General features: G+C 57.2%; 49 protein-coding genes, 1 tRNA gene and 1 other RNA gene (2 of these 51 only partly in view). 33 read left to right on the top strand and 18 right to left on the bottom strand.

Annotated elements, in window-relative coordinates:
* Both AC5S16_RS11445 and AC5S16_RS11440 read left to right on the top strand, forming a co-directional pair.
* Positions 1-1,262, top strand: partial view of a sigma-54-dependent transcriptional regulator gene (locus AC5S16_RS11445; RefSeq protein WP_493930192.1) — the 3' portion only. It extends 124 nt beyond the left edge of the window; the window shows 1,262 of its 1,386 coding nt (coding positions 125-1,386); its start codon lies beyond the left edge, outside the window; it ends in the stop codon at positions 1,260-1,262.
* 66 nt (positions 1,263-1,328) lie between these two features.
* The gene (locus tag AC5S16_RS11440; protein ID WP_493930191.1) at positions 1,329-1,820 is read left to right on the top strand and encodes a hypothetical protein; all 492 of its coding nucleotides are present in this window, start codon (positions 1,329-1,331) and stop codon (positions 1,818-1,820) included.
* A gap of 108 nt (positions 1,821-1,928) precedes the next feature.
* Here the strand turns inward: AC5S16_RS11440 and AC5S16_RS11435 are convergent, their stop codons facing one another.
* Positions 1,929-2,720, bottom strand: coding sequence for a hypothetical protein (locus AC5S16_RS11435; RefSeq protein ID WP_493930190.1), 792 nt, complete (start codon positions 2,718-2,720; stop codon positions 1,929-1,931).
* A 321-nt stretch (positions 2,721-3,041) separates the two neighbouring features.
* On the opposite strand from AC5S16_RS11435, the gene AC5S16_RS11430 reads away from it, so the two are divergent.
* On the top strand, positions 3,042-6,650 hold the full coding sequence (locus AC5S16_RS11430; protein ID WP_493930189.1) for an alpha-amylase family protein: 3,609 nt from the start codon (positions 3,042-3,044) through the stop codon (positions 6,648-6,650).
* A 20-nt stretch (positions 6,651-6,670) separates the two neighbouring features.
* Here AC5S16_RS11430 and AC5S16_RS11425 read toward each other — a convergent pair whose 3' ends face one another.
* The 4 genes from AC5S16_RS11425 to AC5S16_RS11410 all read right to left on the bottom strand — a co-directional run bounded on the left by AC5S16_RS11425 (position 6,671) and on the right by AC5S16_RS11410 (position 10,991).
* Positions 6,671-7,300: a DUF4386 domain-containing protein gene (locus tag AC5S16_RS11425; RefSeq protein ID WP_493930188.1), complete on the bottom strand. Its 630-nt coding sequence runs from the start codon at positions 7,298-7,300 to the stop codon at positions 6,671-6,673.
* A 51-nt stretch (positions 7,301-7,351) separates the two neighbouring features.
* Positions 7,352-7,906 (bottom strand): DUF4386 domain-containing protein, encoded by a 555-nt coding sequence (locus tag AC5S16_RS11420; RefSeq protein ID WP_493930187.1) that lies wholly within the window; start codon positions 7,904-7,906, stop codon positions 7,352-7,354.
* Between the two features lie 332 nt (positions 7,907-8,238).
* Positions 8,239-9,663: an FG-GAP repeat domain-containing protein gene (locus tag AC5S16_RS11415; RefSeq protein ID WP_493930186.1), complete on the bottom strand. Its 1,425-nt coding sequence runs from the start codon at positions 9,661-9,663 to the stop codon at positions 8,239-8,241.
* The gene (locus AC5S16_RS11410; protein ID WP_493930185.1) at positions 9,663-10,991 is read right to left on the bottom strand and encodes a Gfo/Idh/MocA family protein; all 1,329 of its coding nucleotides are present in this window, start codon (positions 10,989-10,991) and stop codon (positions 9,663-9,665) included. Before AC5S16_RS11410 ends, AC5S16_RS11415 begins: the two co-directional genes overlap by 1 nt.
* 325 nt (positions 10,992-11,316) lie before the next feature.
* Here AC5S16_RS11410 and AC5S16_RS11405 point away from each other — a divergent pair, with 325 nt between their 5' ends.
* On the top strand, positions 11,317-12,333 hold the full coding sequence (locus AC5S16_RS11405) for a YncE family protein (RefSeq protein WP_493930184.1): 1,017 nt from the start codon (positions 11,317-11,319) through the stop codon (positions 12,331-12,333).
* Between the two features lie 6 nt (positions 12,334-12,339).
* On the opposite strand, the gene AC5S16_RS11400 is transcribed toward AC5S16_RS11405, so the two are convergent.
* From AC5S16_RS11400 to dprA, 4 genes are all read right to left on the bottom strand, one after another.
* Positions 12,340-12,415: transfer RNA gene (locus tag AC5S16_RS11400), tRNA-Lys, on the bottom strand.
* Positions 12,416-12,580: 165 nt separating this feature from the next.
* Positions 12,581-12,865, bottom strand: a complete 285-nt coding sequence (locus tag AC5S16_RS11395) for a DUF427 domain-containing protein (protein WP_493930183.1) — start codon at positions 12,863-12,865, stop codon at positions 12,581-12,583.
* Between the two features lie 455 nt (positions 12,866-13,320).
* Positions 13,321-15,915, bottom strand: coding sequence for a type I DNA topoisomerase (topA, locus tag AC5S16_RS11390; RefSeq protein WP_493930182.1), 2,595 nt, complete (start codon positions 15,913-15,915; stop codon positions 13,321-13,323).
* Positions 15,916-16,250: 335 nt separating this feature from the next.
* On the bottom strand, positions 16,251-17,402 hold the full coding sequence (gene dprA / locus AC5S16_RS11385; RefSeq protein ID WP_493930181.1) for a DNA-processing protein DprA: 1,152 nt from the start codon (positions 17,400-17,402) through the stop codon (positions 16,251-16,253).
* 303 nt (positions 17,403-17,705) lie between these two features.
* Here dprA and AC5S16_RS11380 point away from each other — a divergent pair, with 303 nt between their 5' ends.
* Together AC5S16_RS11380 and AC5S16_RS11375 are read left to right on the top strand one after the other, a co-directional pair.
* A complete protein-coding gene (locus AC5S16_RS11380) occupies positions 17,706-18,563 on the top strand; it encodes a menaquinone biosynthetic enzyme MqnA/MqnD family protein (RefSeq protein ID WP_493930180.1) in 858 nt (285 codons plus the stop codon).
* Positions 18,564-18,801: 238 nt separating this feature from the next.
* On the top strand, positions 18,802-19,407 hold the full coding sequence (locus tag AC5S16_RS11375) for a DedA family protein (protein WP_493930179.1): 606 nt from the start codon (positions 18,802-18,804) through the stop codon (positions 19,405-19,407).
* Positions 19,408-19,488: 81 nt separating this feature from the next.
* Here the strand turns inward: AC5S16_RS11375 and AC5S16_RS11370 are convergent, their stop codons facing one another.
* A complete protein-coding gene (locus AC5S16_RS11370) occupies positions 19,489-20,505 on the bottom strand; it encodes a beta-ketoacyl-ACP synthase III (RefSeq protein WP_493930178.1) in 1,017 nt (338 codons plus the stop codon).
* A gap of 127 nt (positions 20,506-20,632) precedes the next feature.
* Positions 20,633-20,730, bottom strand: an RNA gene (gene ffs / locus AC5S16_RS11365) — signal recognition particle sRNA small type.
* 65 nt (positions 20,731-20,795) lie between these two features.
* Here ffs and AC5S16_RS11360 point away from each other — a divergent pair.
* From AC5S16_RS11360 to AC5S16_RS11310, 11 genes are all read left to right on the top strand, one after another.
* Positions 20,796-21,314, top strand: coding sequence for a Uma2 family endonuclease (locus AC5S16_RS11360; protein ID WP_493930177.1), 519 nt, complete (start codon positions 20,796-20,798; stop codon positions 21,312-21,314).
* Between the two features lie 129 nt (positions 21,315-21,443).
* Positions 21,444-22,922 carry a 30S ribosomal protein S12 methylthiotransferase RimO gene (gene rimO, locus AC5S16_RS11355; RefSeq protein WP_493930224.1) on the top strand — a complete coding sequence of 493 codons (1,479 nt, stop codon included), beginning with the start codon at positions 21,444-21,446 and terminating at the stop codon, positions 22,920-22,922.
* A gap of 175 nt (positions 22,923-23,097) precedes the next feature.
* Positions 23,098-23,328, top strand: coding sequence for a DNA gyrase inhibitor YacG (locus AC5S16_RS11350; RefSeq protein ID WP_493930176.1), 231 nt, complete (start codon positions 23,098-23,100; stop codon positions 23,326-23,328).
* Positions 23,312-23,794, top strand: a complete 483-nt coding sequence (locus AC5S16_RS11345; RefSeq protein ID WP_493930175.1) for a phosphatidylglycerophosphatase A family protein — start codon at positions 23,312-23,314, stop codon at positions 23,792-23,794. The genes AC5S16_RS11350 and AC5S16_RS11345 overlap by 17 nt, the downstream gene beginning before the upstream one ends.
* A 16-nt stretch (positions 23,795-23,810) precedes the next feature.
* On the top strand, positions 23,811-24,869 hold the full coding sequence (locus tag AC5S16_RS11340; RefSeq protein WP_493930174.1) for an SMP-30/gluconolactonase/LRE family protein: 1,059 nt from the start codon (positions 23,811-23,813) through the stop codon (positions 24,867-24,869).
* Positions 24,870-24,883: 14 nt separating this feature from the next.
* Entirely contained in the window at positions 24,884-26,134 is a 1,251-nt protein-coding gene (locus AC5S16_RS11335; RefSeq protein WP_493930173.1) for a competence/damage-inducible protein A, read from the top strand.
* Between the two features lie 28 nt (positions 26,135-26,162).
* A complete protein-coding gene (gene plsY / locus AC5S16_RS11330) occupies positions 26,163-26,792 on the top strand; it encodes a glycerol-3-phosphate 1-O-acyltransferase PlsY (RefSeq protein WP_493930172.1) in 630 nt (209 codons plus the stop codon).
* Positions 26,789-27,796, top strand: a complete 1,008-nt coding sequence (locus tag AC5S16_RS11325) for an NAD(P)H-dependent glycerol-3-phosphate dehydrogenase (protein WP_493930171.1) — start codon at positions 26,789-26,791, stop codon at positions 27,794-27,796. Before plsY ends, AC5S16_RS11325 begins: the two co-directional genes overlap by 4 nt.
* A gap of 30 nt (positions 27,797-27,826) precedes the next feature.
* Positions 27,827-28,792: a signal recognition particle-docking protein FtsY gene (ftsY, locus tag AC5S16_RS11320; protein WP_493930170.1), complete on the top strand. Its 966-nt coding sequence runs from the start codon at positions 27,827-27,829 to the stop codon at positions 28,790-28,792.
* A 3-nt stretch (positions 28,793-28,795) separates the two neighbouring features.
* Positions 28,796-29,902 (top strand): bifunctional diaminohydroxyphosphoribosylaminopyrimidine deaminase/5-amino-6-(5-phosphoribosylamino)uracil reductase RibD, encoded by a 1,107-nt coding sequence (gene ribD, locus AC5S16_RS11315; protein WP_493930169.1) that lies wholly within the window; start codon positions 28,796-28,798, stop codon positions 29,900-29,902.
* Between the two features lie 23 nt (positions 29,903-29,925).
* Positions 29,926-30,591 (top strand): riboflavin synthase, encoded by a 666-nt coding sequence (locus tag AC5S16_RS11310; RefSeq protein ID WP_493930168.1) that lies wholly within the window; start codon positions 29,926-29,928, stop codon positions 30,589-30,591.
* 129 nt (positions 30,592-30,720) lie between these two features.
* Here the strand turns inward: AC5S16_RS11310 and AC5S16_RS11305 are convergent, their stop codons facing one another.
* Together AC5S16_RS11305 and AC5S16_RS11300 are read right to left on the bottom strand one after the other, a co-directional pair.
* Entirely contained in the window at positions 30,721-31,662 is a 942-nt protein-coding gene (locus tag AC5S16_RS11305; protein ID WP_493930167.1) for a dihydroorotate dehydrogenase, read from the bottom strand.
* An 8-nt stretch (positions 31,663-31,670) separates the two neighbouring features.
* Positions 31,671-33,419: an alkaline phosphatase family protein gene (locus tag AC5S16_RS11300; protein ID WP_493930166.1), complete on the bottom strand. Its 1,749-nt coding sequence runs from the start codon at positions 33,417-33,419 to the stop codon at positions 31,671-31,673.
* A gap of 333 nt (positions 33,420-33,752) precedes the next feature.
* On the opposite strand from AC5S16_RS11300, the gene AC5S16_RS11295 reads away from it, so the two are divergent.
* Positions 33,753-34,175, top strand: a complete 423-nt coding sequence (locus tag AC5S16_RS11295; protein ID WP_493930165.1) for a PIN domain-containing protein — start codon at positions 33,753-33,755, stop codon at positions 34,173-34,175.
* A 9-nt stretch (positions 34,176-34,184) separates the two neighbouring features.
* Here AC5S16_RS11295 and AC5S16_RS11290 read toward each other — a convergent pair whose 3' ends face one another.
* A complete protein-coding gene (locus AC5S16_RS11290) occupies positions 34,185-35,699 on the bottom strand; it encodes a glycoside hydrolase family 1 protein (RefSeq protein ID WP_493930164.1) in 1,515 nt (504 codons plus the stop codon).
* A gap of 200 nt (positions 35,700-35,899) precedes the next feature.
* On the opposite strand from AC5S16_RS11290, the gene AC5S16_RS11285 reads away from it, so the two are divergent.
* From AC5S16_RS11285 to AC5S16_RS11260, 6 genes are all read left to right on the top strand, one after another.
* Positions 35,900-36,259 (top strand): hypothetical protein, encoded by a 360-nt coding sequence (locus tag AC5S16_RS11285; RefSeq protein WP_493930163.1) that lies wholly within the window; start codon positions 35,900-35,902, stop codon positions 36,257-36,259.
* Positions 36,260-36,274: 15 nt separating this feature from the next.
* On the top strand, positions 36,275-36,697 hold the full coding sequence (locus AC5S16_RS11280) for a hypothetical protein (protein WP_493930162.1): 423 nt from the start codon (positions 36,275-36,277) through the stop codon (positions 36,695-36,697).
* Positions 36,698-36,728: 31 nt separating this feature from the next.
* The gene (locus AC5S16_RS11275) at positions 36,729-38,114 is read left to right on the top strand and encodes a nicotinate phosphoribosyltransferase (protein WP_493930161.1); all 1,386 of its coding nucleotides are present in this window, start codon (positions 36,729-36,731) and stop codon (positions 38,112-38,114) included.
* Positions 38,115-38,247: 133 nt separating this feature from the next.
* Entirely contained in the window at positions 38,248-39,564 is a 1,317-nt protein-coding gene (serS, locus tag AC5S16_RS11270; RefSeq protein ID WP_493930160.1) for a serine--tRNA ligase, read from the top strand.
* An 87-nt stretch (positions 39,565-39,651) separates the two neighbouring features.
* The gene (locus tag AC5S16_RS11265; RefSeq protein ID WP_493930159.1) at positions 39,652-40,008 is read left to right on the top strand and encodes a hypothetical protein; all 357 of its coding nucleotides are present in this window, start codon (positions 39,652-39,654) and stop codon (positions 40,006-40,008) included.
* Between the two features lie 40 nt (positions 40,009-40,048).
* Positions 40,049-40,750, top strand: a complete 702-nt coding sequence (locus AC5S16_RS11260; RefSeq protein WP_493930158.1) for a LolA family protein — start codon at positions 40,049-40,051, stop codon at positions 40,748-40,750.
* 5 nt (positions 40,751-40,755) lie between these two features.
* Here the strand turns inward: AC5S16_RS11260 and AC5S16_RS11255 are convergent, their stop codons facing one another.
* Together AC5S16_RS11255 and AC5S16_RS11250 are read right to left on the bottom strand one after the other, a co-directional pair.
* On the bottom strand, positions 40,756-41,313 hold the full coding sequence (locus AC5S16_RS11255; protein ID WP_493930157.1) for a hypothetical protein: 558 nt from the start codon (positions 41,311-41,313) through the stop codon (positions 40,756-40,758).
* Between the two features lie 4 nt (positions 41,314-41,317).
* On the bottom strand, positions 41,318-44,812 hold the full coding sequence (locus AC5S16_RS11250; protein WP_493930156.1) for a trifunctional glycoside hydrolase family 18/polysaccharide deacetylase/glycosyltransferase family 2 protein: 3,495 nt from the start codon (positions 44,810-44,812) through the stop codon (positions 41,318-41,320).
* Positions 44,813-44,916: 104 nt separating this feature from the next.
* Between AC5S16_RS11250 and AC5S16_RS11245 the strand changes: the two genes are divergently transcribed.
* Genes AC5S16_RS11245 through pruA form a run of 3 tightly spaced genes read left to right on the top strand, consistent with a single transcriptional unit; the run spans position 44,917 to position 48,577 of the window.
* Positions 44,917-46,278 carry an ArnT family glycosyltransferase gene (locus AC5S16_RS11245; RefSeq protein ID WP_493930155.1) on the top strand — a complete coding sequence of 454 codons (1,362 nt, stop codon included), beginning with the start codon at positions 44,917-44,919 and terminating at the stop codon, positions 46,276-46,278.
* A 13-nt stretch (positions 46,279-46,291) separates the two neighbouring features.
* Positions 46,292-46,960, top strand: a complete 669-nt coding sequence (locus tag AC5S16_RS11240) for an O-methyltransferase (RefSeq protein ID WP_493930154.1) — start codon at positions 46,292-46,294, stop codon at positions 46,958-46,960.
* 21 nt (positions 46,961-46,981) lie between these two features.
* Positions 46,982-48,577 (top strand): L-glutamate gamma-semialdehyde dehydrogenase, encoded by a 1,596-nt coding sequence (pruA, locus tag AC5S16_RS11235; RefSeq protein WP_493930153.1) that lies wholly within the window; start codon positions 46,982-46,984, stop codon positions 48,575-48,577.
* Positions 48,578-48,634: 57 nt separating this feature from the next.
* Here the strand turns inward: pruA and AC5S16_RS11230 are convergent, their stop codons facing one another.
* Complete coding sequence (locus AC5S16_RS11230; protein WP_493930152.1) at positions 48,635-49,291, bottom strand: LuxR C-terminal-related transcriptional regulator; 657 nt, start codon at positions 49,289-49,291, stop codon at positions 48,635-48,637.
* 356 nt (positions 49,292-49,647) lie between these two features.
* Here AC5S16_RS11230 and AC5S16_RS11225 point away from each other — a divergent pair, with 356 nt between their 5' ends.
* Together AC5S16_RS11225 and AC5S16_RS11220 are read left to right on the top strand one after the other, a co-directional pair.
* A complete protein-coding gene (locus AC5S16_RS11225) occupies positions 49,648-51,300 on the top strand; it encodes an NAD(P)/FAD-dependent oxidoreductase (RefSeq protein ID WP_493930151.1) in 1,653 nt (550 codons plus the stop codon).
* Positions 51,301-51,318: 18 nt separating this feature from the next.
* On the top strand, positions 51,319-52,776 hold the full coding sequence (locus AC5S16_RS11220) for an ATP-binding protein (RefSeq protein WP_493930150.1): 1,458 nt from the start codon (positions 51,319-51,321) through the stop codon (positions 52,774-52,776).
* A 4-nt stretch (positions 52,777-52,780) separates the two neighbouring features.
* Here AC5S16_RS11220 and AC5S16_RS11215 read toward each other — a convergent pair whose 3' ends face one another.
* Positions 52,781-53,920 (bottom strand): MFS transporter, encoded by a 1,140-nt coding sequence (locus tag AC5S16_RS11215; RefSeq protein WP_493930149.1) that lies wholly within the window; start codon positions 53,918-53,920, stop codon positions 52,781-52,783.
* Positions 53,921-54,171: 251 nt separating this feature from the next.
* Between AC5S16_RS11215 and AC5S16_RS11210 the strand changes: the two genes are divergently transcribed.
* The 4 genes in view from AC5S16_RS11210 to AC5S16_RS11195 are tightly spaced (at most 41 nt apart) and all read left to right on the top strand, a layout consistent with a single transcriptional unit that may run on beyond the window.
* Positions 54,172-54,648 carry a RidA family protein gene (locus AC5S16_RS11210; RefSeq protein WP_493930148.1) on the top strand — a complete coding sequence of 159 codons (477 nt, stop codon included), beginning with the start codon at positions 54,172-54,174 and terminating at the stop codon, positions 54,646-54,648.
* 28 nt (positions 54,649-54,676) lie between these two features.
* Positions 54,677-56,260 (top strand): aminotransferase class V-fold PLP-dependent enzyme, encoded by a 1,584-nt coding sequence (locus AC5S16_RS11205; RefSeq protein ID WP_493930147.1) that lies wholly within the window; start codon positions 54,677-54,679, stop codon positions 56,258-56,260.
* A gap of 41 nt (positions 56,261-56,301) precedes the next feature.
* Positions 56,302-57,627: an amidohydrolase/deacetylase family metallohydrolase gene (locus AC5S16_RS11200; protein ID WP_493930146.1), complete on the top strand. Its 1,326-nt coding sequence runs from the start codon at positions 56,302-56,304 to the stop codon at positions 57,625-57,627.
* A 39-nt stretch (positions 57,628-57,666) separates the two neighbouring features.
* Positions 57,667-57,671, top strand: the beginning of a protein-coding gene (locus AC5S16_RS11195) for a lactonase family protein (protein WP_493930145.1). The gene runs 1,126 nt beyond the window's last position; only the first 5 of its 1,131 coding nucleotides appear in the window; its start codon is at positions 57,667-57,669; the stop codon falls past the right edge of the window.

Raw genomic sequence — 57,671 nt, 5'->3', positions numbered from 1 at the left:
GCAACAGCATCGACATTGTGCTGCTCGATCTGAAAGCCCCGGGCGCGGCCGGGCTGGAGCTGCTGGACGAGCTCAGGACGCTGCATCCGGACACAGCTGTGATTGTGATGACTGCTTTTGCTACGGTTACCTCGGCGGTGGAAGCGATGCGCACGGGCGCGGCCGATTATCTCACCAAGCCCTTTGCTCTCGATGAGCTTACGGCTGTGCTCGAACGCGCCTCGGAACGGAGGACGCTCGATCTCTCAAGCCGCCGCCTGCGTGAGAAGCTGCGCACCCAGCAGGGACTGGGCAACATCATCGGGCGCAGCGGAGAGATGGAAAAGATCTACCGCATTCTCTCGAAGGTTGCCTTCACCAATCATCCGGTTCTGATTCTGGGCGAGAGCGGGACGGGCAAGGAGATGATTGCGCGAGCGATCCACCTGAACGGACCGAACGCCGCCAAGCCCTTTGTTCCGGTCGACTGCAGCTCACTGGTGCCGACGCTGATTGAAAGCGAGCTCTTCGGCTATGTGAAGGGCGCATTCACCGGCGCCAACCGCTCGAAGGACGGCCTGCTGGTTTCAGCCGAAGGCGGCACGGTGTTTCTTGATGAGATCGGTGAAATGCCGCTTGACCTGCAGGCCAAGCTGTTGCGTGCTTTGCAGGAGAAGGAAGTCCGGCCGGTAGGAGCGACGCACCGCGTGCCTATCAATGTGCGCATTCTGGCTGCCACCAACCGCAACCTCGCGGAGATGGTCGAGCAGGGGCGTTTCCGCAAAGACCTTTATTACCGGCTGAATGTCGTCAACCTGCGACTGCCTTCGCTGCGGCAGCGCCGCGATGACATTCCGCTGCTCATCGCTCATTTTCTCGAGCGCAAGAACCGCGATTATGGCAAGACCTTCCGCGTGAGCGACGAGATGCTGCGCGTGCTGATGGATTACGACTGGCCGGGCAATGTGCGCGAGCTGGAGCATGTCATCGACCGCGCCTGCGCCTACTGTTCGGGCCATGTGCTGCAGCTGGGCGACGCTTCGTCGCCAATTGTTGCCTACTATTCGAGCACGCGCCCCAGGTTCACCCCTCCCCCATCTGCAAAGACGGATGCGGCTCTGACCGTGTTGGAGGTGACTCCGCTGGCCGAGCTGGAAAAGCGGGCCATTCTCGATGCGCTGGAAGCGCTGCGCGGCGACAAGCTGGCGGCGGCGCGGCTCCTCGGGATTGGGAAGACCACGCTCTATCGCAAGCTCAAGGAGTATGGGCTGGGCCAGGCCTGATTTTGCTTTGATTCGATTCAGCTGCTGTTTCTCACTTGAAAGGACACACCGATGCAGAGCATGTTGATGATTACTTCGATTCAGGGCGCGGAAAACTGCGCCTCTGTTCTCGCGAAACAGCTCGATCTCGCCGTTGAGGTTGTTTCAAGCCGCAAGGATGGGCTCGCGCGGCTGCGCCGGCAGGAATACGCCATTGTCGTGGTCGATGATGTGCTGGCCGAGGCCGATCCGGAGGCGACGGAGCTTCTGTGGAAGCATGCGGGGCTGGCGGTTCCGCTGCAGTTCAACTTCGCCATCTCAGGAACGGCGCGGCTGGTGCGCGAGGTCCGCTCGGTACTCTATCGCCGTGAACAGGAGCAGCTTCTTGCCATGCGCGCTGCAGCCGTGGCTGTGGAAAGCGAGCTGCGTGACACGGTTACCGGGTTGATTCTGCATTCCCAGCTTGCGCTCGAAGAGCCCTCGCTTACGCCGCAGCTTTCGGCGCGCCTGAAAACTGTGGCCCATCTTGCCGATGTGCTCAGGGTGAGGCTGGGGAGCGAGGCACAGGCCGCAGTCTGAGCTCTTACTCTTTTATTATCTAAGGGAATTTTCGTTATAGTTCTTTGCCAATTAGTGCATGAACGGTAAGTTTTTTAGACCTATGCGATATTCATGCTTCATACACATTTATTGATCTCCGACGTTTATGGTCAATGCAGGGGGTGGTCCCAGCGATACTGGGCCGCGATATGCGTTCGAAGAAATATTCTTAGAGTACGGAATGCGGGCTCTATCAAATGCATGCGCGGCTATTTGAACGGATCGCTCTTCAGGGTTAGGAATTTCAAACTCTAATCCCGAAGATATTTCAGCATTCGTCATTCCGATATTGCCTCCATCAATTTCCCATCCCTCAAATAGTTTCCGCAGCTCATTTGCGAAATCAATGGTATCGCCTGATTTACCGATAACATTTATTCGAACTCTTAACCCAACTCCAGCGGTGAGTTCACGTCGAAGCACGGTCATCTGAAGGTCGGTTAATATGCGAGGCGCGATGGGTGATGGGATTAGCGGCACAGATGGTTTGGTCCCAGAGTGATGTTTTGCATCGTTTAATTGCTTTTTTAGATCTACAATCTCGTCATCACAACTCTTTAGGCCAACCAGGTGGGATTCTTTTTTCCTGAGTTGTTGATTCTGAGTAACAAAGTCAACATGATCCTTGTAGATCGTTCTCACTACAAAAAAACCATATAGCACGCACCACAATATGACCGTTCCTATCACCGTAGGAATAAAAGAATCTCTAAGGTTTTGGCTGAAATGGGACTTAGTCACACTCCAACTCCAGCCGTCTTTTCTGAGCTTAAAAATAAGATTGAGGACGAGGACGAAGAAAAAACCAACAATCCCCACGATGATTGCCAGCGTGGTTGTCCCCAGCGCCGAAACCAGAGCCAGCCAAGATTGCCACAAAAGATTCTTACAATGAAACCACATGCCGGCAGGTTAGACCGCGCCTACATGTGCGCCAAGTATATTTATTACCTGCAATTGGCTGGTTTGCCTGCGTATACGCTGCTCTCTTTTCTTGACACACTGAATTTACGGAAATCTGGCATGCGCTCTCCTGTTCCAAAGTTTCCGGCATCTGTTAGAACAGAGGATGCTTGTTTCGTGGGGCTCTGCTGGTTCCATGTGGAGATTTGTGCGCCCTTTAAGCAGAACGCTTGATGCATATGGGAAGTAGAACGCGATAGAAAGCGTTCGGAAGTGTTTGGGGGAGTTTTTTCCGTGATGGAATTTCATATTTCCCGGGCGATCCGGGAAAAGCTGGATATCGACGAGCTGCTCTTCAGCTACACCGGCAACGTGGTATTCGGTGATGTAGCTGCCAGCCGCAGGCTTGCGCGCCAGCTCAATGCGGCGCATGGCGCGGATGCCGATCCTGCGAAGACCGTGAATGCCGGGGCCCTGTTTGCGATGGGGATGATTGATGAGCTCAATCATGCTCTGGTTTCGAGCTATCGCAAGGCCGTCGATCCTGCCGTATTTTCTGAGGCTATCCGGTGGTTTGCTGCGCGGATCGGGCCTGACGTGGAGCGGCTGCTCGTCGCTTTCGTCCAGCAGTTTCCCAATGTGGCGGTGTATCGCGGACAGGTCACGGCCGAGGAATGGCTGAAAGGCACGACGCAGGGGATTCCGAACCGCGAGGCCGCGCTCGAAGAGCTGATGCTGCTGTGGCTCGCGAACATGAATCCGGCATTTGCGCCTTTTCGCGAGCTGTTTGAAGATACGGCACTCGAGCAGCAGACGGTCTATCGCGGCGTAACTGCGTCGCTGCCGGACTATCTCACGACGCGCCCGCCGGTTGCGCCTGAAGTTGGGAGCCTGTTTGAGGCGCTGCGCGCGCCGATGCTGGCTTCGCCGGATTCGCTGACCGGGCAGCTGGACTTCATTCGCGATCGCTGGTCGAAGTACCTGGGGCAGGACCTGCGGCGCATATTGCTGGCGATTGATGTGCTGCGCGAAGAAGACCTGGCGATCTGGCTGCGTTTTCATCCGCCCGGGCCGGACTGGCACCGGCATGGTCCGCCGGGGCGGGGGACCGAAGGCTTCGTCGGCGATGAGTATGTCGGCTTCGACCAGCAATTCGGACAGAAAAGGTATGCCCATGACTATCAGGCGCCGCTGCACGAATACGAGGCCTTCAGCGCCGACCAGGCGTGGATGCCGAATGTGGTGCTCATTGCGAAGAGCACGTATGTGTGGCTGGAGCAGCTGTCGAAGAAATATGGACGGCATATTCATCGGCTGGACCATATTCCTGAAGAAGAGCTGAGGCTGCTTGCCGACCGGGGAATCACCGGGCTGTGGCTGATCGGGCTGTGGGAGAGAAGCATCGCATCGCGGACGATCAAGCGGCTGCGCGGGCATAGCGATGCGGTGGCGTCGGCTTATTCGCTCAAGGAGTATCAGATTGCCGAAGACCTTGGCGGAACGGGGGCGTACGAAGTTCTGCGCGGGCGGGCGTCGGCGCATGGCATCCGGCTGGCGAGCGATATGGTGCCGAACCACATGGGCATTGACTCGAACTGGGTCATCGAGCATCCCGACTGGTTTCTCTATCGCTGGGAGAGCCCGTTTCCTGCCTACAGCTTTGAAGGGCCTGATCTTTCGACGGACAGCCGCGTCGAGATCAAGATTGAAGACCACTACTACGATCAGACCGATGCCGCGGTTGCGTTTCGCCTGCGCCATCATCGCGAAGGAACGACGCGTTATGTCTACCACGGCAATGACGGAACGTCGTTCGCGTGGAATGATACGGCGCAGCTCGATTATTCGAAGCATGAAGTGCGCGAGCACGTGATCCAGACGATTCTGCATGTGGCGCGGCAGTTTCCCATCATCCGATTCGACGCGGCAATGGTGCTGGCCAAGCGGCATATTCAGAGGCTCTGGTTCCCGCTGCCGGGCGCGGGCGGATCGATTCCGTCGCGCGCAGAGAATGCGATGTCGCAGGAAGAGTTCGATGCGCTGATCCCGCATGAATTCTGGCGCGAGGTGGTGGATCGCGTGGCGGCGGAGGTTCCGGGAACGCTGCTGCTGGCCGAGGCGTTCTGGCTGCTGGAAGGATATTTTGTCCGCACGCTGGGCATGCACCGCGTCTACAACAGCGCCTTCATGAACATGCTGCGCGATGAGGAGAATGCGAAGTACCGGTCGTACCTGAAGAAGACGATCGAGTTCGATCCGGACATCATGAAGCGCTATGTGAACTTCATGAGCAATCCGGACGAGCGCACAGCGATCGACCAGTTCGGCACTGGCGACAAGTATTTTGGCGTGTGCACATTGCTGGCGACTTTGCCGGGGCTGCCCATGTTCGGACATGGGCAGATCGAAGGCTTTACGGAGCGCTACGGCATGGAGTTCAAGCGCGCGCGCATGGATGAGCATCCGGATGAAGGACTGGTGGCGCGTCATCAGCATGACATTGCTCCGCTGCTCAAAAAGCGCTGGCTCTTTGCCGAGAGCTATAACTTCGTGCTCTACGACTTCTGGACGGATTACGGGACGGTGGATGAAAATGTCTTCGCCTACTCGAACCGGCGCGATGGCGAGCGCGCACTGGTGCTCTATAACAATCGCTACGGAAGCACGCACGGCACGATTCACATGTCAGCTGCTTCGATGGACAAGGGCAGCGGCCAGCTGCGGCAAAGAAGTCTCGCTGATGGGCTTGCGCTGCCAATGGACGATTCAGTGATCCTTGCGTATCGCGACCACGCGCGCAATCTTGAGTATTTGCGGCGCGTCACGGACATTCGCCATCATGGGCTATGCCTTGATCTGCGCGGGTACCAGTATGTATCGCTGCTCCACTGGCGCGAGCTGCGGCCTTCGGCAGAACAGCCGTGGGATACGCTTTGCGATGCGCTGCACGGCGAGGGCGTTTACAGCGTCGATGAAGCGCTGACCAAGCTGCGCCTGCGTCCGCTGCATGATGCGATTCGGCAGGCGATCAGCCATCACCATGTCGAGCTGCTGGCTGAGATGGCCTTGAAGCCGGCGGAGAAGCCTTCTGTACGCGATGGTCATGAAGCTGAAAGACCGGCTGCGAAGAGTCCGCAGCCGGATTCTGAATTTGCGGGCGTTGATCCGCGGCTCCGCCCCCTGGTGAAGATCAGCCAGCTCGTTTTTGAGAAAGCGCTCGACTATCTTGGAGCGGAAGAACACGCCGTGATGGAGAAGGCTGATACGGACGGCAGGACGTGTGCTGCCATGCTGACGGCCGCTCTCGAAATTCCTCGCCTGGAGCAGGACTTCTCGACTGCATGGCCGGCAGCGGTGCGCCACATGCTTCCCAGTAATGCGCCCGCCTTCCCAGTGGCGCAGACGTGGGGACCTCTGCTCGCATGGATCATCCTGCGCAGTTTTTCGAGACCGCTTTTTGATCAGCTGCGGTTGCGGGATGCTCTGGCCGAAGCCTTTTCCTCGCTTGGCATCGAAGGCGAAAGGACATGGCGCGCGGCAGCGCAGGTGCGCATGCTGCTCGAGTATGGGAACGAGCCTGCAGAAGCTACGCTGCATTCGGAAGCATTCTGGGCTGATCCGGATGTCCGGTGGCTGACGGGAGTTAACCAGGCCGGGGAGAAAACCTACTTCAACAAGGAACAGTTCGAAGAGATGGTCAGCTGGTTACAACTGCCTGCGCTGATCGAGATTGCAGAGAAGAAGCTGAATGAGCCTGAGGCTGTAAGCAGGATTGAAAACGCTGTCTCAAGAGGTCTGCATGCGGCCGCGGAAGTCGGATATGATCTGCATCTGTTTCTTGAACCGCCTGCCGATGAGGAGAGCGAGCTTTCTACCCGGGGTCACCACGCCAAACAGCGAAAATAGTTCGCCAATTATTGTGCAGTTTATTCCACGCTTGCCCTGAAACGTTGGTGCAAGTGATCATGATGCTTCCATCGCTGGACGTTCACGCCGACAATTAGGAGCCACAGCGTCAGCAATCCTTCGCCAACTACGCCGGGAATCACAATCCAGGGGAAGAAGAGATGGCTTCCAAGCCGGGGCCAAAGGAAGGTCAGATAACCCAGGCCTGCCAGCGCCATCAGGACGCCGAGAATCCGAGGAAGGAAGATTGACCTGAAAATGAGATAGCCGATCAGGATGCAATGGAGTCCGAAAGGCACCATGGCGATGCAGTAACCGCTGTTGAAGGCGGCCGCAGAGTGAGGAGCGTTCTGGTACAGGACTACGACGCCGAAATAACTCAGCGAATTGGCTGCCATCACCGTGACAAAGATGAGCCTGAAGAGCACTGCAAGCAGAGAAAGACTCTTGTTTACCGGCTTGAGCAAATCATAAAGGATGACCGCTACGCCGGCATCGCACACAAGAGTGACGATCATCTTCGCCGGCGTGGCGGTCGCGGCGCCGCTCGGGGCTGCGATGAAGATGAGCAGATACAAGAGGCCGGCGATTCTGGCTTCAAGACGCGGGGATGCACCTGCAATCCGCTTCATTATTTCAGTCGTGTTCACACTTTTCTTTTCCTCGTGCCGGACCTTCGTTCAGTACCTATGGGCACGGAGTTACACGCGTTCTATCTCTGCGCCGGCCTGTATGTTCCATCGTCGACCGTTCAGCCCGATTACCAGGAGCCAAAGCATGAGCACTCCTTCTCCTGTGAAACCAGCGATCACATTGTAAGGGGCCAGGTGGTCAGTGAGCGGGATTGACAGATCGGTCAGCCAGGCGAGACCGCCCATGGCCATCAGCACGCCAAGGATTCGCGGCAGAAAGGCCGACCGGAAAACCAGAAAACCAATCAGCAGACAATAGAGTCCATGAAATATAAGGGCAATGTTCGCTCCCCGGAAATGGAATTGAAAAGCTTCCAAAGTAAGCGAAACAAGATTGAAGAACGCCGCGAGCCAAGCAATGCTTTTATTCACCGGCTTCAGAAATTGGCAAAGCAGCAGCGTGACAATCGCGAAGGATACGACTGGAATGAGTCCAGCTGCGTAGAGCCACCTACCGCGAACAAAAGCCTCGTCGAATACCGCCGATAGTACGGCGAGCAGATAAAAAACTCCGGCAACCCTGGCCTTGAGCCTGGGGGACGATTCTTGAATCTGTTGTGTCATTTCATCGCCTCCGGAAAGTCCACTTCACCAGTCGATCAACAGTTGCTGGAACTTTAGAGAAGAGCTCTCGCCTGGGGTTTCATACGCGGGCGAAAGCTTGCTGGTTCCATTTCTCGGACAGCTGGACCGAGGACTGACCTCGTGTCCAGCTGACGACTGCAGGCCAGCGCTCTCTTCTGCCGCCTTTTCATGGCAAAACATACGGCACTATTCTGGATCTGCGAATCGCCAGCTTACGATTTTGACGTTTGGCGTAGTAACTCCTGCCAGAAAAAACAAAGAGCAGACATTGCAATCAATGTCTGCTCTTTGGTCGAAGTATTGCCTGGCTGTTATTGCGGGGTTGGGCCGTCTTCCTGTTCGACTTCCTTGCCTTCGCCGGGGAAGGGCCATTTGCGGTTGAGCGGCTGCATTTCTTCGCGCACGTTTTTGGGCACGTTGCTGATCTTGAGATTTTCGAGGAAGTGCGCGCCGAGCTTGCCCGCGCTGGCGATATCGATGTCGCCATCGTGATCAAGATCGGCAGCGATGAACTGCGTGCCGGCACTCGCGGTGCCATTGGCTGACAGCTCATAGCGGAGGAAGAGCGGATCGTGCGCTGTGTCGGAAACGCGCATCGTGTCCACGGCTCCCCTGGTGTTCATCGCAGCTGCCGGTTTTCCTGTGTGCGCCTTTGCAGCTGCAATTTCGGCTTTGGTGGGCAGCTTGTAGGCGTAGACCACGACAGGATCGTAGGAGCCGGGGTCATTGCCGGAGTGTCCGCGATAGCGTTTGCCGGTGATGAGCTCTGGCGTGCCGTCGCCATCAACATCGACGAGCGCAAGCGCGTGCGACTGCGAGAAGGACTCATCGATGGTATGCCGTATCCATAGCGGATGGGCGGCGGTGCCGGCCTGCTCCAGCCAGTAGAGGCCATAACCGTGGCCCTGGCCAAAGATGAGGTCCATCCTGCCATCATGGTTCACGTCATAGCCGAGGATGGGAAACCCGGTGTCGCCGAGGTCCCAGACGCCGTGCCATTTCCAGAGATCGTTGTCGGCATTGATCTGCTCGAACCATCCATGGGGAGTGAGGATGTCGGGCTTGCCATCGCCGTTGATGTCGGCAACGCCGATGCCGTGGCCGTCCTGCTCGCGTCCGCCCGGGTGGTGCACGGCGGGCTTGTCCTTGGAGAAGTCGATCCAGAGCACGCCCGAGCGGTTGTAGTGGGCAAGAGCAAGATCGGGCTTGCCGTCGCCGTTGATGTCGAAGAAAGCTCCGCCTTCCGTGTCGAAGCTGTCGGTGATCTTTTCGGCCTTCCACATAGCTCCGGCAGCAGTTGCCTTGGGGCCGGGGTTGCGATACCACCAGACGCCATTCAGGATCCAGCCAGTGGTGACAAGGTCGGGCAGGCCATCGTGATCGACGTCGACGATCCACTCGCCGCAGTCGGAGACGAATTCATTGTGGATGCCGACAGTGCGGAACTGGTGCTGCTTCCACTCGCCGCCCTGCGCGCCGGGATTTTCATACCAGTAGGCGCCGCTGAGCAGGTCCTGAAAGCCATCGCCGTTCATGTCGAGCAGCGAGATGCCTTCGGCATGGTCGCTGCCAAGACGGTGGGCGAGAAAGGCAATGCGTGTTGCGCCACCGGGGCCGTTGCCGGGCTCCGGTTTGCGGAACTCTGTGGCTTTTCCCGGTTCCTGCGCGTGCGCGAAAACGGGGACGAAAAGAGGCAGAGCCAGAAGGGGGAGAAGGTACCGGGTGTAATTCTTCATCAGGCTTTGCGCTCCTCGAGCTTCATGGTTTCGGGGTTCCAGTGAACGATGGTGTTGTGCTCGAGGCTGATGTTGCTGAGCAGCGCAGCGCCGGCGGCGCGGAAGCCGAAAGTAGCGTCCTCAACAACCGGAGTTCTGGTGCGAACCGCATTGAAGAAGTTATGGAAGTGGTCGTAGCTGTCCAGATAGTCGGTAGGCGCAGCGAACTTCTGCACCTCGACCGGCGGCGTGCCGCTGAAATGCTTCTGAGGATACTTCTTGCGGTATTCCGCGATGTATTCCTTCTGCATGGCTTCGGCAAAGGTCGAGACGGTGTAGCCGGGTTCGCTCTCGGGAGGAGTGCGGCTGGCGGTGACCGTGTTGCCGGCGATGGTGATCTGGCCTTCGGAACCGGTGAAGAGGAAGCCTTCGCTCTCTTCGCCGCCGTCGACGAAGTTGACGCGCAGGCTCAGGTTGAAGCCCTCAGGGTAATCAAAGAGCGCGAGAAGAACGTCGTCGGCGTCGCGGCCGTCTTTCCAGTAGCGCAGGCCGCCGGTAGCCATGGCGCGCGTAGGCCCGTGAGCGCCTGTAATGAAGTGCGTGCCGCTGAAGAGATGCACGAAGAGATCGCCGGCAACACCGGAGCCGTAGTCCTTCCACTTGCGCCATTGGAAGAAGTGCTCTGGATTGAAGGGAATTTTCGGGGCTGTACCCAGGAAGCGCGGCCAGTCACAGGTCTGCTCAGAGGCATCGAGCGGGATGGAGTAATTCCAGGCGCCGATGGACGAGTTACGGTCCCAGTAGGCGCTGACCATGTTGAGTTTTCCGATCATGCCGGAGGCGAGCAGTTCTTTTGCTTTCGCGTAAACCACTGAGCTCACGCGCTGGCTGCCGATCTGGATGATGCGGTTGGTCTTGTGCGCGGTTTCAATGATCTCCGGGCCGTCCTTGTAAAGGTGGATCATCGGCTTCTCAAGGTAGACGTCCTTGCCGGCGTTCATTGCGTCGACAGCAGCCTGCTTGTGCCAGTGGTCGGGAGTGGCGATGAGAACAGCATCCACGTCCTGGCGCGCGAGAATTTCGCGGTAGTCGCGTGTAGTGAAGACGTCCTGCCCCCAGACTTCCTTTGCGTGGGTGAGCCGGCCATCGTAGCAGTCGGCAACGGCCACCAGCTTGACGCCGGGCACCTGTATTGCGGTGCGCGTGTCGCCCTGACCCTGAATGCCCGCGCCGATGAGGGCGAGGTGAATGTTGTCATTCGCAGAACGTGGTGCGGGGGACTGGACTTGAGCAAAGAGTGGTTGCAGGCGGGTAGTTTTTGCGGCAGTCATGACAGCAGCAGCCTTCATAAACGATCTGCGATCGAGCATGGTCGATAGAAATCTCACTTTCCCGTGAAATAGGCGTCGAGGAATTTTAGCCATATGCATTGTAAAGGAGTTCGGCTCCCTATGAAGATATTGAACCCTGCGGTACGAAACAGCTATATGACTATTGGCATCCCCCGGAAATGATATTGGCCTGGGCAATACGGCCTATGGAAGGAATGGCCGTCCTTCTCAGAGAGTTTTAAGGTACGCCTGTTAACTTTAACAGCTGGCAAATCAAGACGCAGCTTCAGCCTGCCATCCAAGATTGCCAAATATATTTCGGATTCCAGGAGCCCCTTTTTATATGCGCTTCCACGCGATTGTACTCGCAGCAGCTGCAGCAACCACGCTTTTTGCGCAATCCTCTTCTAATTATCAGGTGACTCATACTTATGCGCTGGGCGGAGATGGGAGCTGGGACTATATAGTGCCTGACCCATCCGGCCACCGGCTCTTTATTGCGCGCCAGACGCGCCTGATGGTTGTCGATCAAGACAGCGGAAAGCTTCTTGGAGAAGTGGCCGACGTTCACGGCGCACATGGAACGGCCATTGCGACGGGGACCGGCCATGGGTTCGCAACTTCGAGCGAAGACAAGTCGGTGGTCATGTTTGACCTGAAGACCTTCAAAGTGCTCAGCAGAATCAAAGCAGATGAAGATGCGGATGCCATTCTCTTTGACGCGCCATCCAGCCGCGTATTCAGTTTGAATGGCGATGCCAATACTTCCACGGTGATCGACTCACGGACTGGAACATTTATCAAAAACCTTCCTCTTGGCGGCAAACCCGAATACGGCGTCTCGGCCGGCGATGGCAAGGTATATGCGAATCTCACCGACACCAGCGAAATTGTTGAAATAGACGCGAAGGCAGCTGTAGTTATACGAAAGTGGTCCACTGCTCCGTGCAAACAGCCGGTTTCAATGGCGATCGACAAGGCCCACCACCGCCTGTTCAGCGGATGCCGCAGCGGTGTGATGGCGGTTTCCGACTATCAGGCGGGCAAGGTTGTGGCAACCGTTCCAATCGGCAAGGGAGTCGATGGGGCAGGGTACGATGCGGGAAGCGGGAATGCCTTTGCATCGAATGCCGATGGAACTCTTACGGTGATTCATCAGGACAGCTCTGATCAGTATCACGTCGTCGAAAATATTCCGACTCCGGCAGGCTCGCGAAACATGGGGTTTGACTCCCCAAGCCGGCGCCTTTTCGTGGTTTCTGCGAAGTTCGGACCTGTTCCTCCAGGCGGACGCAGGGGGCCGGTGCTGCCGGGAACGTTTACCTTGATGACGATTGAATCGAAGCCTGGAACGAATTGAGCCTAATGGTGGACGCGGTAGGAATCGAACCTACAACCTGTCGATTAAGAGTCGAATGCTCTGCCAGTTGAGCTACGCGTCCACTTGCGTGGAAAGAAAGGATTTTCTTTGCGGGAGGCGCTTGCTTCAAGCGAACGCCTTCTAAAATATAACACAGAAATTCAGCTTGTCCGGCGAGTCTGCGAATCTCCGGATCAGATCATGTTTCGCTGCTGCCAGGTGTGTCCTGAAAGCAACACTGCGCAGCTTATTTCTCGATTTCCACTCCGCGCCAGAAAGCGATGTGGTTCTTGATTTTGCGCGCGGCCGGCTTGGGGTCGGGATAGTACCAGGCGGCGTCCTGGTTCTCCTGTCCGTCGACCATAATGCTGTAGTAGCGCGCCAGGCCCTTCCAGGGGCAGGTCGAGGTGGTCGAGCTCGGGCGCAGGAATTCGCGCTTTACTGAACTCTCCGGAAAGTAGATATTTCCCTCGACTGTTTCGTAAGTATCACTTTCTGCTAGTACTTTGCCGTTCCAGACTGCCTTTGCCATCCGTTCTTCCGCTGCCCTTCTCCTGAATCCAACCCGTATACATTAGCAGATGCGAGTGCTGCAACAAAAGACGCAGCGGGGGTTGAGTACGCTCCTGGCAAGTTCAAATCTTATCATTAATTGTTTTAGAATGAATGGTTTACAGATGATAGATTCAGGCCCATCAAATCCGGCCAGAAATATCCGACAAAGGAACTTCTTTATAAGAGTATTGTTTTGTGTAAGTTATGGATGATTCGTGTTTTTTGTGGACTGACGAAGGAGCTGGCCTCTCGATATTCCGGTTCCCACCCTATCGCAAACTGCGCGACCCTTCGACTGCGCTTAGGACAGGCTCCGGGCACGGAAAACACAGGTTAACTACCCCAGGTTAGCTACGCGAACCTGGGGCACCCCTTGATGTGGCTACCGAAGTAAAAAGCAGATCCTTCGTTCCGCTCAGGATGACAAGTTTGTCAGACGGCTTGCTCTACCAGCGGCCCATGGGTTTCGGCGGTGGGGCGCTCGGGTTCGGGGGCATCGGCTATGCGCTTGGAGTATGTGCAGACCACGGCCGGTTCCTCTTCGCCCTTCTTGCGGCGCTTCTTTGCGCCTTCTTCTTCCTCGGCGGTGGGCTTCCGGTTATTCGGGCAGACCAGGTAGACGCCTGACTTGAGCGTCTTCTCCAGCAGGTAGGGCGAGCCGCACTCCGGGCACTTCTGGTCGACGGGCTTGTAGTTCGCCGTGAAGTCGCATTTGGGGTAGTTCTCGCAACCATAGAATATGTTGCCGCGGCGGGCCTTTTTCTCGACGATCTGGCCCTCGTGGCACTTGGGGCAGAGGACGCCGATGGTGTTCTGCTTGATGTATTTGCACTTGGGATAGCCGGAGCAGGAGATGAACTCGCCGTACTGACCCATGCGCTTGACGAGCTGCTTGCCGCACCGGGGGCAGGTCTCGTCGATGGGCTCAGGCGGCTTCTGCTGCTGCTTCTGGTTGAGCCGGCGCACGGTCTTGCACGGAGGATCTTCATTGTAGCCGGGGCAGGCCATGAACGGGCCCCAGGGGCCGTTGCGCAACACCATGACGCGGCCACAGTTTTCGCAGTACTCCTCTTCCGGCTCGTCCTGGTTATCGGCCTGGAGGTGCGGCTTGTCTTCAAAATTTTCGCGGGTATAGTCGCAGCTGTCTTTCTTCTTCTTGTCGTAGGAGCTGCAGGCGTAGAAGGAGCCGAACTTGCCCCACTTGAGCACGAGCGGCGAGCCGCACTGCGGACATATCTCGTCCGTCGGCTTCTCCATCCGCTTGATGTTCTCCATGTGCTTCGACGCGTCTTCGAGCTCTCCTTCGAAGTGGCCGTAGAAGCCCTTGAGCAGGTCGGTCCACTTTTCGCGGCCGTCTTCGATGTCGTCGAGCTCTTCTTCAAGGCGCGCGGTGTACTTGGTGTCGAAGATGTAGGGGAAGTTCTTGACCAGGAGATCATTTACGACTGTTCCGATCTCAGTGGGCACGAAGCGGCCTGAGCGTCCGCCGATCTTCTGCACGTACTCGCGGTCTTGAATGGTGTTGATGATGGACGCGTAGGTAGATGGACGGCCAATGCCGCGCTCTTCGAGCTCCTTGACGAGCGAGGCCTCGTTGTAGCGCGGAGGCGGCTCGGTGTAGTGCTGCTCGGGCTTGAGATTGCGCAGCATCAGAGACTGACCTTCGTTGAGCGCAGGCAGCTTGTTCGAGAGGGCTTCGTCGTCCTCGTCCTTCTTTTCCTTCGACTCTTCGTAGACCTTGAGAAAACCATCGAACTTGAGCACCGAGCCGGTCACGCGGAAGTCATAATTGCGATCAGCCTTCGCAACAATATCTACGGTCGTCTGGTCGAAGACGGCAGGCATCATCTGCGAAGCGACAAAGCGCTGCCAGATGAGCTTATAGAGCTTGTACTGCTCGTCGCTCAGGTAGCGGCGAATCTCATCGGGATGGAGGGTCACATCCGTCGGGCGAATGGCTTCGTGCGCGTCCTGTGCATCTTTCTTGGACTTGAAGGTGTTGGCGCCTGCGGGCAGATACGCGTCGCCGAGTTTTGACTTGATCCACTGGCGGACTGCGGTGATGGCGTCGGGCGCAACGCGCGTCGAGTCGGTACGCATGTAGGTGATGAGGCCTACGGTTTCATTGCCGATCTCAACGCCTTCATACAAACGCTGGGCCACGCCCATGGTGCGGCGCACGTTGAAGCCGAGCTGGCGCGACGCATCCTGCTGCAGCTTGCTGGTGGTGAAGGGCGCGGTTGGATTGCGCTTGCGCTCCTTGCGATCGACGCTGCGCACCGACCATGCAGCTTTTTTGAGCTGCGCGATAACTTCATCGGTGATCTTCTGGTCGGGCAGCGCTGGAGCGTCTACGGTTTCGACACGCGCGCGCTGGCCGTCGATTCCGGTGAAGCGCGCGGTGAACGGAGCGGTCTTCTGCGCTTCCAGCTCTGCGTCGATAGTCCAGTATTCGACTGGATTAAATGCCTTGATTTCGCGTTCGCGCTCGACGATGAGGCGGACAGCGACGGTCTGCACGCGTCCGGCAGAGAGGCCGCGACGAACTTTGTCCCATAGCAGAGGAGAAACCTGGTAGCCGACGATGCGGTCAAGGACGCGGCGCGTGGTCTGTGCATCGACGAGGTGCGAGTCAACCTTACGCGCGTGCTGGAAGGCGTCCTTTACGGCCTTCGGCGTGATCTCGTTGAAAGTGACGCGATGAATTGCATTCTTCCTGACGACCTTTCCCAACTGGTCGGCGAGGTGCGCGGCGATGGCCTCGCCTTCGCGGTCCGGGTCAGGCGCAAGATAGACAGCTTCGGACTTGGCAGCGAGTTTCTTGAGGCGGTCGACAACCTTTTCCTTGCCGGGGATGACGATCAGCTCCGGCTCGAAGGTTCCGTCTTCGAGGTCCACACCAATTTTGTTTTTGGGCAGGTCCATAATATGGCCGAGCGATGCTTCGACGGTGTAGTCCTTGCCCAGATATTTATTGATCGTCTTTGCCTTTGCGGGGGATTCGACGATCACGAGCGATTTACTCATTGTCTTCCTTCATTCGCAGGCTTTGTTGATTTGCCTGGCGAATCGATTTCCTTTTGAAAACCCTGGCTAAAGCCTTTCGAGTTTTCAGCTATATTTACGGGCTGAAAAGTCCCTCAGCGGCTAAAGCCGCGTTATTCCCGCATCGTTAACGGCACGGCTGAAGCCGTGCCCCTTCAAAACAAGTAACCTTATCAGCGCTCTCTTAACTCTGTATTCCTACTAAAAGCACCCCAATGCTCTTGGAAGCTACCACGGTTTGCCCCGTGGAATCCAGAGCCGACTCTCTTAGAGACGCAGCTTTCCATAGATCGGCATACAGCAACATCAAACGGAGATCAAAAACTTTTAACGTAATTTTTGCCCGGAAGTTGCTTGATGCGTCCTGCAAGCTCCAGTTCAAAGAGTGCGGTAAACACTTCGGATGAACTGAGCTCGGGCTCCAGCTTTTCCATGATCTCGTCAAGCTGCAATGCTTCGTCATGGCGAAGTACGCTCATGATGCGAGTCTCGGCGGGCGGCAGGGGCGCTTCCTCAAATAACGATGCAACAAGCGGCTGTTTCGATGCAAGCTCCCATGTGGATTCGATTTCAAGGCGCACCTGGGAGGGCAGGTCTTCCCACACGTCTTCCCATGTGGCGACGAGCTTTGCGCCTTGTTTTATCAATGTGTTAGGACCCCAGGCGTTTTTGGTGGTGACGTTGCCGGGGACGGCGAAGACGTCGCGGTTCTGCTCGAGGGCGCAGCGCGCGGTCACGCGCGTGCCGCTGTGCTCGCCTGCTTCGACGACGAGCACGCCGACGCTCATTCCGCTCAAGATGCGGTTGCGCTTGGGGAAGTTCTGCGGGGCGGGAAAGGTGCCCAGGGGGAGCTCGGAGAGGATGGCGCCGCCACTCTGAACGATCTGCTCGGCGAGCGATTTATTTTCCTTCGGGTAAATGACGTCGATGCCCGTTCCCCAGACGGCGATGGTTTTGCCTTTTGCGATGAGCGCGCCTTTATGCGCTGCCGTGTCGACGCCACGAGCCATTCCGCTGAGGATGTTCATGCCGCGCACAGCGAGATCGCGCGAGAGCATCTCGGCCATGCCGCTTCCATAAGGAGTGGGATGCCGCGTGCCTACGACGGCGATGGCAGGTTTGGCGAGGAGGGAGGCGTCGCCGCGAATCCAGAGCAATGCAGGCGGGTCGAAGATCTGTTTGAGGCGCTCGGGGTAGTCGGGATGGTTCCATGTGAGGAAGGATGCTCCGGATTTCTCGATGGCTTCGAGCTCTTTGTTGGCGGCTTGCAAGGCCTGGCCATCAGCGATGAACTGTGCTGTGTGCGCGGGGAAGTTGAGTGCTTCGAGCCCGGTGAGCGGGAGATTCAGTATCTCTTCTGCGGAGCTGGTCTGGCGCACGGCGCTGAGAATGCGGCGCGGTCCGAGGCCGGGGGTGAGGGCGAGCGCGAGCCATGCGAGATCTTCGATAGAGGCAGAAGTGGTGGTCAATGCCTGTGAGCCTTTGTGTGTTGTTTCTTTTGTGGAATTTGCTGGGAGAGTAACGAGGGTGGGAAGGGAAGTCAAGTTACCGTGGGGTGAAGTGAAACTAGTTGATTGTGACCTTTCCTGCAGTAGTCACTTAATTACTTGGATTGCGCTTTCGCGCAGACTGGGATCCACCCACGTTAGTTTCGCCTTCGGCTCCGCGAACATGGGGCACCCGTTTCGTGCATATCGATGCAAAAAGCAGATCCTTCCCCTTCACTACGTTCAGCGTCAGGATGACAACTTAATGCGTTGCTACACTGGGAAGTGAGCCTTCTTCGTATTGCTGCCATCAACTTCCTGAATCCTGCGCCGCTGATGTGGGACTTCGAGCATGAGCCGTTCAAGAGCGAGTTGGCGCAGCGCTATTCGATTCATGAAACCACACCTGCGCGTTGCGCCGACGAGTTGATGCAGAGCCGGTCGGACATTGGGCTGGTTCCGGTTGCAACTTATGCCGCGTCTCTGTCGTGGAGCGTGATCCCCGGATGTGCGATTGCTTCTCTTGGTGATATCCGATCGATTCTGCTGGTGGTGAAGCATCCGGAGGGAGTGCGCGGCGCGCGCCGAGTGGCCCTCGATACCTCGTCGCGCACATCGGCGACATACACGCGCATCCTTTTCCATAAATTCTGGAATCCGCAGACTGAGTTTGTGGAGCATGCGCCTGATCTCGAAGCCATGCTGCAGACTGCGGATGCTGCGCTGCTGATTGGCGATCCGGCACTGCTGGCGCTTGAAGAGCGAGAGGCGCGCGAGCAGAGAACAGGAGAGAAGCTTCTATATCTCGACCTGGGGCATGAGTGGCATCAATTCACCGGCACGGCGTGGGTGTCGGCCTTCTGGGCGGTGCGCCCGGAGGCACTGCGCGATGCGCATGTAAGCGCGGAGCAGGTGGCGCGCGACTTTCAGCAGTCGCGCGATCGTGGGCTGGCGCATGTCGAGGATCTGGTGGAGGAGTGGTCGGCGCGGCTGCCTGTTCCGGCGGAGACGATTCGCACGTACCTCACGCGCAACATTTATTACTACCTGGACGATGCCTGTCTGGAAGGGCTGCGGCTTTTTTATCGGTACGGGGCGGAGTGTGGGGCGTTGGCGGGTGTTCCTGAACTGCGGCTTCTGTAAACCGACATAAATTCTGATTGCGCTTCCTCACCCCAGCACACGAACACCACGCGTGCCGGGGACCCCGATCGCGCAGACAGGATAGACCCACGTTAGTTCTGCCTGTCGGCTTCACGAACATGGGGCACCCGTTTTCCTGGCTTGTGCGAGAGACACGCGAGCGCGAAAGCGCGTCCTACTCTGCGTGAGCTACTTCCAGCATGCGCACAGGCATCACTTACCGATACCGCATTGGCTCGTGACCTTCGGTGTGCCTGGTGTCTTCGCTGTGTCGGTCCTCGACGCCTCAGTGATTCCGCTGCCCTTGCCGGGGAGTACGGATCTGCTGGTGCTTCTGCTGGCGACGCAGCAACACATTGCTCCGTGGCTGCTGGTTCTTGCTGCCGCAAGCGGAAGCGTGCTTGGCGGGTATTCGGCGTGGAGTGCGGGCAGGAAGGGCGGCGAGGCGATGCTCGAACGCCATGTGCCCAAGCGCTTTCTGCGCGCGCTGACGGGATGGATGAAGCGACACGGCAATATCAGTGTGGCGACGGCTGCGATCCTGCCTCCGCCTATTCCGCTGCTGCCGTTTCTGCTGGCCGCAGGCGCGCTGGGAGTCACACGCAGGCAGTTCTTATGGGCCTTTGCGATTGCACGCTGTATTCGCTATGGACTGATTGCATGGCTGGGCACTGTCTATGGGCGGCATGTGCTGCGTTTGTGGTCGCACTATCTGGCTGACTGGGCGGGTGTGATTTTATGGGTGTTTCTTGGATTGCTGGCTGCTGCGATTTTGTTTGGGGTATGGAAGTACAGGAAGGATCGGCGTCGCGTCCCACTCTATCGCGCAAAAGCAACGCGATAGAATGGGGCACCCCATTGTTGCGGCTATCGGCACAGAAAGCAGATCCTTCGCTGCGCTCAGGATGACAACCTGAAGGGCGACCTAGATTTCCCAGCGAAGCAGCGAGGCTCCGGCGGTGAAGCCTGCGCCTACGCTTGCGATCAGCACCAGATCATTCTTTTTGAGGCGGCCTTCTTCGCGTGCGGTCTGCATGGCGAGCGGGATGGTGCCTGCCGTGGTGTTTCCGAAGCGGTCGATGTTGATGATGACGCGCTCGGGCGGCATGCCGAGGCGCTCGGCTGTTGAGGTGATGATGCGCTTGTTGGCCTGGTGAGGGATGAAGCAGCCGAGATCTGCGCCGGTGATGCCGTTGCGCTGGAGCACTTTTTCCGTGGTCTCCGCCATTTTGCGCACGGCGTATTTGTAAACAGCCTGGCCGTCCTGATGGACGTAGTGCATCTTCCTGGCAACGGTCTCGGCGGTAGATGGGTTCGCGCTTCCGCCTCCAGGCATGTAGAGCGAACATCCTCCGGAACCGTCAATCTCATGCGCAAAGTCGATCATGCCGATTTCGCCTTCTTCTGCGGGCTCGATGAGGACGGCGCCTGCTCCGTCGCCGAAGAGGATGCAGGTGGCGCGATCGGTGTAATCGATGATGGAGGACATAGTGTCTGCGCCGATGACCAGGACTTTCGAATGTGCTCCGGACTCGACAAACTTCATGCCGGTCTGGAGAGCATAAACGAAGCCGGAGCATGCGGCGGAGACGTCGAATCCCCATGCGCCTTTCGCGCCGAGCTTATCCTGCACGAGGCAGGCGGTTGCGGGGAAGAACATATCAGGCGTCACGGTGGCGACAATGATAACTTCGACATCTGTAGGTGCGATGCCGCGCTCGGCGAGGCACTTCCTGGCCGCTTCGACAGCCATGTCGCTGGTGGCCTGGCCCTTGGCTACGAGATGGCGTTCGCGGATGCCGGTGCGCTCGACGATCCACTGGTCGTTGGTGTCGACCATCTTTTCGAGATCCTGATTGGTGAGGATGCGGTCGGGGACGTAAGTTCCAAGGGCACTGATTTTGGCGCGCCGGGCACTCTTAGGACGCACGGTAAGGCTCAAGGCTGCTCTCCATGTTGATTCCAGAGTAAAAACTTATTCTCTATGAGTAGGTTGACAGGTGTCTATGAACGGGATGGTTCCAGCCGGTTGGCGAGTGTAAAAGTTCTGTATCGGATGGGAGATTTTAGTGCACCGGGCAACCTGCTGCGCACACACTGGCCCGTTACCGTTGCTCCCTTCCGGGCCTGGCGGGGTTGGCGGGATTGCGTCGCGCAGGACCCGGCACACATGTGATGATACCACCTTGGGGCGAGCGCTGCGGTGTAGACTAGCGCTTAAAGGCAGGCAGCATGATGGCGACACTTGCACATTCCTATGTCCCGGTGGAAGTCTACCTCAAGTCTTCGTATGAACCCGACGCCGAGTATGTCGATGGCACGATAGAGGAGCGTCCAGTAGGAGAGTATGATCACGCGTCCTGGCAAGGCGCAATTATGAAGTGGTTTTGGCTTCATGAGAGAGAATGGAATATTCGCGTGATACCGGAATTACGCGTGCAAGTTGCTAAAACTCGTTTCCGTGTTCCTGACGTCACGGTTCTTGACCGTAGTCAGCCTATCGAGCAGATCATCACACATGCTCCTGTAGCAGTATTCGAGGTTCTTTCACCTGAAGACACCTTGACGCGGATGATGCGCAAGCTTGGCGATTATGCTGCCATGGGAATTCCGCAGATCTGGGTGATTGATCCGGAGACGAAGTCATACTTCCGCTTTGAAAATGGAGAGCTTCATCGTTCAGCGACATTCTCCATGGAAGAGCGCGGGATTCGGTTCGATATTTCGGAGATCGAGAAACTGCTGGATTGACTGAACTGCAGGTTCCTCCGCTATGCATCCTGCGGATGCTCCGGTCGGAATGACAAGCCGGAATTCCGGTAGAATAGTAGTGTGACGGAATCTCTTCTCGAGGGCGCTGAAACCAGTGTTCTTGAACCCCTGAAAAACGAAATTTCGACGGAGCGACTGAAGGTTGGCTTTGTGAGCCTGGGCTGTCCTAAGAACCTGGTGGACAGCGAGGTGATGATGGGCCTGCTTGACCAGGCGGGCGCGCAGATGACCACGTCGCCGGAATCAGCAGATGTGCTGGTGGTGAACACGTGCTCGTTTATTGATAAGGCCAAGCAGGAGTCGGTGGACACGATTCTGGAGATGGCGCAGTTCAAGACGGCCGGCAAGGCGCAGAAACTGATCGTCGCCGGGTGCCTGGTCGAGCGCTATCGCGACGAGATCCAGAAGAACATTCCGGAAGTGGATGCGGTTGTCGGCACGGGGGAACTGGAGAAGATTCTTGCAGCGGCAGGACTGGATGCGCCTGTGGTTTCTGCTCCGCAGCCTGCGTCTCCGTTCAATATTCTGACCGGCGTTACGGCGCGCGCGGAAGGCGAGCGTCGCGAAGAGCAGGGGCGTTTTGCTCGCACGGAGTGGGATGGCGCTACGGCGGCGCTTCCGCAGTATCTGTATGACCACACGACTCCAAGATTATTGGCGACGCGCGGGCCGTCGGCTTATATCAAGATCGCCGAGGGCTGCGACCATCCATGCAGCTTCTGCGTGATTCCGAACCTGCGCGGGAAATTCCGCTCGCGTCACTTTGAGTCGGTTGTGGCCGAGGCGGAGAGGCTGGTTTCGCAGGGCGTGAAGGAAATTACGCTGATCGGGCAGGACACGACCTGCTACGGCGAAGATCTTGGGTTGAAGGATGGCCTGGCGCTGCTGCTGGATGAGCTTGCGGGGATTGAAGGACTGCGCTGGCTGCGCTTTCTTTATGCGTATCCCAACAAGATCACAGGCCGTCTGCTCGAAACGATCGCGAAGCACGACAACATCTGTAAATACCTTGATGTTCCGCTGCAGCATGCCTCCGGAGCTGTGCTCAAGAGCATGAAGCGTGGCGCGAATGCCGAGATTTTTTTGAAGACAATTGAGAAGGTCCGCGCGGCGGTTCCGGGTATTGCGTTGCGCACTTCGTTTATCGTCGGTTTCCCGGGCGAGACAGATGCCGATTTTGAGACGCTTTCAAACTTTGTTCGCGAGGCGAAGTTTGACTGGCTTGGTGTCTTCAGCTACTCGGATGAGGAAGGCTCGCGCGCATTTTCTCTTGGCGAAAAAGTTTCTTCCAAAGTCATTGAGCAGCGCAGGCGCGCGCTGATGCGGATGCAGAAGGGCCTGAGCAAGAAGGCGAAGCAGCAGTGGGTGGGCCGCACGATGACGGTTCTGGCGGAAGGCGAGTCGGAAGAGACTCCACTGCTGTGGCAAGGGCGCTCGGAGCTGCATGCGCCGGAGATTGACGGCACGGTTTATATCAATGACTTCGGTCTGTATGAATCGATTGAGGCAGGGCGCTTTTACGAGTGTGAGATCACGGAAGCGCATGATTATGATGTGGTGGCCCGGGTGATTGAGAGAGTGGATTAGAGATTCTGCGAACCCACATTTTTACGAGATGTGGAGCGACCGCACGTGGGGGTTGGGCCTATGGATACATACCTCCCAGGTTAGCTTCGCGAACCTGGGGCACCCTTTTCGTGGCTACCGAAGCAAAAGCAGATCCTTCGCTACGCTCAGGATGACAACTTAATCTAATGAGAATATGAGTAAGCAAGGTTCAACGAAAAACAAAATTCTTCGCTGTCCGACTTGCGGGACGATTGTGTCTCCGAATGACGAGAATTTTCCGTTCTGCAGCGACAAGTGCCGGGTGATCGATCTGGGAAAGTGGGCAAGCGGCGACTACCGCATTTCCTCGCCGATCCTCGACCCCGAAGTTCTGGAAGGACTCGAATCGGGGCCGAGGCCTGCAAAGAATGACGACGAAGAGTAGGACGCTCTGGGCCTGGACGACTGCGACATTCTTCGGCGCAGGATTCGGAAAGCCCGGGCCGGGCACGTGGGGATCAGTGGCAGCTGTGCTGCTCTGGTTTCTGGCGGTGAGGCTCGCGCATCTTTCGTCCGGACAGATCGCGATTCTTTCCATTGCCGGCGCGTTGCTGGCTTTGGCGGTCGGTATTCCGGCATCAACGATTGTTGAGCGCGAGAGCGGGCGCGAAGATCCCGGCCATGTGGTAGTGGATGAAGTATGCGGACAATGGATTGCGCTTGCTGCCTCGCCGGCGGACTGGCCTCATGCACTGCTGGCTTTGGTGCTTTTTCGCGTTTTCGACATCATAAAACCATGGCCCGCGCGGCAGCTTGAGCGGCTGCACGGCGGTGCGGGTATTATGCTCGATGATGCAGCCGCCGGAATTTATGCGCTGGTGTTGTTTATTTTGATACACCGCTGGTGGTAGTGGTAGGAATAGGGCGATGCGCCGCTGGTTTCAGGACATGGCAAAGACAAAAGCAAATCTGCAGGAAGCGCCAAAGATTGAGGCGGTGACTCCGCCGGCGTCGCTCCCGGGCGGCGAGGTGGAATTGGTGGGAGCGAACCTTGGCCCTTCACCACAACGGCAGCCAGTGGTGATGCTGGGGCAGCTGGCTGCTCCGGTTCTGTTGAGCCGCGGAGAGCGGCTTAAGCTGCGCGTTCCTGAAGAAGCGGAAACCGGGCAGCTGCGTGTTTTGCAGAACGGCGCGCAGAGCAACGATATTCGCGTGCTGGTGGCGGGGATGGTGGCGACCGATGTCCACATTGTTGCGAACCCGGTGGTGGATCGCGAAGGCAACATTTATGCGACGCTCTCCGGGTCACGCGGACAGAGCACGCCTGTTTCGGTGTATCGCATCGGCTCGGATGGAGAGATGCGGCCATTCGTTACCGGAATCACGAATGCCACGGGGCTGGCGCTCGATCCGGAAGGATTTTTGTACGTCTCATCGCGCAATGACGGCACGGTCTTTCGCGTTTCGCCGAACGGCATCTACACGCAATTTGCGGAAGGCATGGGGATTGCCACGGGGCTTGCATTTGATGGCGACCAGAACCTCTACGTGGGCGACCGCAGCGGCACGATCTTCAAGATTGCGCCGGACCGCCAGATATTTGTGTTCACAACATTGGAGCCCAGCGTCTCCGCCTACCATTTTGCTTTTGGCGAAGATGGGACGCTTTATGTAGCCGGGCCGACGACCTCCAGTTTTGACAATGTCTATGCCATTGACCGCGACGGGAATACTCGAGTGTTCTTCCGTGGACTGGGACGTCCGCAGGGCATGGCGCTGGATGTGAGCGGCAACCTGTATGTCGCGGCATCATGGCAGGGGAAGCGCGGCGTGGTGCGGATCACTCCAGCAGGCGAGGCTTCGCTCGCGGTATCGGGATCGGGCATTGTGGGCCTGGCTTTTGCTCCGGGCGGCGATCTGATTCTGGCAACAAACACGGCCATGTATCATTTAGCTTTGGGAGTGGAAGGACTGCTTCCTGCCTGATTGCCTGCCGCCACATGAAATGCGAAATCATTGCTATCGGCTCTGAACTGCTGACTCCGTACCGGCAGGACACGAACTCTCTCTATCTCACCGAGCGGCTCAACCAGCTTGGTGTCATCATTGCATTCAAGACGATTGTGGGCGACCGCAGAAAAGACCTTGCGAACGCCATCCGCACGGCGCTCGGGCGCGTGGACATTGTGATCACGATGGGCGGCATCGGGCCGACGGAAGACGACCTGACGCGCGAGGCCTGGGCCGATGCTCTCAAGATCAAGCTGAAGCGCGACGCCGATATTGTTGGACAGCTTTATGTGCGCGCGGCGCAGCGGCGCTGGACGCTGACGGAAAACAATCTGAAACAGGCCGATGTGCTGGATGGTGCAGTAATGCTTGAGAATCCACGCGGCACTGCGCCGGGGCAGTGGCTTGACGTTGTCTTTGCCGGGCATCGCAAGCTGGGCATACTGCTGCCGGGACCTCCGAGTGAGATGAAAGGGATGTTTGACGAGCAGTGCCTGCCGCGTTTGCGGGAAATAGTTCCTGTGCGGCACATTGCCACGCGCACGCTGAAGGCTGCCATGATCGGCGAATCTCATGCGGATGCGCGCATTGCGCCGATCTATACGCGGTATGCGGATGTGGAGACGACCATCCTGGCGCACATGGGCGATATTCAGCTTACGCTCATCAGCCACCAGGCTACGCTCGAAGCCGCGGAGGCGCGCGTCAACGAACTGGCCAGCCTGATTGAAGAAGAGCTGGATGATGTGATCTACTCGTCATCCACGCAGAGCGAGTCGCTGGAACAGATCGTTCTCTACTATCTGGAAATGCGTGGCGCAACTCTCTCTGTTGCGGAAAGCTGCACGGGAGGGTTGATCGCAGAGCGGCTGACCAGAATCAGCGGCAGCTCTCGGTCGTTTCTTGGCGGCGCGGTGGTGTACAGCAACGAACTGAAAACCGAGTTTGCTGGAGTTCCTGAAGAGCTGATTGAAGAGAAGGGCGCGGTAAGCAAGGAAGTTGCTGTTGCCCTGGCGGAAGGCATTCGCAGACGCACTCGCAGCACGTATGGAATTGGGGTCACCGGCATTGCCGGGCCGACCGGCGGCACGGAAGAGAAACCGGTGGGGCTGGTATACATCGCGCTCAGCGATGGTGCGCAGACGGAAGTCATCGAGAAGAATTTTTCCGGCGACCGCGAACGTATTCGTTTCTATGCGAGTCAGCAGGCGCTCGATATGGTGCGCCGCAAGCTGATGTAATCGTCAGCCTGCTACACTCAGAATCGCAATGTCTGTTGTTTCTTATCTTGCGGTCGCAGTGATCGCATATCTCCTTGGCTCGATTCCTTTCGGGTATGTGCTGGTGCGTGTCTTCCGCAAAGAAGATATCCGCGAACAAGGCAGCGGCAATATTGGCGCGACGAATGTGATTCGCTCCGGCGCAAAAGGCCTGGGCGCGCTTACGTTTCTGCTGGATGGTTTGAAGGGAGCGTTCGCCGTTCTTGCGGCGGGATGGTTCTTTTCATCGCTTCCGGCGCAGAATGCAGCGGCGGTGGCCGCGCTGTTCGCGATCATCGGACATATATTTCCTGTGTGGTTGCACTTCAAGGGCGGTAAGGGAGTGGCGACAGCTCTTGGCCTGTTTCTTGCGCTGGCATGGCTTCCGGCGCTGGCTTCGCTCGGGGTTTTTGTCGTGGTGTTTGCGCTTTCGCGTTTTGTGTCGCTGGCTTCGATTCTGGGAGCAGCGGCGTTTCCGGCTTTTGCGTTTTTATTTCCGCATAATTCTTACAGCTTGTGGATGACGGCGGTGATTTTCATTGTGCCCGCCATCATCATTGTGAAGCACCATCAAAATATCAACCGCCTGCTGCACGGGACGGAATACCGCTTCGGAAAATCGAAGGAAACCTCGGAATGAGCCGCATTGCTGTGATGGGCAGCGGCGCATGGGGCACGGCGATTGCGCTGAGTCTTGCCAACCGCGGAGGGCATGAGATTATGCTGTGGTCGCATGCTCCTGAAGTTAGCGAGGGTATTCAGGAGCGTGGCGAGAATGCTGTTTTTCTACCGGGTTTTCGTATCCCGAAAACAATTCGTGCGACATCGAGCATTTCTGAAGCATTAGAGGAAGCGGAGATTGTCGTCAGCGTGATGCCTTCGCATCATGTGCGCGCGAGCTATGAGCAGTTCGCGGCTTATTTGAAGCCCGGCCAGGTGCTGGTGAGCGCAACCAAAGGCATTGAAGACGGGACTCTGCTGCGCATGAGCGAAGTGATTGCTGATGTGCTCGGTAGTTTCGGGTTAAATCTGCCGCTCGGCGTTTTAAGCGGGCCATCGTTCGCGCAGGAAGTGGCTGCGGGGTTTCCAACTGCGATTACGATTGCATCGCAGGATGCTGCGCTGGCGGCACAGATGCAGCAGGAGTTCTCGAGCCAGTCGCTGCGTCTCTATACGAATGAGGATGTGGTTGGCGTTGAGCTTGGCGGTGCACTTAAGAATGTCATCGCGATTGCCGCGGGCATTGTCGCGGGTCTCGGGCTGGGGCACAACAGCGCTGCTGCTCTGATTACACGCGGCATTGCGGAGACGACGCGGCTTGCTGTTGCCTGTGGTGGCCGGCGGGAGACGCTTGCGGGCCTCTCGGGTATTGGCGATCTGGTGCTTACCTGCACGGGAGCGCTTTCGCGCAACCGCACGGTCGGCATCGAGCTGGGGAAGGGGCGCAGGCTTCCGGAGATTCTTGCCGGGCTACATGGCAAGGTTGCCGAGGGCGTGCGGACAACATCAGCAGCGCTTGGTCTTGCGCGCCGCCATCAGGTGGAAATGCCGATCGCTGAGCAGGTGTATGCCATTCTCAATGAAGAGAGATCGCCGCTCGATGCGATGCGTGAGCTGATGTCGCGCCCCGGACGCGACGAATAGGTTGTTACACTTGAGGCAGCGGTATTTCCCATGATTCAAACGCTGTTTGGCAGCCTCAAAGAGGCGGAAGAGCCGGAAAAGAAAAGCATCTTCGACCGCATGAAGCAGGCCGTTTCGCGCACGCGAGAGAGCCTGGGCGAGCGGATCGAGAGCGTGATTGCGCTGACGCGCGAAGTGGATGAATCCGCGCTTGAAGAGCTGGAGATGAGCCTGCTTGCCTCCGATCTGGGCGTGACCACGACGACGGAAATTATTGACCACCTGCGCGAGCGCGCCAAGCGCCAGCAGATTCGCGACGGCGCGGAGTTGAAAGACCTGCTCAAGGAACAGATCAAGGGCATTCTCGATGAGCAGCAGCGTCCTGCTCCGTTTATTGCCGCTCCGCCCGCGGTCATCATGATGGTGGGCGTGAACGGTACCGGCAAGACGACGACCAGCGGCAAGCTCGCCGCGTATTTTCGCGCGCAGGGAAAGACTGTGCTGTTGTGCGCGGCGGATACCTTTCGCGCGGCTGCGATCGAGCAGCTGGAAGTCTGGAGCCAGCGCAGCGGTGTTGAGATGATCAAGGGCAAACAGGGCGGCGATCCTTCGGCGGTGCTTTTTGACGCGCTGCAAGCGGCAAAGGCGCGCGCTAAAGATGTGCTGATTGTGGATACGGCGGGTCGTCTGCATACGAAGAACAGCCTGATGGCCGAGCTTGACAAGATGCGCCGGACAACGCAACGTTTCATCCCTGATGCTCCGCATGAAGTGCTGCTGGTGATGGACGCGACCACAGGGCAGAACGGTCTGCAGCAGGCGCGCCTGTTTACCGAATCGGCGGGCGTGACCGGCATTGTGCTTACGAAGCTCGACGGAACCGCGAAGGGCGGCATTGCGGTTGCCATTGCGCGCGAGCTGAAACTGCCGGTGCGCTATGTGGGCGTGGGTGAGAAACTCGAAGACATTCTTCCTTTCGATAGCGATGCCTTTGTCGATTCGCTGCTTGGAGCTTAGGTTTTGACGGAAGACGATTTCCGGTGGATGAAGCGCGCGCTTGAGTTGGCCGCGCAGTCCGTTGGTCTTTCTTCGCCCAATCCCGCGGTTGGATGTGTTCTCGTGCAGAGCGATGGCACGGTCGCGGGCGAGGGCTTTCACAAATATGACGAGCTCGATCATGCAGAGATCGTCGCGCTGAAGCAGGCGGGAGCGAAGGCTCGCGGATCGACAGCTTATGTCACGCTGGAGCCGTGCTCGCATCAGGGGCGTACAGGGCCGTGTGCGGATGCTCTGATTGCCGCTGGCGTGAGTCGCGTGGTTGTTGCGACGGGCGATCCGAATCCTCAGGTGAATGGGCAGGGGATCGGGAAGCTGCGCGCCGCCGGCATTGAAGTTGAGGCTGGTGCTCTCCGAGATGAAGCGCGTGCATTGAATGATGGTTTCGCGAAATATATCCGCACGCAGCTGCCGTTTGTTACTTTGAAGGCCGGCGTTTCGCTCGATGGGCGCATCGCTCCTGCTCCGGGGACTGCCGAACCGGGAAGGCCGCACTATATTACGAGCGAAGCATCGCGGGCGGTCGTGCAGCGGATGCGCCATGCGTCTGATGCTGTGATCACCGGTATCGGGACGTTGATTGCGGACGATCCGCAGCTTACCGACCGCAGCGGTTTGCCGCGACGAAGGCCGCTGCTGCGCGTAGTGCTCGATTCGTCGCTGCGCCTGCCGCTCAATTCGAAGCTGGTGGAGACGGCGAAGGATGATGTGCTGGTGTTCTGCGCCAACTCTTCGGAACGCCAGCGTGAGCTTGAGGCGCGAGGCGTGCGCGTGGAGCACGTGCAGGCAGATTCAGAGCGAGTGCCGCTGGCGCGGGTTCTTGAGCGGCTGGGAGAGATGCGGATTCTGAGCGCCATGCTCGAAGGCGGGTCGCACCTGAACAGCGCCGCTCTCAGCGAGCAGGCCGTCGATAAGCTCTGCCTCTTCTATGCTCCTCAGGTGCTCGGCAGCGATGGCGTTCCTCTGTTTGCAGGTGGCGGAAGAATCCAACTGCAGATGGAAAGCATCTCCTGGAAGACGACAGGCGAAGATGCTTGCTTTGAGGCGTATCTTCGCGATCCGTGGAAGTAGAGCGGAAATAGAAAGGCAAATCGATGTTTACCGGATTGATTGAAGCGACGGGAAAAATTTTGAGCGTGGAAGAGCGCCTGGGTGCGCAGCGCATTGCTATCTCCGCGTCTGGAATTGCGGAGAAGCTGCGTACGGGCGACTCGGTGGCAGTGAGCGGAACGTGCCTGACGGCGCTTGATATCTCAGCCAATCCTCCGGTTTTTCATGCCGACTTGGCTGCGGAAACTATCGCGCGCACTTCGCTTGCGAGCCTGAAGCCGGGAACTGAGGTGAATCTCGAATTGCCTACGCCTGCGGGTACGCCGCTCGGCGGGCATGTTGTCCAGGGACATGTGGATGCGACAGGGACTCTCCTTTCTATCGAGCCGGTTTCACCGGATGCTGATCCGGCAACAACGGACTGGTGGCTGCGCATTTCAGTGCCGGAAAGCGTGGCGCGCTACGTGGTCGAGAAGGGCTCGATTGCGATTGAAGGCATCAGCCTGACGGTTGCGAAGTTTGACGGTAAGACGGTGACTGTCGCGATTATTCCGCATACCTATGCGCACACGAACCTCCATGCACTGAAGCCAGGAGATCCTGTGAATCTTGAAGCGGACGTGATGATGAAGTTCTTTGAGCAGAGGCAGCAGAAGGCGGAGCCGGAGTTCGAGCTTACGCTGGATTATCTGATTGCGAATGGGTATTGAACGGTCGCGCATCTTGCTTTCCCACTCTATCGCGCAAAACCGGCGCGATAGAATGGGGCACCCATTGTTTATGTCTATCGGAGCAAACTGCAGATCCTTCGACTCCGCTCAGGATGACAATTCAACACACTAGTTGCGCTTTTCCGTTGCGTCCGGTTCCGGGGGAACCAGTTCTACTGTGCCTGTGAGGCTGGATACGCGCTCGATGTGGTGGCGCACGCACCAGTGTTCCAGTCCGCGGGCGATGCGTTCGACGGCGCGCGGGTCAGCGTAGCTGGCTGTTCCTACCTGGACGGCTGTGGCTCCGGCCATCAGAAATTCGGCTGCATCTTCGGGAGTGGTGATTCCTCCCATGCCGATGACGGGGATGTGGACAGCCTTGGCTGCTTCCCACACCATGCGCACCGCGATGGGCTTGATCGCAGGGCCGGAGAGTCCTCCGGTGACGTTGAAGATGCGTGGGCGGCGCGTGTTTACATCGATCGAAAGCGAGACGAAGGTGTTGACGAGCGAGATGGCGTCGGCGCCTGCGTCTTCCGCGCAGCGCGCCATGGCGGAGATGGAGGTCACGTTAGGTGACAGCTTCACGATCAGCGGCCGCTTTGCGACTTCCCTGGTGCGAACCACCAGCTCGCCGAGCAGCTTCCAGTCGGTGCCGAAGACCTGTCCGCCATGCTTTGTGTTAGGACAGGAGGCATTGAGCTCGTAGGCTGCAATGCCGCTTTGTTCGTTTAATGCTTCGATGACCGCGATGTAATCTTCTACTTCGTAGCCGAAGATATTGGCGAAGACATTGCAGCCGGTATATTTCTGGAGCGCGGGCAGCTTGGTTTCAATAAATGCCTTGACGCCGATGTTCTGCAGGCCGATGGCATTGATCATGCCTGCAGGCGTTTCGATGATGCGCGGCGCTTTGTTGCCGGCCATGGGCTCGCGCGAAAGGCCCTTGGTGACGAAGCCGCCGATGCGATCGAGGGAAACAATCTCTTCAAATTCGATGCCGTAGGCGAAGGTGCCGCTGGCGGCGATGACCGGGTTGCGCAACTCGATTCCGGCGAACCGGACTTTCATATCGGGCTTCACTGCTGCGGCTGCTCCTTTGGCGCAGGCCTCTTCGCTCCAGCGCGCGTGGCGCGGCGTGTGCGCACTGGCGCAGGTTTGGGCTTGGGATAGCTCACTTCGGCAGAGGGCTTGAGCGCCTGCGTGAGGATATGCCCGACAGAGGCGGAAGGCTGATTGACTCCAAGCAGCGCTGCGAAGGTTGCAGCCAGGTCTACCGGCTCAACGCGCCCATGATAGATGGCGGTGTTGAAAGGCACGCCATAGAAGCCCAGAGGAACGTGGCGGTCATAGGAGTACGGCGTGAAGTGCGTGGTTCCTGTTCCTTGTTCGATGCCCATCTGGAAGGCCGCGGGAACGACGCGAACATACCATCCGCCGTTGGTGGTGTAGCTGTGCGCCAGCAAGTCGCCGAACTGGGTATGGGGCAGGTCGCCTCCGGCCAGTTGCAGGCGTGTATAGCTGCGATAGAGGACAGGGCGGGGCGGCAGCTTGGACTGCGCGGGCTGCGGTGTGTCCGGTGCTTTGGTCAGCGACTGGAAGGCGGGTTCGAGTGCGTTCTGGACGGCCTGTTCAGCTTCGAGCTCGTTGATTCCGGCACGCTCGAAGGAGGGACGGTTGAGCGAGATGTAGGGCAGCTCCTGATGCGGCAGAATGTACTCGACTTTTTCTCCGGGTGAGAATTTTGTGTTGATCGCATCGTTGAGCGTGGCGATGAGCTTGCTCGTGTCGATCTGTGCTGCGTTCAGGCCCATCTGCGCAGCAATTGCGGGCGAGGGGGCGACACCGTGGTCGGCGGTGATGGCGATCCAGACATTGCCTAGACCGCCTTCGACGTTCTTGTCGATCCAGGAGAAGAAGCTGTCGAGATCGGTGTCGAGCGCGTCGACGATGGCGCGCTGCTCGTCGGCATCGGGGCCAATGCGATGGCCGAGGATGTCTGTGCCGGAGATGCTGAGCGTGAGCATGTCGGTCACATCGTGTTTGCCGAGCTGCTCGCCGGTGATAAGGGCTTTGGCGAAGTCGAGCTCATAGCTGATGCTTGCAGAAGTGCCGCCGACTTCGTTCTCGAAATTGGTTACGTTGGGAAGATTTGCTTCCTGCTTGGCCTGATCGAGACGTCCGCTTGCATTGAATTCTGTAGCCCAATCGGGCAGCTGCTGCATGTAGTAAGTCGAAGTCTCGAAGCGCCCGGTTGCTTCATCGACCCAGAAGGCGCCGTTGGCCGCTGCTCCTGAGGGCATGATGGCGGCACGGTCTTTGAGCGAGACGCCGAAGACTTTGGCCTCGCCCTTGGTGTCGAGGCGCAGCTCATCGCCTATGGTGGAGGCGAGCAGATTGCGCGGCGAACGTCCGGGGCCGGTCTTGCTGCCCTGCGGCATGCCTACGATAGCGTAGCGCTCGTCTTCAACTGAAGTGACAGGATGATCCTTGCTGCGGTCGATGTCCCACCATTGATTTGCGCCGATGCCGTGGCCGTCCGTGTATGCTCCGGTGCCAATGGTCGCGTGTCCGGGAGCGGTGAGCAGGTTGGAGTAGCCGTAATAGCAATCAGGGAAGTAGGCGCCATGCTCGAGAAAGAGGCGTAGACCGCGCGGCTTGAAGTCGGAGCGATAGCGCTCGAGATAATCTTCCCGGAACTGATCGATGACCAGGATGACGACGAGCTTGGGATGCGCATCGTATGCGCTCGCACTCGCGCCAGGAGCGAATCCAAGGGTGAGCGAGAGAATCAGGACGAGCGAAAAGAAGCGCTTCAGCATTGGCATAGGAATTTGCATGAGGAAGTCAAGGCTCATCCTTATGGTAGCAAGGGAGTTTAGATGTGGAACGGCACGGGGCATGCTCAGATGATCAAACTTTCTGTAACACGATTTTCGTGTACACTATTCTCATGAAGAATGTGACATTAAGCGCTGATGAGAACTTGATCGAGCAGGCGCGTCTCATTGCCCGTGCTCAACACAAAACTCTGAATGCCGTGTTTCGAGAATGGCTAGTCTCATTTACCTCTCAGTCCGGAAGCGCTCAGGAGTTTGATGCTGTGATGCGCCGTTTGCGGCACGTTTCGGCAGGCAGGCACTTTACACGGGACGAAATGAATGAGCGGTAAATTCTTTCTGGATACAAATATCTTTGTTTACTCATTTGATAAAAGCTCACCTGCAAAGGCCCGTACATCTGCGCAACTCATACGGCAAGCAGTAGCAACACATAAAGGTGTTGTGAGCTACCAGGTAATACAAGAGTTTCTCAATATTGCGCTGCGACGTTTCTCGCAACCAATGACGACGGCTGACGCGGAGCAATATTTGAGCTCCATATTTCGTCCCTTATTGGCGATTCATTCTTCGCAGGCTTTATTTGTCGAGGCATTGCGCTTGCAGGATAAGCATCGGTTGTCCTGGTATGACTCCTTGATCGTAGCTGCGGCAATGGAGGCTGAGTGTGAGGTGCTCTACAGCGAAGATATGCAGCACGGCAGGAAGTTCAGTGACTTGCATATCATGAATCCATATTTGTAACGGATTCGGTTACACATCCATCCGGTTCGCTGCGGCGACGCGGCCATACCAGAGTCCCGAATCCTTTACGGTGCGCTTCTGGTCGCGGAAGTCCACGTTAACGAGGCCGTAGCGTTCCGTGTATCCATTGGCCCACTCAAAATTGTCGAGCAGCGTCCAGGCGTGAAAACTGCGCACTTTGGCGCCGTCGTGAATAGCGCGCGCCAGCTCTGCAAGCTCGTCCCGGAAGAACTGGATGCGGCGCGTATCGGGGATGCGGCCGCCTTCTTTTTCGTAAGGGCCATCGAGATAACTGCATCCGCTTTCTGTGATTTCAATGATGGGGTGGTTGTATTCGCGGCTGACGCGCATGACGAGATCGTAGATGCCGCGCGGGTAGATTTCGAGTCCAGCCTCGGTCAGCGGGTGTTCGGTGGGCATTACGGCCTGGAAGCGCGTGTACGGATCGCGGCCAGTTGCGGGGTCGGCTTCGATCTCGGTTCCGCTGAAGCCGCCTCCTCCTGCACCGTGAGCGCTGGAAACATCAGAGACAATACGGCGGTTGTAGTAGTGGAAACCAACCCAGTCGAGCGGCACCTGCATGATCTTCTCGTCGCCGGAGCGGATACCCATCTGCTCATATGGCGGCTCGTCTACGAATGCTTTGGGGTAGCGCCCGTGCATTGCTGCCTCGAGGAAGAAGACATTGTTCATGGCGTGATAGCGGTCGGCGGCGGCGCGGTCAGCTTCGGAGTCAGTCTTTGGATATGCAGGAGACATGCCGTAGGCGCTGCCCACGGTTGCTTTGGAGGAATTTGCCTTGAGTGCGCGGAAGCACTCGCCTTGCGCGAGGCTGACGGTGTGCGCAGCTTTCAGGAAGTCACTGAACTTCGCCCGTCCGGGCGGAAAGGCTCCGACGCCGTATCCCATATAGGTGAACGACCACGGCATGTTGAATGGCGCCCAGATGGTGATGCGGTCGCCGAGATGCTTGGCGAGGATTCCGGCGTAGTCGGCGAAATATCCGGCGAGGTCGCGGTTGGGCCAGCCGCCTCGGTCTTCAAGCGCCTGTGGCAGGTCCCAGTGATACATGGTGCAGAAGGGACGGATGCCGGCTTCGAGCAGAGCATCGGCGAAGCGGCTGTAGTGGTCGATGCCTTTTTGATTTGGCGCGCCTGTGCCTGTGGGCTGAATGCGCGGCCATGAGATGGAGAAGCGGTAGCTCTTCTGGTTGAGTCGCTTCATGATGGCGATGTCCTGCGGATAAAGGTGGTAGTGATCGCAGGCGACGTCGCCGGTAGTTCCGCCCTTTACTTTGCCGGTGGTGTGGGTGAAGCGGTCCCAGATGGACTCGCCTTTTCCGTCAGCGTTCCATGCGCCTTCTACCTGATAGGAAGCGGTAGCCATGCCCCAGAGAAAGTTATCAGGAAAGCGAGCGTCGTGGATGGAACTGGAGACCTGTTGCTGCGCTGCAAACCCATGCCGGGAAAGCGCCGCGCTGCCGGCTGCAACGAGTGAGTGATGCAGGAACTGACGTCGGTTCATCGATGGCTGCTCCAGTGAATTTATTGAAGCAACACATTAGCATTGTGTATGCGCCTGGGTACAGATTTCGCGATAAAGGTTGCATCGAACGCAATGCCGGGTTTACTAATCGACGAGGCAGGGCAGTCGGAAAGAAGTTTCGCGCATCTACTTATCTGGCACGATCCATCAGGGCAAGCGGATGGTGGAAAGGAAAATCAATGTTGTTTGTGAGAAAGGGAAGTGCGTGGCTTCTGGGGCTGGTTATGCTGTTGAGCTGCGTAATGCCGGCAGTGGCACAGCGCCGGAATGATCGTTACTACAATGGAATGCGGCAGGGTTATGGCCGTGGAAATAACAATCGCTATTATGATCGCCGCCATCACGATAGCGGTGGCATTGGACCCGGAAAGGGAGCATTGATCGGCGGCGCAGGCGGTGCTGCGCTGGGCGCGATTTTTGGCGGCGGCCTGAAAGGGGCACTGATTGGCGGCGCAGCGGGCGCAGGCGTTGGCGCAATTGCTGGAAAAGTACACCAGGACAACAAGAGAGACGACTGGCGGGAATATCACCGCCGTTGAAGAGGAGAGCTCGAGATGCAAGTGAAATGGGTGCAAGTGATCGCAATGAGCGCGATGCTGACAGTGGGTCTGTCAACTGCCGTGGCGCAACAGAACCAGACTCCAGCGACAAATCCGTCGGCCGTGACGCTCAAGGGCGGCCCGGACAATCAGCCGCACAGCTGGACCAAAGAGCAATTGCTGACCAGCACCGTGCACGAAGCATGGGTGATGAGCGGGCGCAATGAAGATCAATTCTTCGAGATGGTGAAAGAGCTGGCTGAGATCAGCGCTGAGAAGCGCGGTCTGGCTCTGCCGGAGACGGAGGAGGCCGGAAAGTCAGCGGGTCTGCTGATCAAGAAGACGGCGCGGAAAGATCCCGACCAGTTACTGTATGCGGTTGTAGATGCCGCGGTGAAGAAGACAGGGACGAAAGCCGGAGCGACTTCAGCTCAATAAGACGCCGTGATTGCAGTAAAGTAGAGCCATTGTGATCATTAATCTGGCTCGGCGTGCGCATAATCATAATTGGGAACTTGACCCGATCACGCGGTCCCTGCTCGACACGGATTTCTACAAGCTGCTCATGCTCCAGTTCATCTGGAAGCATTTTCCGAAAACTAAAGCTTCATTCTCGCTCATCAACCGCTCGGTAGATGTGCGTCTTGCTGACATTATCGAAATCGACGAGCTGCGCGAACAGCTGGAGCAGGCGCGGAAACTGCGCTTTCACAAATCTGAGCTGATATGGCTCGCGGGCAATACGTTCTATGGGCGGCGCGGCATCTTTGAGCCGGGATTTCTGGAGTGGCTGGAGAGCGATTTCCGGCTTTCTGATTATGAGCTGTCCAGAAAAGACGGGCAGCTTGTGCTCAACTTTCACGGGCTCTGGACGGAGACAACACTGTGGGAGATTTATGCGCTCACCACGGTCAGTGAGCTGAAGACGCGCGCCAGTCTGAAAAAATTGACCGAGTTCGAGCTGGACATTCTCTATGCGCGCGCCAAGACGCGGCTCTGGGAGAAGATGGCGCGTCTGCGCGGCGTTCCCGGCCTGCGCGTAAGCGACTTTGGAACAAGGCGGCGACACAGCTTTCTATGGCAGGAATATGTAGTGAAGGCGATGAGCGATGTTCTGGAGAAGAACTTTACCGGAACGTCGAATACCTTTCTTGCCTACAAGCATGACCTTGAAGCTATTGGCACCAATGCGCACGAGCTGCCGATGGCGCTGGCGGCGATGGCGCATACGGATGAAGAGTTGAAGGCGTCGCAATACCGGCTGCTCGATCTGTGGCAGCAGACATACCAGGGCGAGCTGTTGATTCTTTTGCCGGACACGTTCGGCACGACGCAGTTTCTAAGCGATGCCCCTGAGTGGGTGGCCGACTGGACCGGTCAGCGCGCGGACAGCAAGGATCCATTTGTTGCCGGTGATGAATACATCGCGTGGCTCGAACAGCGCGGGCGCGATCCGCGAAAGAAGCTGTTCATCGCATCGGATGCGCTGGATGTGGACACAATTCTTGGTTTGCATGCCTACTTTGCGGGAACCATCCGCAAAGGCGCCTCGCCCTCGGATTTTCAGAGCGCCAGTGATTTTCTGGATGAGAAGAAGTGGTCGCCGGATCGCCGCATCCGGTTCAGCGCCGGATGGGGCACTCTGCTGACAAATGATTTCCGCAACTGCAATCCGCTGGGCCATGACGGGTTCGATCCGCTGAGCCTGGTCTGCAAGATGAACGACGCAGATGGACAGCCTGCAGTGAAGCTTTCGGACAACTTTCAGAAATCGCTCGGGCCGGCGGAAGAAGTGGAACGCTACCGGCGCGTATTTGGAACTGTGGGTGTGGCAAATGCTCCGGTGCTGGTTTAGAAACGGTCGGCAAGGTATCTTCCAAGCCAATGGGCACGCTAAAAGAACAAACTGCAGGTTCCTCCGCTTCGTGCTTACGCACTCCGGTCGGAATGACAACCTGAGTGACATGGTTTTAGTAAGCTAGAGGTCTATGCTCGATCTTGCATTTGTCAGAGCCAACCTGCCGTTGGTTGAAGAAAAACTGCGCGCGCGCGGGCAGGACCCTGCTGCCTTGCTGGGGGATTTTCATTCCATCGATGCGAAGCGCCGCGAGCGCATCACTGAAGTGGAACAGCTGAAGGCGAAGCGCAACAAGTTGAGCGAGGAAGTGGCGCGGCTCAAGAAGTCCGGGCAGGATGCGACGGCGGTGATGGATGAGACGCGGTCGCTGAAGCAGAACATCGATTCGCTCGAAGCCGCCGCGAATGAAGCGGAAGAGCAGTTGCGCACCATTCTGCAGCGCATTCCCAATCTGCCGCATGAGTCGGTGCCTGCCGGCAAATCAGAGCAGGACAATGTTGAGATCAAGCGCTGGGGCAAGCAGCCGGAGTTCGATTTTCAGCCCAAGCCTCACTGGGAACTGGGCGAAGCGCTTGGCATTCTCGACTTCGAGCGCGCGGCGAAGATTTCCGGGGCGCGGTTTGCCGTTTACTGGGCTGAAGGCGCTCGTCTCGAGCGCGCACTAATCAATTTCATGCTCGATGTGCATACACGTGAGCATGGGTATACGGAAGTGCTTCCCCCGTTCATGGTCAACAGCAAGTCGCTGTTCGGAACAGGGCAGCTGCCCAAGTTTGCTGAAGACCTCTTTCGTTGCGAAGACGAGCAGGGTTTCAAGGAAGGCGAGTACCGCGAGAACGATCACTGGCTGATTCCTACGGCTGAAGTTCCGGTTACGAACCTTTATCGCGATGAGTCGCTCGATGAGGCAAAGCTCACGGTTTCGCTTACGGCCTATACGCCGTGCTTCCGCTCCGAGGCTGGTTCCTATGGAAAAGATGTGCGCGGCATCATTCGCCAGCACCAGTTCCAGAAAGTCGAGCTGGTGAAGTTTGCCAGGCCGGAAGAGAGCTACGACGAGCTCGAGAAGCTGACGGCAAATGCTGAGGCGATCCTGGAGAAGCTGGGACTACCGTATCGCCGCATGTTGCTCTGTACGGCCGATATGGGCTTCAGCTCGGCGAAGACCTATGACCTTGAAGTGTGGCTGCCGGGGCAGGGGCTGTATCGCGAGATTTCTTCCTGCTCGAATTTCGAGGCCTTCCAGGCGAGGCGCGCGAATATTCGCTACCGCCCGCAGGGGAAAGGCAAGACTGAATTTTTGCATACCCTGAATGGCAGTGGACTGGCGACAGGCCGCACGTGGCTGGCGATTCTTGAGAATTACCAGCAGGCTGATGGCTCTGTGCGTGTGCCCGACGTGCTGGTTCCATACATGGGTGGGCAGACGGTGATTGCACCCAGGTAAAATAAATGCAGGTTCTTCGACTGCGCGTGCTGCGCACGCTCCGCTCAGAATGACAAACTGATTTTTTGTCGCTCGGGATGACAATTTATGGGCCGTATTCTCAAAAGCTATTTGTTCTGGACCTACGAGCGTGGCAGCTTTCACTACGATGTGATGGTGACGCTGATCCTTGCATTCATCTTCATCACGCCTCGCGTCTGGAACTATGGCGACCATCCTGCCGCGGGGAATTTTGCTCCGAGCGAGGTGGTGGTGCGGGCTGACGGCGCCAACGGGTTTACCTATCAGATTCCGGCTGAGCAGCTGCACGGCAATACCTCCCTTAAGAACAGCATGGAGCAGGCTATTGAGCACATTTCCGGGCCGATGGTAGTGGACCACTACGATACACTCAGGGATGCAAGCGGCAAGGTGACCGCCTATAAAGTCTGGGCGCATCGCTAGCCGAGTACCTGCATCTAACTCCGTGTTTGACTCATTGACTATGAACCGATTCAAGGCTGTTTCCCTCGCTGCCGTTGCCGCTGTTTTTGCGCTTCTTGCCGTTCCTATCCGCGCGCAGAATGACGATCTTCAGAAAGTCCTGAGCCAGATGGATGCTGCTTCGCAGAAGTTCCAGAGTGCTCAGGCCGACTTCAAATGGGATTCTTTTACGGCTGTAGTGCAGAGCCACGAGATCAATGAAGGCACGACTGCGTTTCGACGGGCCGGCAAGAATGTCGAGATGGTCACGCATGTGAAGACGGACAATGGCCAGCCTGCGCCCAAAGATCTTCTCTATAAGGACGGTACGCTGACGTTCTACCAGCCCGCGATCAAGCAGCAGAATATTTTTTCCGCGGGTGCAAACCGCCAGCAGTATGAGGGCTTTCTGACGCTGGGGTTCGGCGGCAGCGGCAAGGACCTTGCGGCTGCGTGGAACATTCAATATCAGGGCACAGAGACGATTGACGGCGTGCAGACGGCGAAGCTGGACCTGACGCCAAAGCAGTCGAGCGAGAACCAGATGTTTTCGCACATCACGGTCTGGATCGATCCTGCGCGCGCGGTTCCGCTCAAGCAGCAGTTCTTTCAGGCGAGCGGCGATTCGCGCACTGCGACCTACGCGAACATCCAGATGAGCAATGTTCCGGCGAGCGCCTTTTCTCTGAAGATTCCGCCTGGTACGCAGACTATCCGCAAATAAACGCTTCAGTCTGGAGATTTCGACCTGATGATCTCCAGTTGGTGAAGGAAGAATCCGAGGGGGTGCATCGGGTTGTGCTCGCCGATGTGCAGCTCGCCTCTGGCGTGCGATGAGCTTTCGTCGCGGTAAAGAATTGCGTGTCCGGAATCTGCTCCGGTGAGAAAACTTCCGGGCGATCGCATGTGATACTTCAGCGGGCTGCGTCGGAAGTGATTGTCCAGGAATGATGCGAAGTAGCCTGCGTCATGGAAGGCCCGGATTGCCTGGTCTTGATTGCCGGGGAATGTCCAGAGTGCATGCAGCCGCTGGTTTCCATGGCCGTAGTCGAAGAAGGTGAAGGAGAAATTCCTGAGCGCTCCGCTGCCGGGAACGTTTGAGACTCTGCTGTTGCCGAGAACCCATGAGGCTATGAACTGATTGTTGTTCGTGCTGCTGAGAATGACATCTTTGCCGTTGAAGCTGCCGGTGTAGATGATGCCATACTCATCTGAGAGGCCGCCGCTCTCGTTTTCAGTAACGATAATCCTGCGGGCCTCATTTCCTTTTTCGGGGATTGCGAACATGAGGTCAGTTTCCGGCTGCAATCTTCTCCGTCTGCTGCGACATTTTTGCAGTGCGCTCGATCTTGTCCCAATTGAAGGAGCGCCCATCGATAGCGCGTTTAAGCGTCTTGAAGAGCACGAGCGAGAAAATCTGCCGGTATGAGAAGCGCTGTATCCAGATGTGGAAGAGCAGCCAGCCGTCACCCTTGTTTGCGGGATGGCGACGTTCCAGCATAAAGGCCAGCGCCGAGGTCACGAAGTCGATTACCAGGAATGCAAGGAAGTAGACGAGCAGTTTCTCGAAGCTGGCTGCGCTTGCGGCTTCCGGATGAAAGTGCCGGTTCCACCAGTACTGGATGACGCCTGCTGCGAACATGATGTCGATGAAGGGCGAGACCAGCGGCAGCAGAATCTGGAAGACGAGAATATTGGGCAACGCAAAGAGGCCCATGGCGCGATTGGTGCGAAAAGCCTGCTTGTGCTTGAAGACCGCCTGCAGAATTCCGAAGGACCAGCGGAAGCGCTGCCGCATCAGGCCATTGACGGTGGTCGGCGCCTCAGTGAATGCGAGCGCGCGGTCGTCATAGATGACCTTGTAGTTCTGCTCAAGCAGGTTCATCGTCAGGTCGGCGTCTTCGGCAACGGTGTTGATGGGGTAGCCTCCGCCCTTGATGACTGCCGCGGTGCGCCATGCTCCGATGGCGCCCGGAACGACGGTGACGACATTGAAGAGATCGAGCGCGCGCCGCTCGAAGTTCTGGCTGGTGATGTATTCAAGCGCCTGCCAGCGCGTGAGCAGGTTGACCTTGTTGCCTACCTTGGCGTTGCCGGCGATTGCGCCGACGCGCTCATCGGCAAAGTGAACGACGAGTTTTGCGACCGCATCGGGCGCGATGACGGTATCGGCGTCGATGCCGACGTAGAAATCTTCTTCGAGATTCTGCAGGCCGAAATTCAAAGCCTCAGCCTTGCCGGCGTTGGGCTTGGTGAGGACGGTGAGCTTGCCCGAGGCAATCTCCTGCGGATATGCATCGCGAACGATATCGAAGGTGCGGTCTTTCGATCCGTCGTCGATGACCATGATGCGCAGGTTCTTGTATGTCGAGTTCAGGACGGAGCGCACGGTGCGCACGATAACTTTTTCTTCGTTGTAGGCGGGTATGAGCACGGCGATGCGCGGCTCGAATTCTCCGGCGTCAGGAACCTTGCGGCGCCGGAAGCGCTCGATCAGAGCGAAGAAGCCGATCAGAATGAGGCGCGCGCTCATCAGCACGTCGCCGACGAAGAAGACCATCACGACGAAGTGGCCGAAGAAGCCATAGATCATGAAGGCTACGGCATCGATGCGGGCCTGCCAGCGCAACTCGGGCGCAATGGGTGGCATGACTTCCGCTGTCGTCTTGCCCATCAATTCAGAGACGGGAACAAACTGATAGCCCTTGGCACGAAGCGTCGTGATCAGCAGGGGAAGCGCGGCTACTGTAGCGGAGCGGTCGCCTCCGCCATCGTGCATCAGGATGACGCTGCCGCGGAACCATGGGCGGGTCTTCATCTCGTCGATCTGGCGCAGCACGCCATCAACAATCTCCTGCGGCGACTTGCGCGGATGCTCATTCCAGTCGTCGGTGTCGATCTTATTGCCGATGATGGTGTAGCCCATCTGCTGGATACGGTCGACAGGAGCGGCCTGGTCGTTGGTGTCCGGCTCCTGGTCGATGGAATAGGGCGGACGGAAATAGAGCGGCTGCACGCCGAGCTCTGCGGCGAAGAGTCGCTCGGTGAGGTTCATTTCGAGATCGAGCTGGCGCGGAGAGATTTCGCTGATGTCCGGATGCGTGAAGGTGTGGTTGCCGATCTCATGACCTTCGCGCACATAACGCTTCAGCAGGCTGGTGTGGTCGGCAGCCTCTTCGCCGATGACCAGAAACGTTCCCTTCACGTTGTACTGCTTGAGAATGTTGAGGATCCTCGGCGTCCACACCGGATCGGGGCCATCATCAAAAGAAAGCGCGACCTTGTTGGGCTGGTAACCGTAATAATGCAGCGTGTAAGAGTGCGGAAGCTCGACCATCTCTTCATCGGTGACGGTGAAGTTGTCGGCATCCATGTTGATGGTGCGCGCGCCGCGCTGCGGACGCGTGGTGACGCGGAGAATATCGCCCTCGCCTTCGTTGTTTACGCCGTTGCCGGGAGGAACGTCCTTGAGCTGCAGCGGGGCATCGGTAGCGCTGGGGTGGTCCCAGATGGACCACAGCGAGCCGTCTTCTTCGCCGAGGCGCCAGAGAGCGAAGGTTCTCAGTCCCATCTGCCTGGCAGCGCGCAGCTCGTTCAGCGCTGTGACTCCGTCGAGGAACCATACCTGGTGGCGCACGTGCTCGTCTTCGTCATCGTAGACGAAGTGCGGGTTCAGCTCGTCGCCTTCAAGATGCACGTCGGCGTCGGAGTCGGCGGCGCGCTGCCACGCTTCCTGCACGGTCAGATCTTCTGTGTCGAGGACTTTACTGCTGGGTTTCTTGCCTTTTTCGGGCAGCGGAGTTGACCAGTCATAACCATAATTGCCGATGGCACAGAGGATCTTTTCCTTCGGAACCAGCTTGAGCATGTGCGACAGGTTGCCTTCGAACCAGTCCTGGGAGGCTATGGGGCCCGGCTCGCTCGATGTCTCGTGCTCGTCATAGTTCATCAGGATGACGCCGTCGGAGTTTTTTGCGAGAGACTTGAGGAGCGTGTCCGATGCGCTGACCTGCACATTCACATAGAGACGCAGGTTCTTGGCTTTGAAATCGTTATAGATTTCGGCGATCCAGTCGGCGTAAAGCTTTTCATCCTTGTCGGGGATTTCTTCGAAGTCAAGGCAGATGCCGCGGTAATTCGGGTTTGCCGAGAGAAATTTGTCGAACTGGATGTGAAGGTTTTCACGCGCTGCCGGATCTTCGAGAATTTTCCCAATGACTTTGCCATTAAATGTGTCGGCAAGATTGTCGTAGTTGTTGACCATGGGGAAGACTTCGGTGTCTTCCTTGGCCGCAGCGATAAGCCGTGCCACCTTGTTTTCGGGATCTATGCCGTGTACGCCGGCTGAATCCACCACGTCATAGAGGTGAACAGGGAAAAGCGAGGTTGCAGCGCGCAGCTTTCCATCGGGAGTAGCGACATGCAGCCAGTCGGGAAAGAGCATGTCGACCTGATGGATATGCTGCCTGAGCGAGGAGTAGCTGGCCTCATCATTGACATAAAAGGCGGCTCGCAGGCCTTCATCCGAGTTGAGCGGGATATCGGAAGGCTTGCGATGCGTGCGGCGGCGGGAAGACCGCTGCACGGCTTTCTTGAGATCGAGCGGTTTGAGCGCCTTGTAGTTGCGCTTTTGCGTGGGAAGCAGCAATTCCGGCAGTGACTGGCGCTTGATAACGCTGAAGGCAAAAACAGCGAGGACAACGGTCAGCACGACGGCGGTGACGTCGAGCAAGCGCCTGAGCCGTTTCCAGCGTTTCCGCTGCGGATCATAGAAGACTTGTTTCATTCAATACCGGTATTCTCAGAATCTTATTCTATTCAGTTGCATCTGCACCTGGCTCGGGGGATTCGGTTCGGTCGAGACGGCTCTCTTCTGTATGATTCACTTGCATGCTGGCTGCGCTTCCTCGCAAGTGGTGGATTGTTTTCATCGCGCTCGCTGCCGGAGCTGCTCTGCGGCTCTGGTTCATTCACGCCTATCCGGAAACGCTGGGTGACCCGCTGGTTTATGGCGATATCGCCAAGAACTGGATGCTGCACGGCGTCTATGGACTGACGCGCTCGGACGGTATCCAGCCTACGCTGATCCGGCTGCCCGGGTATCCACTTTTTCTGATGCTGTGCTTCCGGCTCTTCGGCATGGAGCACTACCACGCGGTGATGTACGCCCAGGTCGTGGTCGATCTTGCCGGCTGCCTGCTGATTGCCGGCTTTGCCGCAAAGATTGCTTCGCGCCGCGCCGGATGGGTGGCGCTCTGGCTGGCGGCGCTGTGTCCTTTTACGGCGAATTATGCGGCGACTCCGCTGACAGAGACGCTGGAGCTTTTTTCGATTTCCCTGGCTCTCTACAGCTTTGCGCGGCTGCTTGAAAATCCGCAATGGCGCTGGGTCTTTGTGCTGGCCTTTGCCTTCAGCTATGCGGCGCTGCTGCGTCCGGACGGTGCATTGCTGGCGGTGGCGTTCTGCCCGGCCATTGTGGTGTACGGAGAGAAGCTGTGGGGGACGCGGCTGATGCTGCAGATGGCCGTGGTCTGCGGCGTGCTTTCCGTGCTGCCGTTCATCCCCTGGGCCGTCCGCAACTGGAATACCTTCCATGTATTTCAGCCGCTGGCTCCGCGTTATGCCACTGATCCGGGCGAGCCGACAGATCCGGGTTTCAATCGCTGGACAAAGACGGTCTGTGTCGATTTCACCTGCACGTGGGAAATTTATTGGAATGCGAATTCAGATGAGCTGAAGATCGAGAATCTGCCGTCCCGGGCTTTTGATTCTGCAGTGCAATATGAGAGGACGGCAGATCTTTTCGAGGATTACAACGCAAGCACAACGATTACGCCGGACATCGATGGCCGCTTCGGGGTATTGGCGGACAGACGCATTGCCAGTGATCCTGTCCGCTACTACTTTGCGCTGCCGATGGCGCGGCTGCTGGATATGTGGCTGCGTCCGCGAACAGAGTTGCTATGGGTTGAGTTGCGCTGGTGGCAATACTCGAAGCATCATGCGGAGACGGAGTTCGCTGCTGCTTATGCAGCGCTGAACCTGATTTATCTTGTACTGGGCTGCATCGGTTTCTACCGGTGGCCGCGTTTTGCCGGCGCGATGCTGCTTTTTATTCTATTGAGATGCGCGCTGCTGGCGACGATTGAAGCTCCGGAGCCGCGCTATACGCTTGAGTGTTTTCCCGCGTTGATAGCGCTTGCCGGCGTGGCCTTTGAGCGCCGGGGAATGTTTTTGAAGCTTCCAGTTTGAGATGAGGAATCCGATGTCGAAGAAGAAGTGGACTGCAGTTGACAAGTATTTTGACAGCCTGTTTGCGCCTTCCGATCCAGCGCTCGATGCAGCCGTAGAGTCGATAGCCGCTGCGGGAATGCCGGAGATCAGTGTAAGTCCGGGTCAGGGAAAGCTGCTGTATCTGCTGGCGCGGATGCAGGGCGCGAAGAAGATTCTTGAGATAGGCACGCTGGGCGGGTACAGCACAATCTGGATGGCGCGGGCCCTGCCCAAAAACGGTCTGCTGGTGACTCTCGAAGCCGATGCGAAGCATGCCCGCGTGGCGGCGAGCAACATCGCGCGAGCAGGACTCGCCGAGAAAATCGATCTGCGCCGGGGGAAGGCGCTCAGTACGCTGCCGAAACTCGTCGAGGAAGGCGCCGGGCCCTTTGACCTGATTTTCATAGACGCGGATAAGCGTAATAATCCGCGGTATTTTGAGTGGGCATTGAAGCTTTCGCGGCGCGGGAGCCTCATCGTCATCGATAATGTTGTGCGTGAAGGAGATGTGGCCGATGCAAAGAGTGAGGACCCGAATATTCAGGGGACGAGGGAGGCTTTGGAAATGATGGCCCGCGAGCCGCGCGTTATTTCAACGGCAATGCAGACGGTGGGCAGCAAGGGCTACGACGGTTTTTCTATGGCATTTGTCGTGGGCTGAATTGAGCTAAACTGTTAAGTTATGGCTACCGCCGAAATCTCTACCGTCATTCTGCCGCGTTCGCCTGAGGGCGAGTTCCGCAACGAGCCGTTCACTGATTTTTCGAAGCATGAATATTCCCAGGCCATGAAAGACGAGCTGGTGCGCGTGGGCGACATGCTTGGCCACGAGTATGAGCTGATCATTGGCGGCGAGCGCTTCAAGACCACAGAAAAAATCGAGTCACTCAACCCGGCAAATCCTTCGCAGATTGTCGGGATTCATCAGAAGGCCGGCGCCGAGCATGCGGAGCAAGCCATGCAGGCTGCGCTCAAGGCCTACCAGACCTGGCAGTATGTTCCGGCGGAAGAGCGCGCAGCGCTGCTGCTGCATGCAGCGGCCATCATCCGCAGCCGCAAGTTCGAGTTCTGCGCGTGGCTGACATATGAAGTCGGCAAGAACTGGGCCGAGGCCGATGCCGACGTAGGCGAGACGATCGACTTCCTCGAGTTCTATGCGCGCGAAGCGCTGCGCCTTGCCAGGGCCACGACTCCCATTCAGTATCCCGGCGAGCACAACGAACTGCTGTACATTCCGCTGGGCGTGGGCGCGGTCATTCCGCCGTGGAATTTCCCCTTCGCGATTATGGCCGGCATGACGGCGGCTGCGATTGTCGCCGGCAACACGGTCGTTCTGAAGCCTTCGAGCGATTCGCCCACGATTGCTGCGCGCTTCGTCGATGTTCTGGAAGAAGCGGGCATGCCGGGCGGCGTGGTGAACTTCTGTCCCGGGTCAGGCGCGACGTTCGGCAATGCGCTTGTCCAGCATCCGAAGACCCGCTTCATCGCCTTTACCGGATCGAAGGAAGTTGGCCTCGATATTCATGAGCGTGCCGCCAAAACACAGAAGGGCCAGGTCTGGATCAAGCGCACGATTCTTGAAATGGGCGGCAAGGACTCGATTGTTGTCAGCGCGGATGCCGATCTCGATGCGGCGGTTGAAGGCGTGGTCGCCTCGGCCTTCGGATTCAGCGGCCAGAAATGCTCGGCCTGTTCGCGCGCCATTGTCGAGGAATCCATTTACGACGTCTTTGTTGACCGCGTACGCGAGCGTGTAGCAAAGCTGACAGTCGGCGATCCGGTGACGAACCCGAACATGGGGCCGGTAGTGAATATAGGCGCGCTGAAAACCATCCAGGGATACATCGAAACAGGAAAGAAAGAAGGCCGGTTAATCGCAGGCGGCAATTTGGTTGAGACTCCGGAGAAGGGATATTTCCTGGAGCCGACGGTCTTTGCCGATATTGCGCCGGACGCGCGCATCTCGCAGGAAGAGATTTTCGGTCCGGTCCTCGCCATCATCAAGGCGACGGACTATGACCAGGCGCTGGATATTGCCAACAATACGGAATACGGCCTCACCGGCGCTGTTTACAGCAACGACAAGGTCAAGCTGGATAAGGCGCGGGCGACTTTCCATGTCGGCAACCTGTACTTTAACCGCAAGTGCACAGGGGCCATGGTTGGCGCGCATCCGTTCGGCGGATTCAATATGTCGGGGACGGATTCGAAGGCCGGCGGTCCGGATTATCTTTACCTGTTCACGCAGGCAAAGTCCGTTGCGGAAAAACTGAAGTAAGCAAGAAGAAAGCCCCGCATCTGGATCATGCGGGGCTTTTTGTATTTTCTATTTGCCTTAATAGACCTGCATCATCTGGTTGCCGACTGCCTCGGCCGCTTCCGCCAGCATCTTGTGATGGATGGTGAAGAGCGCCAGTTCCAGGCGATCAGAGACTCCGGTTTTGTCATAAACACTGCGAAGGTAGTTTTTCACCACCTGCTCGGTTGTTCCCAGGCGGATGGCGATTTCCTTGTTCTTGCAGCCCTGCACGATGAGGGCAACAATCTTCATTTCTTTGGGTGTGAGCCGGTCGCGAACGCGCGCGCCAACCTGGTCTTCTATGACAGGCGGGGGGACGTTCGTCGCGGGCTGCATATAGTGCTCGCCTGCCGCGACCTGCCGGACACAATCGATCAGGTTAGGACCGCTTACACTGCGAAAAAGAAGACCCTGCACGCCGGCTGCAAGGAAGGAATTCGGCGATTCGTCGTTTTCAAGGATGGCGATAACACGGCTGGCAGCACGACCAGCCCGTTCCCGCAGAAGATCAAGGTCAGCTTTAAGGCTTGAGGCAATCAGCAGAATTGCCCCTCGGAAAGAGTCAATGGCCTGGTATAGACGTTCTCCATCAGGGCATTGAGCAATGATACGAAAATCATCTTCCATGGCGAGCACCTTCGCGGTACCGGCACGAAAGATCGCCTGATTGTCAGCTAAGATAACTTTGTTCATGTGTGAGCGTTTCCCCCGATAACGCTTGATTTGCGCACACGAATAAGGCGCAAGTTACAGTTGTACTGCTATATGCAACCAGGGATACTTTCCTTATTTGCACAAGATATCGACCAAGGGTAGAGAAACATCCCTAAAGTGTCCTGTTTTGCGACACTCCAGGTTGGATAAAAAGGGTACAGATACTTTGATATGTGACCTTAGAGTACATGAGGTGTGTCCTTTTGGAACTTGAATTCTACAATTATTCATAATTCCCTTAGTGATCTATCTTTTTCTAGAGTTTTGGTGTACAGGCACTCGCGACTCCTCACCCGGTTCTCGTTCCACCCCGGAAACCCTTACACTAGGAATGCATGGCAAAGCCGGTTATTCTCGCAGTGGATGACGACATCAGCGTTCTGGAGGCTGTGATCCAGGACCTGCGCCGTCAATATGGAGCAACTTACCGTATCCTGCGCGCCGGCTCCGGACAGGCGGCCCTGGATACCTGTACCCAGCTGCAGCAGCGTGGCGATGCGGTTGCGCTCTTTCTCTCTGATCAGCGCATGCCGGGAATGAGCGGGGTGGAGTTTCTGGAGAAGGCGCAGGAGGTCTATCCTGACGCCAAGCGCGCCCTGCTGACTGCCTACGCAGATACTGAAGCAGCAATTAGAGCCATCAATACGGCGAAGATCAACTATTACCTCACCAAGCCGTGGGACCCGCCGGAAGAAAAGCTCTATCCAGTCCTCGATGATCTGTTGGAGAACTGGAACCAGGGCTACAAGCCTCCGTTTGAAGGCCTGCGCGTGGTCGGGCCCCGCTGGTCGGCCAAAGATCACCAGGTGCGCGATTTCCTCTCGCGCAACCAGATTCCTTATGTATGGCTGGATCCGGAGCGGAATGACGAAGCGATCCAGTTGCTGGAGCGCTATAAGATTGACGACCGCAAGCTTCCGGCTGTGCTCTTTCCTGACGGTTCGTCACTGGTGCAGCCGGACCAGATGGAGCTGGCGGCGCGTATCGGGCTGCGCACACAGGCTGAGAAGGACTTCTATGACGTGGCCATTGTTGGAGCGGGGCCGGCAGGGCTGGCGGCCGCGGTCTATGCGGCCTCCGAAGGCCTGAAGCCTATCGTGATTGAGCCGGAAGCCCCGGGAGGACAGGCTGGGAGCAGCTCCAGGATTGAGAATTATCTTGGTTTTCCTTCGGGCCTGAGCGGAGCGGATCTTGCCCGCCGCGCCTATGTGCAGGCCTCGCGCTTCGGCACGGAATTCCTGACGCAGCGCGCGACAGGCATCCGGACGGAGGCGCCGTATCACTTCGTCAAGCTGGCTGACGGGCGCGAGATTTCGAGCCACGTAGTGCTGCTCTCGCTGGGAGTAGATTACCGGAAGCTCGATATTCCAGGAGTAAATAACTTTACCGGAGCCGGCGTCTATTACGGGGCAGCCATGACGGAGGCCCTCTCCTGCCGTAACGAAGATGTATATATCGTCGGTGGTGCCAATTCGGCCGGGCAGGCAGCAATGCACTTTGCCCGTTATGCCCGCAAAGTTACGATGCTGGTCAGGGGCGATTCGCTCGAAAAGAGCATGTCGAAATATTTAATCGATCAGATCGCTGGCACATCTAATATTGAGGTCCAAACCGGGGCTGAAGTGGTAGAAACTGCAGGGAACGGTCGTCTGGAGTGCCTGAAAGTACGCAACGGTCAGGGAGAAATCCTCTGTAATGCGACAGCGTTGTTCATTTTTATAGGGGCTGCGCCGCAGACAGAATGGCTGCCTGAGAGCGTCATGAGAGATACGAATGGATTTGTACTTTCAGGCAATGACCTGCTGATTGAAGGGAAGATGCCAAAGATCTGGAAGGAAAACCGTCCTCCATATCTGCTGGAGACCAGCACTCCGGGAATTTTTGTCGCCGGGGATGTCCGTCACGGTTCAGTGAAGCGCGTTGCTTCGGCCGTTGGTGAGGGCTCCATTTCCGTGCAGTTTATGCATCAATATCTCGCTCGTTTTTAGGGATTCGACAACAACGAAATGCCACAAGAAACCGTTACCGCCAGCACACGAACCGTCCATGGCCGGGATATCTATCCCGAGCTGCACAAGATGCCCACCTTTTCACAGGCCTCAGAGGATGATCTGGCCTGTATCGGCGACGTGGAGGTGCTGGATGTGCCTGAGGGGACGGCCTTCATACATCCCGGTGAAAACGTCTTCTATTTCTGGATTGTGCTGCGCGGCGGCGTGCGCTCGTACAAAACCGAAAAAGATGGCTCGACCGCGATGGTCATGCACGTAAAGGAAGGCGACACGTTTGGCGAAGTTCCTATCCTGGCCGGCGTCCCGCAAACGGCAGTTACCTGCGAAACGGTCAAGGACAGTACTCTGATTCGCGTCAACAAGGACAATTTCTGGCAGCTGATGGCAACCTGTCCTGTTGTCCGAAAAGCTGTTTTAACGAATATGTCGCGCCGCCTGGAAGCATATACGGCGCTGACGTTGCACCGGGAAAAGCTTATCTCGCTGGGAACTCTTGCAGCCGGGCTGATGCACGAGCTGAACAATCCGGGCACGGCGGCCAAGCGCGCCGCATCTCAGCTGCGCGAAAACATGACCCAGCTGCAGGAAATCAGCCTGCGCATGACGCACAATCCGTTAAGCCCCGAACAGCTGGACTGCATGAAGGATCTTCTGCAGGAAGCGTTTGCCGCGCAGAAGAAGCCGCAGGCCATGAGCTCTCTCGATGAGGCAGATGCGCAGGATGCACTTGCAGAGTGGCTGGAAGGCATCGGTGTTACCAATGCCTGGAAGCTGGCCCCTACGCTGGTCGCCGCAGGCTGGACACGACAGGATATCGAATGCACGCAACATGCCTTCCCGCCAAAAATTCTCTCCGATGCTCTGAACTGGCTTGAAGCCCTTATTTCCAATATCCAGCTGGTCGGCACGATTGAAGAGAGCATCGCACGAGTGACTGACCTGGTGATGGCGGTCAAGAAATACGCTTACGAAGACAAGAACAAGGAACACAAGCTCGACATTCACGACACCCTTCAGAGCACGCTTACCATCCTCGGACATAAATTCCGCCACAAGCAGATCACGATCGAAAAGCATTTCTCTCCCGATATCCCTGTTTTGATCACGCATGGCACCGGCATCAGCCAGGTCTGGACGAACCTGCTGGACAATGCGATTGATGCTTCGCCCGAAGGCAGCAAGATCACGATTCGCACCTGGACGGATGCGGGCTGGGTCTACGCCGGCATTGCGGACCAGGGATCAGGGATTCCTGCCGAATACCGGGACAAAGTCTTCGAGCCCTTCTTCACCACCAAGCCTGTCGGTATCGGCACCGGGCTTGGCCTCGACATTGCCCACCGCGTCGTTACCGGCCACTATGGCGGGCATATCGGCTTTACTTCCGAGCCGGGCAAGACGGAATTTATCGTCAAACTGCCCATCAGCCAGCAGGGGCAAACCAAGCCGTAGAACTTCAGCTGTCTTTTGTCGCAGAACGCATCGCCAGATGCAACAGGAGCATGATGGCTGATCCCACGAGCGGCACGGCGAGCCCGATACGAAGTGAGCCACGCATGCTTGCGATCTGACCGGTGATCCATGGAAGAACGGCTCCTCCGAATCCGCTGAACGCGAATATCCATCGCGATTGTGAAGGCTTGTCTGTAAGCTCGAGGAGTTTCGAGATACAAAGAGGGAAGACCGGCGCCAGCATCAGTCCGGTAAGGGCGGCACTGGCGAGGCTCGAAGCAGCGCCGCGGCTCAACAGCAGAAGCAGGATGCCGACCAGCGCAAGCGCAAGCGATGCAGTCAGCAAACGTGGCTCCGACATCCGTTTCAATGCAGATGGCGCGGCAGTCCTTCCACAGAGAATAGCGACCCAGAAGAGCGATGTGACTGCGGGAGCAAGCGCTGTGCCTGATAGCGGCAGGCGATGGATGTAAGTCATCATCCAGCCGCTGATGGACGATTCCACGCCCACATAAAGAAATGCGAGAGCTCCTAAGGGCAGAAGCAGCGAAATCTTCGTCTGGGTATTCGATGATGCCACTGGATCGCTGCTGATTGACGCCGCTGGGAAGTGAGCAAGGCCGAGAGAAACGAGGGGAATCGCAGAAGCAATCGCCATCATGGCAAAAAGCCATGAGGCGGAATAAAAGTGTACCCAGGCGGACACGAGCAACGGACAGACAACCGCGCCGAAGCCCCAGGCTGCATTCAGCAGGGAAAGTGACGCGCCGCGGCTTGCGTTGTAGATGCGCCCGATCGTCATGCTGGTCGCCGTCATTGCGAGGCCCAGGCCCAGTCCAAAGCTGAAGTAGAAAACCGGAGCGATGCGGCCGCCGCAGAACGCAAGCAAGACAGCGCTGGCTGTCATCAGCAGGTACCCGCGCACAATGCTCGTGTTCAGGCGCGACTGCACGAGGAGCGCGCCCGAGGATGATCCGGCAAATTGCGCGGCGAAGAGAAATCCGGCGCGGCTGTCGCTCAGTCCCCACGACGCGCTCAACGCAGGCAGGGCGCTGCCCAGAAGCGTTGTTCCAATGCCCGTGAGCGTGAACCCGAAATAAAGGGAAGCCAGGAGAAGCCAGGAGCTCTGCGCGCTGCGATTCATGCCTTGCTCATCTGTAACAAACGGCGGCGAAGTTGTCACGGCAGGCATTCGAAGTAGTGTCGAACCTTGGCTGTCATTGACATTTCATTCTGTAACATTTCAAATTCATTCCACCGGAAAAAGTAGAGAGAACGTTTCAGGATGCGGGACGGGTCTACTTCCCATAGCCTGGCAGCATGATTTTGTAAATGCCTTTGGAAGAACAGTTCTATCCCCTGATTGCACGACAAACTAACCGAAGAGGAGCCCACATGGAGAAGACCACACGCCGCAACATGCTGAAGAATGCCGCCAAAGCAGCTGCCGTAGGTGGAGCAGCGCTGGCCTCCGCGCCTATGGTGGAAGCGAAGAAGGTTCCGCCGCCCGAGAAGAAGGCGTACAGCCTGAATCCGCCGAAGGGAGACGAAGCGCCGCTCTTTTCAAGCGCGGTTTCTTACGGAAACCTCCTGTTTCTTGCCGGAGTCGGCGCGCATTTTCCCGGAGACATCAAGGCGCATACGCAGCATGTTCTCGATGACCTCGAAAAGCAGCTGACCAATGCCGGTTCATCGATGGAAAAAGTGCTGAAGGTGAATGTCTATCTGAATGACATCAAGGACTGGCCGGCAATGAACGAAGTGTACAAGGGCAGATGGGGCAAGGTTCCGCCGGTGCGCACGACGGTCGCTCCTGCCGGAGGCATCCCAGGCAACTCACTCGTGGAAATCGATCTGATCGCTTACATCTAATCTGACTCTGCTGACTGTAAGGAGCATCATGCCAAGCAAATTGACGCGGCGCCGCCTTATTCAGGGATCAAGCCTGCTGGGCGCTACCTGCGCCCTGAGCGGCGCGGTGCCGGGTACTCTGCACGCTGACGAGCTTCGGCCTTATACCAATGAGGAGAAGGACTCGAACATCTATGAGGCGATCGGTGTGCGGCCGATCATCAATTGTCGCGGCACCTATACGATCATCAGCGGCTCGCTGACTCTGCCTGAAGTGAAGCGAGCCATGGATGAGGCTTCAAGATACTATGTTCACCTCGATGAGCTGATGCTTGCCGTAGGCGCTGAGCTGGCAAAGATCACGGGCGCGGAGTGGGGAATTATTACGACAGGCTGTGCGGCTGCTATTGCCAATGCAACTGCAGCATGCATCGCCGGCACCGATCCTGAGAAATCGCAAAAACTGCCCTATATCCAGAATCTCAAGAACCAGGTCATCATCCCGAAGACTTCGCGCAATCCCTATGACATTGGCACGCGCATGCTCGGCGTCGAAATTGTCGAGGTAGATTCGCCGGAAGAGCTGGAAAGCAGGCTCAATCCGCGCACGGCGATGATCTACATCATGTCTTCTCCGGCAAATGCTTCCGGGCCGATGAGCATTGAGAACATCTGCAGGATTGCCAAAACGAAAGACGTTCCTGTCTTTGTGGATGCCGCCGCCGAGACCCTCACCATTCCCAACATCCACCTGCAGCATGGCGCAACGTTTGTCGGCTACAGCGGAGGCAAGTGTCTGCGCGGGCCGCAATCAGCGGGACTTCTGCTGGGTCGGAAGGATCTGGTGCAGGCCGCATGGTTCCAGGCCGCTCCGCACCATAATTATGGGCGAGCTCTGAAAGTCGGCAAAGAAGAGATCATGGGCATGCTCACCGCAGTCAGAATGTGGACGAAGCGCGATCATCAGGCAGAGTGGAACACCTGGATGTCGTGGCTGCAATCCATTGAGAGCAAGGTGAAGCCGCTTCCTTCCGTGCGCACCGAGTATATTCAGCCGGAAGACCTCTCGAACCATGCGCCCCAGCTGCAGATTCATTGGGATGCAAAAGCGCTGAAAATCACAGGCACGGAATTAGCCGAAAAGCTGGACAAGGGAACGCCGCGCATCATGCTTGGAAGCGCGAGCGGCAAGCGTCCTGACAAGATGGATAGCTCGCTTACCATCATGCCTTACATGATGCGTCCGGAAGACCACCCTGTCGTGGCCAATGCTATCTACGAGGCTCTTACGAAGCCTGGCAGCTATCAGGATCCAGTCATTCCATCTGGTACTCCGGCCACTCTTGAGGGTAAGTGGAATGTCTCGCTGACTTATATCTGCGGTACCGGACAGCAGACGTTTGTCATTCAGCAGAGCGGCAACGATCTAAGTGGTGACCACGTTGGAGAGATTTACAGGAGCCAGTTGAAGGGCAAAGTCCACGCCGACCATGTAATGATTTCGAGCGCCATGCCTGTCGGTGGAAATGAGATCCACTACACATTTACAGGCACGGCCCAGGGCAGCACGATGAGCGGAAAAGTTCAGCTGGGCGAGTACGGCGAAGCTGCGTGGACAGCTACGAAAGCTTAGTAAGCAAGAGTAAGACAAACTAATCATCAACGGGATGGATCATGAACCTTGCTAAGGTTGTGAAGGCTGCGCGGCTTTGCCTGCCATTCGCTGCAGCTTCTTTTTTCACCAGTCTTCAGGCGCAAACCTATGACCTTCTTCTGAAACATGGCCATGTGATCGACGCGAAGAACCACATCAGCTCGGTCATGGATGTCGCGATCAAAGATGGAAAGATCGCGAAGGTAGCGCAGGATATTGCCGCCGCAGATGCCGTCAAGACAGTCGATGCAACCGGACTCTATGTAACTCCGGGACTGATTGATATTCACGTTCACGTCTATGCAGGAACGGGAGAGCGCGGTTCCTACGCGGGAGATTTGAGTGTCTACCCCGATGGATTTACCCTGCGCAACGGTGTGACCACTGTCGTGGATGCAGGCTGTTCCGGATGGCGCAATTTCGAAGACTTCAAAGACCGCATAATCGATCGCTCGAAAACCCGCGTCTTCGCCATGCTGAATATTGTGGGCTCGGGAATGCGCGGCGCCAGGTACGAGCAGAACCTCGATGACATGGACGGCGTTCCGACAGGGGAGATGGCGAAGAAGTACCCCAATATTATTGTCGGCATTAAGAGCGCACACTTCGAAGGCCCGGAATGGAAGCCTTACGAGCAGGCAGTCAAAGCGGGTACGATCGCCAATATCCCGGTCATGATTGACTATGGCGCGAACCGTCCGGAGCGGCCGCTCTACGATCTTCTGACAAAAGTGCTGCGTCCCGGCGATATCTACACGCACATGTATTCCGGACTGCGCAATGAGCAGGACCCTGCGACTCTGGGACCGAGCAAGGGAATGATCGAAGGCCGCAAGCGCGGAATCTATTTTGACGTGGGCCATGGCGGAGGAAGCTTCAACTGGAAGGTTGCTGTTCCGCTCACGAAAGACGGATTCTGGCCCGATTCCATTTCAACCGATCTCCACGTTGACAGCATGAACGCGGGCATGAAAGACATGCTGAATGTCTCAAGCAAGATGATGGCTCTGGGCATGCCGCTTGATAAAGTGATAGCCGCCGATACCTGGAATCCCGCACACGAGATCAAGCATGAAGAACTGGGCAATCTTTCCGTAGGCGCTCCTGCTGATGTAGCTGTGCTGCGGCTGGAGCATGGCAATTTCGGTTTCGTGGATATGTTCAATAAGAAGCTGATGGGCACAGAGAAGCTTATCTGCGAGCTGACAGTCCGGAATGGGAAAGTAGTGTATGACCTGAATGGAATCAGCAGTCCGTCGTGGGATGCTCCATTGACGAATGCAGAAACGCAATCGAAGCGCTGGACGGATTCAAGGTTCGGACCTTCGCATCCAAGGGCGCATTGATCTTCAAACGAACCAGTAATTTTTCGGAGCCAGGAATCCATGAT

The organism is Acidobacterium sp. FHG110202_01, from assembly GCF_059115305.1.
The sequence above is the reverse complement of the archived record's forward strand: the minus strand, read 5'-3'. Positions and strand labels throughout refer to the sequence as shown.

Coding starts and splice junctions, on each gene's coding strand:
- AC5S16_RS11440 (WP_493930191.1), top strand. CDS start 1,329: ATGATTACTTCGATTCAGGGCGCGGAAAACTGCGCCTCTGTTCTCGCG.
- AC5S16_RS11430 (WP_493930189.1), top strand. CDS start 3,042: ATGGAATTTCATATTTCCCGGGCGATCCGGGAAAAGCTGGATATCGAC.
- AC5S16_RS11420 (WP_493930187.1), bottom strand. CDS start 7,906: ATGACACAACAGATTCAAGAATCGTCCCCCAGGCTCAAGGCCAGGGTT.
- AC5S16_RS11415 (WP_493930186.1), bottom strand. CDS start 9,663: ATGAAGAATTACACCCGGTACCTTCTCCCCCTTCTGGCTCTGCCTCTT.
- AC5S16_RS11410 (WP_493930185.1), bottom strand. CDS start 10,991: ATGAAGGCTGCTGCTGTCATGACTGCCGCAAAAACTACCCGCCTGCAA.
- AC5S16_RS11405 (WP_493930184.1), top strand. CDS start 11,317: ATGCGCTTCCACGCGATTGTACTCGCAGCAGCTGCAGCAACCACGCTT.
- AC5S16_RS11395 (WP_493930183.1), bottom strand. CDS start 12,865: ATGGCAAAGGCAGTCTGGAACGGCAAAGTACTAGCAGAAAGTGATACT.
- topA (WP_493930182.1), bottom strand. CDS start 15,915: ATGAGTAAATCGCTCGTGATCGTCGAATCCCCCGCAAAGGCAAAGACG.
- AC5S16_RS11360 (WP_493930177.1), top strand. CDS start 20,796: ATGATGGCGACACTTGCACATTCCTATGTCCCGGTGGAAGTCTACCTC.
- AC5S16_RS11350 (WP_493930176.1), top strand. CDS start 23,098: ATGAGTAAGCAAGGTTCAACGAAAAACAAAATTCTTCGCTGTCCGACT.
- AC5S16_RS11345 (WP_493930175.1), top strand. CDS start 23,312: ATGACGACGAAGAGTAGGACGCTCTGGGCCTGGACGACTGCGACATTC.
- AC5S16_RS11340 (WP_493930174.1), top strand. CDS start 23,811: ATGCGCCGCTGGTTTCAGGACATGGCAAAGACAAAAGCAAATCTGCAG.
- AC5S16_RS11335 (WP_493930173.1), top strand. CDS start 24,884: ATGAAATGCGAAATCATTGCTATCGGCTCTGAACTGCTGACTCCGTAC.
- plsY (WP_493930172.1), top strand. CDS start 26,163: ATGTCTGTTGTTTCTTATCTTGCGGTCGCAGTGATCGCATATCTCCTT.
- AC5S16_RS11325 (WP_493930171.1), top strand. CDS start 26,789: ATGAGCCGCATTGCTGTGATGGGCAGCGGCGCATGGGGCACGGCGATT.
- ftsY (WP_493930170.1), top strand. CDS start 27,827: ATGATTCAAACGCTGTTTGGCAGCCTCAAAGAGGCGGAAGAGCCGGAA.
- AC5S16_RS11310 (WP_493930168.1), top strand. CDS start 29,926: ATGTTTACCGGATTGATTGAAGCGACGGGAAAAATTTTGAGCGTGGAA.
- AC5S16_RS11305 (WP_493930167.1), bottom strand. CDS start 31,662: ATGAAAGTCCGGTTCGCCGGAATCGAGTTGCGCAACCCGGTCATCGCC.
- AC5S16_RS11300 (WP_493930166.1), bottom strand. CDS start 33,419: ATGCCAATGCTGAAGCGCTTCTTTTCGCTCGTCCTGATTCTCTCGCTC.
- AC5S16_RS11295 (WP_493930165.1), top strand. CDS start 33,753: ATGAGCGGTAAATTCTTTCTGGATACAAATATCTTTGTTTACTCATTT.
- AC5S16_RS11290 (WP_493930164.1), bottom strand. CDS start 35,699: ATGAACCGACGTCAGTTCCTGCATCACTCACTCGTTGCAGCCGGCAGC.
- AC5S16_RS11285 (WP_493930163.1), top strand. CDS start 35,900: ATGTTGTTTGTGAGAAAGGGAAGTGCGTGGCTTCTGGGGCTGGTTATG.
- AC5S16_RS11280 (WP_493930162.1), top strand. CDS start 36,275: ATGCAAGTGAAATGGGTGCAAGTGATCGCAATGAGCGCGATGCTGACA.
- serS (WP_493930160.1), top strand. CDS start 38,248: ATGCTCGATCTTGCATTTGTCAGAGCCAACCTGCCGTTGGTTGAAGAA.
- AC5S16_RS11265 (WP_493930159.1), top strand. CDS start 39,652: ATGGGCCGTATTCTCAAAAGCTATTTGTTCTGGACCTACGAGCGTGGC.
- AC5S16_RS11260 (WP_493930158.1), top strand. CDS start 40,049: ATGAACCGATTCAAGGCTGTTTCCCTCGCTGCCGTTGCCGCTGTTTTT.
- AC5S16_RS11255 (WP_493930157.1), bottom strand. CDS start 41,313: ATGTTCGCAATCCCCGAAAAAGGAAATGAGGCCCGCAGGATTATCGTT.
- AC5S16_RS11250 (WP_493930156.1), bottom strand. CDS start 44,812: ATGAAACAAGTCTTCTATGATCCGCAGCGGAAACGCTGGAAACGGCTC.
- AC5S16_RS11245 (WP_493930155.1), top strand. CDS start 44,917: ATGCTGGCTGCGCTTCCTCGCAAGTGGTGGATTGTTTTCATCGCGCTC.
- AC5S16_RS11240 (WP_493930154.1), top strand. CDS start 46,292: ATGTCGAAGAAGAAGTGGACTGCAGTTGACAAGTATTTTGACAGCCTG.
- pruA (WP_493930153.1), top strand. CDS start 46,982: ATGGCTACCGCCGAAATCTCTACCGTCATTCTGCCGCGTTCGCCTGAG.
- AC5S16_RS11230 (WP_493930152.1), bottom strand. CDS start 49,291: ATGAACAAAGTTATCTTAGCTGACAATCAGGCGATCTTTCGTGCCGGT.
- AC5S16_RS11225 (WP_493930151.1), top strand. CDS start 49,648: ATGGCAAAGCCGGTTATTCTCGCAGTGGATGACGACATCAGCGTTCTG.
- AC5S16_RS11220 (WP_493930150.1), top strand. CDS start 51,319: ATGCCACAAGAAACCGTTACCGCCAGCACACGAACCGTCCATGGCCGG.
- AC5S16_RS11215 (WP_493930149.1), bottom strand. CDS start 53,920: ATGAATCGCAGCGCGCAGAGCTCCTGGCTTCTCCTGGCTTCCCTTTAT.
- AC5S16_RS11210 (WP_493930148.1), top strand. CDS start 54,172: ATGGAGAAGACCACACGCCGCAACATGCTGAAGAATGCCGCCAAAGCA.
- AC5S16_RS11205 (WP_493930147.1), top strand. CDS start 54,677: ATGCCAAGCAAATTGACGCGGCGCCGCCTTATTCAGGGATCAAGCCTG.
- AC5S16_RS11200 (WP_493930146.1), top strand. CDS start 56,302: ATGAACCTTGCTAAGGTTGTGAAGGCTGCGCGGCTTTGCCTGCCATTC.